Source organism: Paenibacillus sp. EB106-05-06-XG162, from assembly GCF_058791655.1.
Genome location: NZ_JBYTDT010000003.1, coordinates 424,771 through 481,255, shown reverse-complemented (window position 1 = coordinate 481,255; position 56,485 = coordinate 424,771). Strand labels below are relative to the sequence as shown.

Here is a 56,485-nt window from a genome sequence, read left to right as displayed (position 1 = left end):
TATCCTTATGATATCCGAAATATGAATGAGGCACAAAGGAGAATTGAAAAGTATATTCAGTTTTACAATCAACATCGTCCACAACGAATGCTAAATAAGCTGCCTCCGGTAGAGTACCGGAAGCAGCTTACAGCCTAGGGCTTTATTCAGTGTCTATAAAATGGGGTCTTGACCAATTGCCAGGTGGGGGCTATTTTACGCTTACAAATATGGCTAAGTAATCATCATTGTTGATTACTATCAAAATGAAGATCACCTTTGCAACTATTTAAAACCACACTACTAACTATTGTCGGGTGACAAGAACATATATTGTTTTACGTGAATGAAGACGGTTTTCAATTAGAGTTAATTTCGCATTTTCGTTTGAGCTAGAAACCACAACTTACGATAAGCACCTGCGATCGAAATCAAGGCGAGGTCTGCTCCGGCCCAATTTTGCTTAATCTTGAAATGTCGCTCTAGTCTTCAATCTAACCAAGTTTGAACTTGAATTTTTATAGCGGTACTTAGGCTAAAAAGGGGAGCATCAAGGTCATTATTCAATGACTGTTGAGATATCCCTTTTTTGCTGTGCAATGACGAAATGCATTCGTCCCAGATATGAAATGAGCAGGATCGTCAAGAAACCAAGAATTTTCTTGCAAGGTAACATATTTCATTCCTAGTGCATGAACGGGACGAAGAACTGCACCAGTGCAAGTTATCTAAACGTACTACCAACGACGGTAAATCTGAAATACACTTTATCGAATTTTAATCATTTCAGTATCAAACTTTTATTTTTATAAAGGTAGCTTTTAATTTTCAGTGGTTAACATGAAAGGCAAGGTTATCATCGAAGGATATTCGGGGGGAAAGCTTATGGGAAACAAGATACTGCTGGAAGTACGGGGATTGACGAAAACCTTCGGTTCCAGGACCGTCGTGGATCGTCTGAATCTTCGAATTGAGGAAGGGGATATATACGGGTTCCTCGGCACGAACGGTTCTGGAAAAACAACGACGATCCGCATGATAACGGGTCTCGTCCATCCCGATGCCGGCGAGGTTAGGGTTGGCGGGTTTCATCTGAAATCGCAGTTTAAGGCTGCTATCTCTCTTGTAGGCGCCATTGTTGAGAATCCGGCTTTTTACACGTATCTTTCCGCCTATGATAATCTCAAGTTGACGGCGAACCTTTTGCCGGGGGTAACCCGGAAGCGGATCGATGAAGTGCTTGAAATCGCTGGACTGTCCGATCGGGCTAAAGACAAGGTTGGTACTTACTCGCTTGGCATGAAGCAGCGGCTTGGCATTGCGTGTGCGCTTCTGAACCGTCCGAAGCTGATCATTCTGGACGAACCTACGAACGGACTGGATCCGCAAGGAATGAGGGGGATCAAGGAGTTGATCGCGCAGCTCGCGGCGGAGCAAGGGATCTCTTTTCTGATTTCAAGCCATCTGCTTCATGAAGTCGAACAAATATGCACCAAGGCAGGGGTTATCAGGAAAGGGAAGCTGATTGCGGAGGGTGAGGTCAGGCAGCTGCTTGCTTCAGGAGAGGAAACCGTAGAGATCGTCACTTCGGAACGGGACAAGGCGGAGCAGCTTCTAAGATCAGCATCCGAGGTCATTTCCGTTTCGCGCTCCCAAGACCAACTCATCGTCCGAACGAACGGCGATTGCTCATTCAAGCTGAATCAACTGCTCATGACGAGCGGCGTTCACATTCGAACCATTAGCCGCAGGCCTCGGACGCTTGAGCAATTCTTTTTCGACATAACGGAAGGAGATGGCGAGCCGTGATCAGGCTGATCCAAAACGAGTTTTACAAAACATTCAGATTAAAAAAACTTTATATTTTCATGGCTATCCTGGCCGTTCATGCTTGGTTAACCGTTCATTTCTATAACGCAGGCGGGGAATGGAAGTCGGTGATTCTGATGCCTAACGGTCAGTCTCTCCCGCTGACGCTCCTGAACAGCATGGCTCAATTTATGACCGTATTTATTCCCATCTATGTTGCCGACCTGATAACAGGCGAAGTAAAAACCGGCACGTTAAAAATGTCGTTACTGCGTCCAGTCCGGCGAATCGAATGGCTCAATGCCAAAATCGTCTCCTTATTCGTATTCATGACGGTACTGCTTGTTTTCTCCATCGCAGCGGAATACGCGATCGGAACGCTCGCATTCGGTTGGGGCGAACAAACACTCTATGCCGGATCGCTGTATACGCAGACAGAAGGTGTGTGGTTGACGCTTCGCCTGTCCTTCTCCATGCTCCTGCCGTATATGGCTTGCGGAATGATTGTGATGTTCATTGCCGTATCCGCGACGAACATAAGCACAACGATCGGGTTATCCATCGGCGTGTTGACCGCCACGCAATACTTGAATGCTTTCGAGCAGCTCAAACCTTATTCCATTGTGAACCAAATGTATTTTTTTCATGAATATGTTAATCAGATAAACGGGGAGGCCGCGACTCAAAACATCGCGGTGATTGCCGGATATATCGCCGTTTTCTATCTCGTCAGCGCAATCATCATAAAGAGAAAAGATTTCATCCTGTAAGGGGGTACGCTCCTTGAGCAAGCTTATCCAATGCGAACTCTTCAAAGTGTTCAGGCAGAAAAAGCTGTACTTGTTCATGCTTTTTCTGACCGCTGTGGAAATATCGGCTGTTTTTCAAATATATCGGGAAGCAGCAGGTTTCACTGGCTTCGGGCCTAATGGTCAGTCGTTTCCATTGATCCTACTCCATAACAGCACATTTTTTATCCCTATTTTGATCGCGATCCTGGCGGCCGATTCCATTGCGGAGGAATACCGGAGCGGCAACCTAAAAAAGGCGCTTCTTTGCCCGGTAAGCAGGATGGATCTGCTTCATGCCAAAATCGTGTCTATGTTCACCGTTGTGGCGGTTCTGCTTATTTTTCTGGTTCTTTCCTCTTATGTTATCGGTACTCTGGCTTTTGGGTGGGGGGAACGAACAGTTGTCGACGAAATTGTTTATACATTTAGCGAAGGGGTCCGGCTTGTGGCCCAAATCGTTCTGCTATCTGTGCCGCCTAATCTGGCGTTCGGTATGATCGTTATTTTTGTAGCCTTGCTGACGACAAATCCAGGCGGTTCCATCGGAGCAGCTCTCGTGCTTTTAGCTGTTTCTCCGCTTGTCGAGGGAATCCCGCAGGTTAGAGATTTTATTATCGGTTATCAAATGCGGGTCATTCCCTTTCTTCCTCTACACGATATGGCTGCGATAGACTTGTGGGGCGGTTTGGCCGTCATCATCGTCTATTTTGGTGTTCTATACGCGGGTAGTGTTATGATGATAAGGAAGAAAGATATTTTGATTTAAATGGGGTGAACCTGTGTCGTTTGACAGAATCTTGATCGTGGAAGATGAGAAAGAAATCGCCGAATTGTTAAAAGACTACCTGGTGGAAGAACATTTTGAGGTCATCATCGCAAGCGACGGACGAGAGGCGTTACACCTATACAGAGAATACCGGCCGCAATTGATGATTTTGGATATCATGCTGCCCAAGCTTGACGGAATGGAAGTATGTCGCACGATCCGATCGGAATCGTCGATACCAATCATCATGCTTAGCGCCAAGAAAAGCGACGTGGATAAAATTATCGGACTAGGGATCGGTGCAGACGATTATGTCGTTAAGCCTTTTAGTCCAGGCGAGATTATCGCAAGGGTCAAGGCGCAGCTCAGAAGGGCCAATCAGCTTTTGTCTCCTGTGGGGACATCGGAAATCGTCCGATATCAAGATCTGGAGCTTAATATTAAGGCTTATGAAGTGACGGTCCGGAATCTACCTGTCCCATTCTCGGCTAAGGAGTTCGAGGTGCTTCGTTTTTTTGCCCTTCATCCGAATCAGGTACTGACTCGCGTACAAATTTTTCAGCATGTATGGGGGCTCGACGAACGCGGGGACTTGAATACCGTAACCGTTCATATTAAGAAAATCCGGGAAAAAATCGAAGTCGACCCCGCCAATCCGACGATGATCAAAACGGTGTGGGGAGTCGGCTACAAGCTTGACGGTGGTCCGCGATGAAGCTCGGAATTCGCTTCAAGCTGATCGCAACGCTGACCGTGATCATCATCGTTCCTGCTGTTTTGATGAGCATTTCCGGAGTCCGAGAAAAGCATACGGATCCAATCGAAGGGGCTATTGGAATAAACTTCATGTTCCTGATCGGTTTTCTGGCGGTGGCGTTTGTTTTATGCGCTTATCTATTAGCGCGGGTCATCACAAGACGTATCCTCCTGCCGCTTAAGGAATTGAATGCTGCCGCGGAACAGATTATGAATGGCAATTTGGATGTTGAAATTCGAAATCGATACAATGACGAGATGGGCCGTTTTAGTTCCGCTTTCGATATCATGCGAGCCAGGTTAAAGGAATCTTTGGATCGGCAAGCTGCTTACGAACGGTCCCGCAATGAGCTGATCGCGAATATTTCCCACGATTTACGGACACCGATTACATCCATTCGCGGATACGTCGAAGGTTTGCAGGACGGCATAGCCCGGGATGAGCAGAAGGTCACCCGATATCTTGCGGTTATCAAAAACAAAACCGATCTGCTTGACCGCTTGATTGAAGATCTGTTTCAATTCTCGCAATTAGAGTCAGGACAACTGGTGATGGACATTCGGGAACTAGACAGCCGAGAGTTCCTCGAAGCGATGATAGCACCATTCGAAATGGAGTTTCATGATGCTGCGGTTGTATTGACTGTCGAACGGCCCTTTCCCTCCAGACCTATTCAAGTCGATAGCGATCGCATGGCGCAGGTGTTTGAAAATATCATCGAAAATGCAAAAAAATATGCCGGCAATCCCGCTGAAATGACAATTTCGACTCGAGACGAAGCGGACTGGATTCGGATTGTGATCAGAGACAATGGGATTGGAATCTCCGAAGAGGATACTCCATACTTGTTCGAACGCTTTTATCGAGGAGAAAAATCGCGTTCCCGTGCGTTCGGGGGAGCCGGATTGGGTCTTGCTATATGCAAACGAATCGTAGAAGAGCATGGAGGTCATATTGGGGTGCAGAGCAAACCGGGGGCAGGTGCCGAGTTTTACTTGACATTGCCGGTTGTCAAAGAGGATTGAAGAAAGGGAGAGGAGTTCACATCGTGTTTCGTTACTACTTTATAGCCTTGTGCGTGATTATTGCGGACCATGCGGCAAAATGGCTTGTGTCGACTTATATGAAAATCGGACAAGAAATCCCCTTAATACCTGGAGTTCTTGGGCTTACATCCCTCCGCAACAGAGGGGCTGCTTTTGGCATTTTGCAAGGACAAATCACATTTTTTATTATCGCGACGACCGTTGTCCTTATCGGAATTATGCTCTATTTACCCAAAGCGCATCGTGAAAAAACGATCTTGCCTTATGGCTTAGCCCTTATATTGGGCGGAGCGCTGGGTAATTTTATTGACCGTGTTTTTAAAGGGGAAGTTGTGGATATGATTCAAGTTCATTTTTTCCACTTCCCCGTTTTTAATGTAGCTGATTCCTTCTTATGCATTGGTGTCCTTATTGTATTGATTCATTCTTTGAAAGAGCCACGTAATAAGGATGAAGAGTTGAAGGAAGTGGTTAAATAAAAGTTAACGCCAGCAGGTCAATTTTAGTCTAGAGGATTATTTATTACAATGGAGAAGTTATAGAAGGTATTGAATGATTTCTCTTGAGGGAGGGTTTCAAATGAACACCACATCAAAGAGTAAACCACTTGTTCATACTGTAGTTCAGGTTAGACTGCCAGTTAGAAATATCGATGAATCCGTTGCATGGTATGAAAAGTATTTCGGCTTTACACATTGCTGGAAAACCGAAGAAGAATCAGACCTGAAGCTTGAACCAGGACCCTATTTGTTTTTTAAACGAGTAGAACAACCCATTCCAATCCATATTGTATCGGACGGAAAACCCTATGCGGTACTTTGTATAAAAACATCTGATGTTTTTGAATGTTACCAAAGATTCGTCGACGCAGGTGAAGAGGTAACCGAAATAACGTATACTTGGGGTATTGATCGATTTCCTGAATTCAATGTTACAGATCCTTCAGGCAATATTATAAATATAGCGAATTATCCCGATTTACATATTAATGGTTTTTGAGCTATCGGTCCGCGTTCCCCGAAAGTTGGAGTGATTGGAACCATTCCATTGAAATCGCCCTCTGAGTAATTAACATTGCTTTTATAATCAATTATATTTTGATGGCAAAGTTCTTCAGCAGATTCTGAACGCGTTGAGTGCGGTCTCGAAGTTTATTGCCGGTTGACCTTTCTATATTCGCTTGGCGGAATCCCGTTCAATCGCTTGAACGTCCTGCTCAAATGGAATTCATCGAGGAAGCCGCAATTGGCAGCAACAGCCTTAAGCGGCATATTCGTGTAAAGAAGAAACTTCTTAACGTGCTCAATTTGGATTCGCATTAAGTAGTCTTTCGGGGACTCTCCTAAATAACGAATGAACAATTTTCGAACATACGACGTTGAGAGATGATTGAGTTCGCACAACGTGCGGATCTGGAGATTGTTAGCAAATCTCAGTTCCAACTCTTGACGAATACGTTCAAAACTCTTATGAGGCTCGGATAATCCACTTTCTTCGGCAGTAGATATTCGGTGCCATTCTTCAATAAGCTCAAGAAGTATCGTTTGTGTATGGAACTCTCCTCGCTGTAAGCCCGGGACCCAGCATTTGTGCGCGTTTCGGAGACGTTGCGTCCATAAAAGGAGATGTTCGGGAGAAGCTTTATGTAGAAACGGTAAATGAAGCGATTCCGTCAATGCGTCGGCTGACCAATGCAAAGAAGTCTCCGAATTCTTCGTGACCTGTATGAGCTCGGTCAACGTCATGATAATATCCATTCCTTCGCTACCAGCCTCCATCGACATTCTAAGACCGGGCTTTAAGTAAAGCAGGGTACCAGGTCCAACTGTTTGAATTCCCTCATCAGTAATAAACGATCCGCTACCTCCATAGATCCAATAGAAGCTATGTGTATGAATGTTTCGTCTTTTATCGCTCCAGCCCGACATCTTGTGCTTATCATTCATCCAATGAATACGTACAACTAGATCGTCTAAGGAATAGACCATTTCGCTCACCTCTGGGCGGAACACCAGCTACAACGGGTGTTAAACCGCTGGGTAGAGGGCAGGGGATTCAGTTTTCAGTTAGATCGATTGGACCAACCAAGCCTTCAAGGCACAGAGATGTGGCTCAGCATCGTTTATTTACTTACTGAAGTGGTCGGTGTAAGCGAAAGCTTGGGATATAGGCCTAAGGGCGTTCATCGCCCAGAGGTAGCGCTTCCGCACCGGCCTTGGCAAAAAATATTATAAATAGCCCTTTTCTTGATGACAAAGTAGGTTGTCGCGGCAACCTGCTTTGTTTGTCCGTTTTTATAAAAAAACGTGTCGGTCGAAAAATTACTGTTTTCATTCTTTAATTGGTTTCATCAATACAAGTTCATTGAGGATAGAATCGCCGATTACGAGGAATTTAGTCGGGAGCATTGCCATGATACCAATTGGAATCGAAATCCAACTTCAATAATTGTCCAAATCTCTCACCGAACTCAATAAACCCTCTTCCTCTTGCAGTCAGTATATTCCCATCTTGGACTACAAGATCATTACAATAATTCGCTTCATTAAAAAAACCTGTTTCCTTTCTCTGTTTTTCATACATGCCAATTGTGTATCTACGATCTTTTAATATTCCTGCTTTTGCTAATAGATATGGAGAACTTGAGATTGCTGCAATTACAAGATCTTTATTATATAGGAAACATCTATTTATAAAATCTATCAGATCATCATTGTCATACAGCGTGGAAATATCCATACATCCTGGAAGTAATAGGCTATCTAGCGTATTAATATCGACATCATAGATCGTTGTATCAGAAATGCAAGTTAGATCCGATTCACCGATTATTGGTTCTGAAGTAATCCCAATCGTCTTTATCGGGTGATCTCCCTGCTTAAGAATGGAGAGAGCAACGGTTAATTCATATTCACTAAACAAAGGGTACAAAATCACACCTGTTATTTTTGTTTTCATTTCATATATTCCTTCCTTAAATATTTACTATTGTGGATGCCTTTTATCAAAAAAAGGGTTCACTGATGTGTTTTACTGGTTTTTATCAATTGATTCAAGACTTTCTGTGTAAGTGGCATAAAGTAATTAAGAATTAATCCGCCTAGACCAACGGTTAGTAGAGTTCCAACACCAATTGGCCCATTGAAAATAACTGCGGTAATCAAGAAAAACAGATAAATGATCGTGCGCGCCAAACTTCTTCATTATTGTGAAAGGAGATCTTTAATCATTAAAATATGAGGGATACCATCCTCAATAAATTCAGCTGATGAAGCCTGATAGCCAAGTTTTCTATAAAACCCCTCTGCCTGAGTTTGCCCGTGCAATTTGACTTGATGATTTCCTTTTTCAACAGCGATTTCTTCTAATGCGGAAATGATTTTCTTCCCAATCCCAAATTTCCGGTATGGCTCTAAAATACAGATACGTTCTAATTTACCTATTCCATCAAGAATGCGAATCCTTCCTGTGCCAACGGGTTGCCCATTGTAATAGGCGAGTATATGTTCACATTGTCCATTCAGCGCATCAAATTCATCAAATTCATCTTTAAGGGGTACACCCTGTTCATCAACAAATACTTTCTTTCGAATGGAGAATGCATTTTCTAATTCCTCAGGTCGTGTGATTCTTTTTGTATTCACGGTTCCAATCCTCTCTGGATTTATTTTTTTTGAAAAATTCGGCATAATGAATTCAGCATCAATAACAGGTATATAATAAAATAATATTGTTGCAAATGCAACAAAAAATCTATTGGTAGGTGTTCGAATGAGGGAAATACTTCGCGAAGTTGGAATGATCGCTAGAGCTTTGGATTCCATAAGCAATATAGAGTTCAAGGAATTAGATCTTACAAAAGGGCAGTACTTATATCTGGTTCGTATATGTGAGAACCCGGGAATTATTCAAGAAAAGCTGGCGGAAATGATAAAGGTGGACCGAACAACTGCAGCACGTGCGATACAAAAACTCGAAATCTCTGGATTTGTTGAAAAGAAAGACGATGAAACAAACAAAAAAATTAAAAGGCTATTTTCAACTGAAAAGGGTAAGCAAGCGTACCCCTTTCTAAAGAGAGAAGGGGATTATTCTAACTCGGTTGCGTTAGCGGGACTTTCTGAAGAAGAATCCGAAACATTGTTTCATCTTCTGCATAGAGTTAGAAAAAATATTGAGATCGAGTGGGAATTCGTAAAGAAGGGAAATAAAAGAGAGTACTGATATTAAAAACGAATAGCTAAAAATAATGAGAGCAGCCGGCAAATAAGACGTTATGTGAATTCTTGAATAGATCAAAACTATAGAGTTGACTATTATGCTAATCTTTGGAATCGATTGTGAAGGGGGAGGAATTATGTGATAAAATGGAAATTGTCGGGAATTGGGATTTATTGAGTGTTCGTAATATTGAAAATAAGATGCATAAAAACGGAGGGTTTTCATATGACGCAAGATGAATACATTGCATTAGGGCTAAATGGAGAAGGAGCCTTAAAAATTATAATGAAAGGTTCTGTAGAAGAACTGGAAAATAATAAAGTCGGTGTTGTATCAGTAGTATTTGCTACAACCAATAAAGAGACTGCTCAACAAAAAATAGAAAAACTAATATCAACTACCGATTCAAAAGACTACTATATGGTTTATAGTGTGCCATTGGAAATAGACCTAACAACTCTTGAACACTATCCGTCTATAGCAATCAGCAAAGAAGAGTTATCTTAATCAAATTCGCATTTTTCCAACAAAATGAAGCTACAAGTTTCGATTTTATAGCAAGCCGCTACCGATGAAAAGCTTGATAAACCAGGCTTTTCTTTTTTTATGTAGGAACATTTGTGTCATACAAAAATACACAAATGTTCCTACATAATAGTATTTTGACATAAAGTAACCTACATTGTGGCGGATGGTTGTTGACATAGAAAAACAATCATTTATATACCAGAAAATAACAAAAACTGATACAATTAGGTGAGATTCTAAATTCAAGGAGGAGACGATGTGATGAGTATTGTAAAAGAAATTAACTGCATTTACATCCCTACAACCGATACAGAAGAATCGGCCCAATGGTATGTGCATAATTTTGGTTTGGAGTTAATGAGACCCGTTCACGAAAATCAGGCTCAGCTTTGTATTCCTTCGGGACAAGCCATTTTTTTGATTAAGACTCCTGAGCAGACAAATCTAAACTACATTCAAATAGGTGGAACGGAACAATGTGCACTTACCTTGGAAGTCAATGATTTTCAAGGACTCTACAGCCAAATGAAAAACAACGGAGCTAAGGTATCAGAGATTGAAGATAATGGGGGCTGTGGTCTTAATTTTTATGCCTATGACCCAGATGGAAATAAACTCGATATATGGGGTGGCTGGCCCCAGTAATTTGTCATTCAGATAACGGGAAACGTTAGTTCAACGAGTTCTATTAACCGATTACGAAAACCGGATTCCTTCTGTGTTCGCATTCATTGCGACCAGGTGCTTTTTCATGTTTCATTGTTTTTCTTCGGATTACTACCCGATCGGTGGTTTAGTTGTCTAAATAAGGAGGGAAACGTTTATGAAACAATTTCTATATTTTATAACAGTGTCGATTGCAAGTTATTTTACTGGAGTTTTTTCCTATATGGGAATGCAGCTTCTACTTGATTTTATCTATGGCCAGAGCTTTGAATATGCGGAAAATCTTATTTATTTGACAGCAGCTTCGTTCTTATTTATCGTCATTCCTTTATATTTATTTATTCATTATCTTCTCTTACACTTTAACCGTTCCTATTTCTGGCTTCGAACTCTAATTTTTATTATTGTTGGTATTATTCCTACGTTTATTGCTTTTTTCTTGATGGGTTTTATGATGTATGCGAGTAGCTTTTTTAAAACAACGATTATGATCCCGTTCTATGCATTTTTTGCTGGAACTGCTATTGTATTCTCTATAGGATGTTGGGCAAATAATATTAAAAGTATTAAAACTTACTATATAATTTTATCCGTGTTAATTTCCATATCCGTAATAATTTTATTAAAATAAAACAAGTGATAGAGATGTATGTTTATAAAGAGTCATCTCTACTCTGTATAAACGTGGTATCAATCATCCTTCACTAATAGAGGAAAATTCCACCAGATTTCACAACCAAAAATGAAAAAATTAGAATATCATTTGCTGAATTAAAACACCACCGTGCATTTCTCTTAGAAAGGGGAATAGACGGTGGTGTTTTAAAAACCGCAATAAAACCCCGAAAGCTCCCGGAGCCGCCCTACAGCCCCCTTTCAACAACTGGTCATTCGCCAATTTTCCCTCATCTGGATTAACGTCCATGATGCAAATAACTACGGTGCATATATAGTATACAGACCTATTAATCCAGCTATAGACAGGATGAATGCTGTGGAAACAAAGAATCATGGTCTTTCGAGCAGCGGACGGGATGATCAATATGCGTTGGGTTATTCACATGGCTATCGGCTAGGACACAGTGAAAACATTATCAAGAGACTCCCGAGTGATCATCATTTAACTTGAAAAATGAGTGTGATATGTACCTCAAGGGTTTGATGCGATCGATATGGGGATTTCAGTGACCCTTCGCGACCAAGCGCACGTTAATTGCCGGTGGTCACTGGGATCGATTGAGGAGCTATGAATTGCTTCGCGATAAGTTCATTGGTGGTTGGATCCCGATTGAAGAGACGGCCAATTATTACAATAGTGCTCGGATTGTTCTTAATTTGCATCGCCAGTCCGATGCTAGGAGCGATAACAAGAACAAAAGAAAAATTGTCGGCACATCGACCAACCTGCGAACCTACGAAATCGCAGGATGGGCTACATTGCAAATCACCGATATACGAAAATTGAATTTTTGTGAAGGAGTGGCGTCATGACATTTCGTTTTAAGACTGGTGTCGTTGTACCAAATAGCCTCATGAACCGCTTTTCAGCACGCACGATCTCAAGTCCGAGTACGAGTAATAACTATAGGTTGAGTCCGAAGCCCAGAGTGAAATCGAAGCTGGTGGCTCGAGTGATATCTAATTATAAATCGAAGGTTAGATCGAAGGTTAGATCGAAGATCAGAAGTAAGCTGGCCGTATCTCCTGTGATCAGAGTGATCAAGAATACCCATGCGATTGAAGAAATGAGAAGACAAGGGAGAGAGCATGGATATGAGAAGGGCTTTGATGAAGGCTACTTGCGCGGCAGAGCAAATGTGATTGTGAATCGTCCTCAGGAGCAGCCCGTATTTCGTCCGCTTCATGTGCTGTATGTCTCCTCAGGCAAAGGATTCCCTTATTCTCCGCTGGATGAAGCGATCATTACAACGCTGCAGAGCATGGTAGCCCGTGTTACGCCGACCGATCCAAGACAGCCTATTTCTGCGCAAGTAGCGGAACTGCATCCCGACCTCGTACTCGTTCTTGATGGGATGGTGGTTCCTGTTGAACAAATTCAAGCCGTTCGCGCCTTAGGCGTCCGTACTGCAATCTGGCTCACGGATGATCCATACTACACCGACATCACATCTACGATCGTACCTCACTATGATGATGTATTCACGTTGGAGCTGAATTGCGTCGCGCATTATCAATCCAAAGGCTGCAGCCGAGTCCATTATTTACCTTTTGGCTTCCATCCTGAACAATATCGGCCGCTCACGCATGTGTCAGGTGTACGCCGCGATATTAGCTTTATTGGCTCAGGCTATTGGAACCGTGTTGCATATTTCGATCAACTAACAGGTTACCTACATGACAAAAATATAATCATATCCGGGATCTGGTGGGATCGCCTTCGTGAATATCAAGCGATTCAACACAAAATCGAGCTGGATAAATGGATGGGACCGCAAGAAACCTCAGATGCCTACAGCGGCTCGAAGATCGTCATTAATATGCATCGTGCGTATGATGATGATAGTGTCAACAGCAATGCAACCCGACTAACAGCCATTTCCCCGAACATTCGCACCTTCGAAATTGCGGCATCTGGAACGCTGCAATTAACCGATGTGCGGGATGATCTCGCCCGGTTCTTTACGCCAGGCGTAGAGATCGAGACGTATTCCTCACCGCAGGAACTGAGGGATAAGGTCGATTTCTACCTCACGCATGAGAAAGAACGAAGAGAGATTGCCTTGCGTGCGCTCGAACGTTCCTCACGTGAGCATACCTACGCCAAACGGCTTGATAGTATGCTATCGACGATATTTAACACCTAATGTGGTATCGATCAACCCCGGTATACGCCTGTTATACCGGGGTTCTTTGCACAAATGCATGGGACAACCCGGAATTTGTACGAACCCGCAGTGCATTTGACAACCGCGTTTGAAGAATTGAAGCTGCTTGTAGAATTCAGCAGCTTCAGCTCGTCCCAGAATTTAATGGACAAATCTAAAATTAAAGAGCTTCTCATTCATTTAGCACAAAAATGTCCATCCTTTATTCGATGAACATCATAAGCTTGTTGTTTAATTAGTTAGGGAAAAATTGATCTGCAGCAGCGACCAGGCTGTTCGTGTGAATCCTTTGATGCGAAGCATGCCACAAGACTTTATTGTCATGAATCAACAGCACTTGAGGCGATTGATGTGGAATCCCAAGCAATTGTGTAACTTGCTTCGAAATGTGCTGTTCCTCGATAACCCTTACGACAGCGAATAGAAACTTAGAAGATTGATTTGGAAAGTGATCCATAAACCGATGTAGGGCGACATGCGCATTGCGGCTTGGACCACAGTTCGTACTGTGCTTATATAGGAATACCGGGGTTTCGAATGATTTTTGCAACCAATCTTTAAGTTGTTCCTCGGTTTGTAGCATGATTAATCCTGACATGAGGCGGGCTCCTTTATATAAGGATATCTCCAAATTCTGACCGGTTCTTGTGTAGCTTACCGTGTCATATGATGAAGTAATATCGTTACGAGAGAAGTAAAGGGGGAACTTGCAACTTGTGGCAAATACCTTGGATAACGTTTATCCTGCTTATTCTGGCGAGTTATCGATTAACTCGTTTAATTGTATTTGATCAAATTACATCTTTCATTCGTCGTCCATTTCTGGAAGAAAAATTTGAACAAGACGCATCAGGATTTGTCGTCGCGACGATTGAGGAGAAGGGCGGGCGTTTCCACGCATTCATGCGGGATTTGCTTACCTGTTATTGGTGTGTGGGCGTATGGTCATCGGTCGCAATAACACTCGCTTATTTACTGATTCCGTCTATCGCATTTCCCGTTATTCTCATCTTAGCGATTGCTGGAGCAGCGGGGATTCTAGAATCATTTGTTCGGGGTTAAATTTAAGATTCCCAGCATCGTCTCAAGGCGATTGGCGAAGGTATGGCTCTCCAACGTTCGGTCGTAAGCCTTTTTGGCTATTAATGTTCTCGCGCCGTCTTCGTTAACCAAGGCATGAATTTGCTCGGCACATTCTTTCGGTGATGAGAAACAGGTAATTTCCTCGCCAATCTTATAACATTGTTCTAGATCAGGCCGATAGTCAATGAGTTGATAGGCATTGCAGGCTGCGATATCGAATGTCCGATTGTTAATGGAGTAGCCAGGTACTCCCGTTTTATTCTTATCCAGAAAGGCATCATCGTGGCTTCGGTGAATATTAAGTACCACTTTGGCTCCGTTATAGTATCGAACGGTTTCCGGGGTGTTGACCCATTTTTTGCGAATGTTCGGTATACAACCATCGGAAAGTTTGAGCGTATCCCAAAAATGGCCGACGACTTGAACCTTCAGTTCACGGTCTAAATACCCTAGCATTTCCTCCATGAAAGTGATTCGGTTCTGATATCCGGTCCCGACAAAGCACACATCGCTATGATAAGTAGGGTGCGTTGTGAAAGGACGGAATATATCTGGATCGGTTCCAAGCGGCAAGTGAAATACGCGGTTGCAACCAATGCGTTCATAGAAAGGAATGCAGCCGGAATCAATCGTAAACACAACATCATAGGCTGCCGCAACTTCGAAGGCATTGTCGATGGCATAGGGGTCATCGGTGAACCAGACGGCTGTCTCGATGCCCATATTACGAATGCGGCGAACGATATCGACTGGTAAATGTGACTTCGGACCGCAAAGGGTCAACACCAGATCAGGCGCATATTGCTCGATTTCCGGCAATAAATGTTGAATCGGAGATCGGTTCAATAGAAAAAATCGGGTCTCGGGATATCTGCTGATCAGGGCCTTCATGAGCGCATTATCAAGCATATCGATGGGCCTGCGATATCCTGAAACAATATAGTAAATTTTCATAGTTCTCTCCTGTATGCTGTCGCTGTAACGCAAATTTGTAAAAAAAAAGGGATGGTGTGGTACCACCCCAACGACAGCAGGTTTTCTGTTAAGTGAGCGGGAATGGGTATGGGGGACCAGGAAAGATCGTAGGACATTGATTCGGGAATGTAACCGTACATGGATTTTCCGGAATCGGAATATCCGTACGTGGTTGACACAATTCCGCTTCGACCATCAATTTGACAATCGCTGTGACTTGAATGCTTTGGCAGATGTTGATATCGACGTTCACAGAGGTATCGTCTACAACATCTAGAACATCGATTGTCGTTCCGGATAAGATGACAGTCACTTCAACGTCTGTTCCTGGAGGCGCGCATAACAGTACTTTTTCAAATCGGACAAAACTCTTCGTGTAAGAGCAGTGAGGCAAACCTGTGGTGTTATCAATGATCGTAACGCGATAGGTTCCTGTTTTTCTAATAACCACCCGTTGCAATGTTACTGTAGTCCCACCAATTACTACGGATACATTTTCTCTCACGGAACCAGGTTTCTCTACTGCTGCAACACTAACCAACTCGACTTCAACGGAAAACGACGAAGGCAACGGTAAGCATGCAACTGGGTCAATGATTGATTCGTCAACGATTTGGACCACTTTGACAATCCAGTCGAATATCTTTGGAACTTGTATACACTCCAGAGTAGGTAATGGTAAATATTCTGGAGGTGTATTTTGCCCTTGAACTAATTTACGTTCCATTTATATTTCGAGCCTCCTTTGTAGTTGTTAAACTCAATTACAGTCTATGGGTATCGTGGTAAAAAGGTGACGGGTAAGTTTGATTTATTTTGTTCAGGGGGGATGCGTGTGGAACAGCAAGTCGTCATTCGTAATCCAGCGGATATTCAGTGGTATGGTCTGAATAAAGACGGGTCCATGGCGTATTCAAAATACCGTCTGGACGGGTTTCCTGCTTATGGACGTATCAAGGCGAACGCCCCGATTACATCCTTCAGCATGCTCCAGAACGACGGTATTCTTCATATCATGGCTGATACCGCCAGCGGGATGTATTACATCAAAGCTGTAGAGAATAGCCAAGATCAGCAGGAGCAGCGAATCGTAGCGAGTACGGAAGCACGTTTTCCCTATTTGTTCTTTTATAAATCGATTCTTTATGTATGTTGTATTGTCACGGAACTTGAAGTAACAAAGCTTATCTTGAAGTCTTTGGAAGCTGGATTATGGAGCGAGAAGTGTATTCCTTTATTTGGAGATGAAGGTACCTCGGTTCGGTTGGATGATGCGGTGTTCACGATATCGAATCAGGGCAAGTTGCATGGTTTATTTCGCTACCTCAACCCCTTAGATGAATGCGTTCTGTCTTGCTTGGAATATGATGTAGAGCAGGATGTTCGAATCGAACGCCGCTTATTTGCATTGAAGCAGAAGAACCAACGCTGGCATTTGGGGCTGGATGTGGACAGTCTCGGCATGCCTCACTATGTATGGACGATCCTAAGTGGGGGAACAGCTGCTTATTATTATGTGAATGCGGACCGTGAAGCGCGTTCCTCGATGCCGCTATTAATCAACAGGGATCAAGATGCGGCCATACCGCATTTCTTATTTGCGAATGACTTAATCCTCGTCATGTTCTGGGACGGCGATGGACAAATTGAATACGTGTATTCCTTAAACCAGGGGCGGACATGGTCTGCCAGCGGTCATATTCATTTTGGTAAGCAATCTTCCTTGCGAATGGTTCAATCCATTAGGAAACAGACTTGTGTTGTATCACCGGAGAAGTTGCTTGGCTTTCATATGCCTTTTTTTCGGTCCCTTGAATTTATCGACCTGTTTAACCCCCTCGTCGGACTGGGATTCTCGGGATCCATGTTGGAACGATTGCACTGGATCAAATTGCAGATGGAATATCTCTATCGTGACTACCTGCAACATACAAGTCAGTTGAGGCAGGAAGCGAGCGAAATCGCTCTTCTTAATGAAGCAATGGAAGATCAGGTCAGACATCTCATGAGAGAAGTTGATCAATTGAAGGAAGAGGAAAAGAATGTACTTGAACAGCTTAAGGCTGTGAACGAAATGAAAGCGGAAGAACCTTTTTCCCTACGCTTCATAAGATAGTACATAAATGCCTATGGGCGGAGGTGAAAGGTATGGAGATTCGAATCAATTCCGTTTCGCTTGGTCATGTATCCGACTCATTGCTCAGAGATGTCTATGATGTATTGACCCGGTATGCCATGCAATTTCATGTCGATCATGATCATCAAAGGCTGTACATTGTTAGTCCAGTGCAAGGCAACCGGATCTATTGGGAAATTGACAACGGGTTCATCCCTCAATCCTTGACTGAGAAAGTCAGTGCAAGTCTTACGCAGCTAGGATTTGATGTTCGAGTCATAGCGGATGGAGAAGAGAAAAGACGGCAGCAGAAATTGTGGGATCAATCCAAACCAAGTCTATGGTTATCCGTCTTAAGTAACAGACAGTCCGCAACCGGTATGAACGTCAATTATTCGCTGAATAAAAAGAAATCCAGCAAACAACTCGCCTTACTTCTGAATCAAAACATTGCCAAAATGACAGATTTACAGGTAAATGGCGCATCCTTTGAGTGGAAGAACTCGATGAACAGCTTGATCCCGTTAGCCGGATCCGAGCCGTCAATGCCAACCGTTCAATTGGTTTACAATGATTTTGCTAAAATGAGCGAGCGTCAGATTGAAGATTTTACTTTCTGTATCACACGAACGCTTACTGCATTTTATCAACAATCCTTTCTGATCGATGTCATCCAATATTTCCTGTACTTCCAGAAGGTGCCGGTGCCGTTAGAACCGGAGCAAATTATGACTACAGCAAGCGAAGAGATTATTCAAGTCTCGGAGGTACAAGAGAAACAAATCGATGAAGTACAAGAACAAGTGCTGGTGCAAAAAGAGGAAGTTCAGCCAGAAGAACAACCAAAAAAGATGGATCAAAGCTTAGTCGAGCAAGTGGCCTTCCACCAAGAAGAACGGCAGGAGGAAGTACAACATAAGTTACAGGAGGAAGAAACCGCAGAACACCCCCTGAACCTGAACGAGCAATCCGAAGAACACGAACCCATAACTTCTCCGAACTTAAACCACTCCACTTTTTCTTGGATGCAATCCCAAATGGTGAGAAGAGAAACAGAAAAGAAACCAGAGAGCGGAATGACGACAAATTCATTCATGGGGCAAATGAATCGATTGGCGCAGGCGAATCAGCCGCAGAATCAACAAAATGAACCAAAGTCCATTAACATATTAACGATTAATCGACAAAAATGACAGGAGCTGGTTCGGATATGGTCGGTTTAGTCATGACCGCGGATGTATACCGACAAATGGCTCATTACTGCATCTCGCAACAACCGATCGAGGCATGCGGATTCCTGTCCGGTTCAGATCAGGTGGTCAGGCGATATTGGCCCATTCGGAATGATGATCATAGCCCCCTTTCATTTACGATGAACCCGGGTGAGCTTGATGAAGCGTTCACCTGCATTGAAGCATTCGGTGAGGAGTGCTACGCGATGTTTCACTCGCATCCTACGGGACTTCCCTATCCTTCGCCGTTTGATATTGAACATATGGTATATCCGATCTCCTCTATTATCGTATCGCTTGTCGGGAATCATCCACGTATACGCAGTTATACGATTACAGGAGGAAAAGCATATCCCGAGCGAATTATTCTGCTGCCAACATAGCGGTATTCAAGCTCTGAACCGAAGGTCAGGGCCCAAAAACCGCTGTTTTGGCATGCTTACTGGATGAACAATAGTAAGGGGATAAGAAGGCGAATCTTCAATAATAATGAACGAAAAGGGATTAAGGTAGCGTGAGGACGGATTGATAGATATCCGCTACGAAAGCGAGGCCAGCTGTGTTCGTTGCTCCGTTGTTGACATAGTTGGCGACTTCGAACGAGAAGACGAAGCTAAGGTTGAGAGCTCCGCTAAGCAATCCGAAGCTTACAGGGATCGTATAGAACCGGACGTTCTGCCAGTTATAAGGGAAATGGTTATCTGGGAAGATGCCGGAGTTCGGATTTAAGGACCCAGCGTTCAAATCAACATCCAACCCTGTAACTGGAACAGGTAGAATAACAACTCCGGCTTGGTTAACGGCCTGAATACGTGCAGTCACTGCGTTATCGGCAAACACAGCCATCGCGATGACGAACTCGCCGAATACACCCGCGGCTAATGGAATGTTAGACGATCTCGCAGCAAAACCTTTCGTTTCGCCAGGAAGAGGGACGGGCTGTGTCCATAAAAATTGAGGATTTGGTTGAGAGTTAAATGCCGTGTTGTTGTCATTATCAAATTTACTGATTTGCGGCCAGATAAGCGGGGCATTCCCGACGTTTACCGCATTTGCAGCGCCTCCGGATAACAAAGAGGTAACGGCTGCTGCTCTGTTCGCGCCTGTTACGACATTACCAGTGGAGCTTACAATACGTTGAAGAGGTGAAACAGAAATACTTGGCATGCATAATCATCTCCTTATGTGATTTACAATCTAGTGTCTATACTTCTTATCCCCGTACGATATTAATATATTCAAGCACTTTAACAAGCGTATAGTTAATCTACTTAATCCAATCGTATATTTTTACCTTGTAAGATAGATGCACAAGCTACCAATTCCAAAGTCACATATTCATAGAGTAGAAAAAACAAAGGGGGTGATTGCAATGCCGATATTTTTCGATGGAAATAAAATATTCGGTTCTTTCAACGGTCTAGTTCCGGGCAAAACGTCCTATCAATTTGTATTTCGGAATGAAACCGATCAGCCGATATGCGATTTGCACATGTTTACAACAGGAAATTTTCCAGGTGTTCCGCCCTTGATTACCAAAATCAAATTGCAGACAAATACGAATGCGAAAACCGTTGTATTAGGCGTCCCTACCAATTCGCTAGACATTGATATTAAAAGTTTCTTCGGATTCACAAGCTGCATCCCAAATACCTTTCCAGAAAATCTCTTCATTCTCACACTCGTCTTTAATCGCCCGTTTACAGAGTTTGAAGGATTTCAAATTGCGCCAACGAACTTCCAAGGAGATGTTATCGTCGCCGGAGGGGACTGTGCTTCGATCCGTCCTAGGCCAATCTGAAGATTGACTTAAGGAGCAACGAAAAACCGCAGCCGAGTTCGGTCTGCGGTTTTTGATCATTGTTGCGGGGTGCCGTAGAGATGGATACATATCGGATTCAACACACTATGCATATCTTCACCGGAGAGGATGTAGGCATCAATTTGGATGGTTCCGGCAAGCTTAGGGAATTCAAAGTCAATCTGAAGCTCTCTCAGCTCGTAAGAAGAACCTGCTGTAAGCTGAATGGGTTCGATCGATCGAATTCGATATTCACCGGTCTTTTTGCCATGGGAGAACCAGTCTTCTCGAACAAAAGACCAGCCCCGCTGTGCGCCGTTCTTTGTCTTCGTGTACACCCCGAATACCTGAGTTAAACTCGGGGATATTACTTTTCCGCTGAGTTTTCCCGTATTTTCCGGGGAGATTTGAATCATGATTTCCGGATTTTCAAGCGTTTCGCTGCCTACATTTCGAAAAAGTAAGTTGGCATAAACGGAAATGCGCCGCAATTCGAAATCAAAATCGGTGAAATGTTGAAAGTACGATTCAACGCCTGCAATTTTGTTATTTCCATTCATCGTAGATTTCCTTTCATTAATTCCGGGTTATTTTAAATAAGAAATGAACGACTTTATCCTTCACGCTCTTCTTTCTTGCGTCATCACGATAATCAAGGGGTATCACATTCGATTGCGGCTCTGTCAAGATTGCATTACTTGCTAGTACCGTCGGTGAAATGGCGTTGTTCGACGCAAGGACGAGTGCGTTTTGATCCGCAATGGATGAGTGATGAATGGCCTCTTTACGAATGGTTAACTCTTCGTTAAGGATCAATAGACGAGCCTTAAGGGCTGATATATGTTCCTTCCATTTTTTTATCGATTGTTCAAGTTGCTGTTGTTCGGATAGAAGCTCTTCTTTCTGCTTGATCATGGACACAGCAGATGACATTGAGCGCTCTGTAAACAGCAGAGACTGGCGGAAATCGCGATCAGACTTATATTGATCGATACCGTATCCCGTTCGTTCATTTAAGCCATGAAGACTGCGGCTGTCTGCGAACCAATAAGGGGTTATCGTGCCGAATGATAGATTCTCCGTGACGGCAATCCATTGTACTTGGGATTCTGCATTTATCGCTCTTAAGGGCCCCCAAGAGCTTGTGGATCGATGATAATGAAGCTGATACAAGAGATGATCGGATAACCATATGCATCGAATTTGCTGTCCTTCCATGGAGAACGTTGCATCTTCGACCTTTAAATACGGGATAATGACAGCACTTTCGCTGCTTGCAAGCATGCGCTGTGAATGATCAAGCTGGTGATAAGTGAGATGCAGCTGTCCGAGGTAGAATTGCAGCAGCACGACATGCAATGTTGCATCGGAACCTGTTGCCAGGAGCGGGAACAGGCTGCAATTGTCGTTCGCTTCGAAGATCACCTTCGGATCTATCCATTCCTCCTTGCCGTGGTCGTATTGCAGCAGACAAAACTGTCTGCTGTTCTGATGACGGAGGGTGTATCCCAGCGTTGTGGTTTTACTGTTCATTTGAAATTGCACCTGTTCAATAGCGTCCGATTCGATCAATAGGGTTGGTTCAGACCAGTGGATTCCTGAGAGCTGACGATGTTCGATTCGATTACGGTAAATGAGATACAAATGCAGCCGATTCGAGCGGTACCCTAATTTAATATCGGTGACGTCATCTGTATTCCGTTCAATCGAGCGCAATTGAAGCGTATATTGGTGCGGATGCAGAACCGCGTAAATCAACTCATTGAAGTGATTGATATAGACCATGTGAATAAACTGTTGCTCATCTTGGCAAATGCCGAGCTTATCTGAATGCCCTTCCAGAAACAGCTCGTGCGGATGCTCAAGCAAGCAATGTTCCTGAGGAGCAATGATAAAGCCACGTTCTGTAGGTTTGATAACAGACAAATGATAACGATTCGCTGCGATATGGTGGATTTTCATGTGTATTCCTCCAATCAAGGCGCGCTCAAATCTGCTCACTATCATCTTATTCACTAGCCAGAAGGGGGAGAACTACAAGGTCTGAAGAGCGGATACGATATCCTGTGCAGCCTGTTCTGGCGTAAAATGCTGACGAATGTACTGCTCAGCTGCTAAACCTTTGGCTTTGGCGGCTGAGTAATGTTCATAGACATAACGCATGAGTTCCTTTAAGTCGGAGACGGAGGCTTCTGCCCAGAGCTGATCACTCTGATACCCGTCATAATAAGCTTGAGGTTTGACGGGAATGAGTTGGTATGGAATCGGATAGCTGTTATCTGCATGAAGGAAATCCGTTTGTCCACCCCATCCGGTTGCAATCACCGGCAATCCTCGCATAGCCGCCTCCAACATTGGATAACCAGCGCCTTCTCCACGGCTCGGCAGCACAAAGGCATGACAGTTCGCATATAAAGCTTCCATCTCCGCCTCGCTGCGAATGTCCAAGTCGACATAGACGGGGGCCTGTGGTTCGATGATTCGCAGGTTTTGTTTTATTTTTTCAATTTCTTGAAGTATATTGGGCGAACCTACGGTCTTGATGACAAGTGCTACGTGATCATGAGCAGAAAATGTCTCCCAGAACGCTTGAAGAAGAAGGTCGAAGCCCTTGCGTTCAATCCATGAGAACACAGACAGAAAGCGAAACGGAGGGAGATGCTTCAGATAGTTCGGGACTTGCTCCGGATGATCATCGGATTCCGGCTTGAATAAGCATGGGCGAACATAGTGTAGCGGGACCCGGACGCCGGATGAACGAAATGCTTCAATATTATGACGGCTGGGCAAAAAGACCGAATTCATACGGTTTGCTTGTTGCACCCACCCTGCCGAAATTTTCGAAGTTTCCCAATATGTAAACCCAACGGACGGATGGAGTTTTCGGCGCCATATTTCGGGGATTTGGTGATAGATGTATACTTTGCGACCCGGGGATTTCCGTTTTGCGATCAAGTGCTGAAGCACAGCCTGCTGGTTGTGAGGTAGATCAACCGCTGGGAGTTGGGGATCAAACGCATCGACTTTCACATCGACTCCCATGGCATGCAGTGACAACACATATTGCCTTGATGCCTTGGCATATCCGGTAAAATCAAATACATTCCCAACCCAAATGATTTGCGTCAAGGTGTATCCCTCCCTTCCTCAGAGTGTATTTGCCGGATAGGAGAATTAGAAGGAACAACGCAAAAAACTCGCCGTCCGCTAGTCTAGCGTGGAGCGAGTTTTCGAACATATCCATATCGAAGTTAGGCGCCAAATTGGCAAAGTGTATGCTGCAATCGATGCATAACCTCGGTCCAGTTGTAAGTCTGGGCCGTTTCCCGTCCGTTCTTCGCGATATGCTCGGCAAATGCCCGGTCAGTTAGTACTCGGATGATGCCTCGTGCCACGCCTTCGATATCGCCTTTTTCAACCAGTACGCAATTCCACCCATCTTGGCAGAATTCCTCATTGCCTTCCGCCTTGGTGGTCACGACCGGCGCGCCGCAAGCCATCGCTTCCAGAATCGGAAGCCCGAATCCTTCATGCATAGAAGTCTGAACGAATACGCCACAATTGGCATAGAGGTATGCAACGCCAGGGTCATCTGGGCGCGAGAAATGCAGCGCAGGTATTCCGGATAGGCGAGGCCTCTCAGGGCCAAATGTCACCATGGATGCTTGCTGAACATGTCGCCTTACGATTTTCATCGCTTGGACTGTTATATGGAATCCTTTTAGATGCTGACTTTTACGGCTGCAGGCTAATACGCGAAACGGATCATAATCGTGGGTCCGATTCGGTTTATAAATATCTTGATCTACGGCAATGGAAATGTTGGTCGCTTGTTTTTGGAACCGTTCCAAAAGCTGGTTTGTCGTCCAGTCCGCAATCGTCAATATATTCACTGGCAGTTGATAGGTATGTCTCACTTTAGCCTGCATTTCCGGTGATAGGGGATAATAGCTTTCTTCGATATCTTGCACGAGATAGAAAGGGACACCGATGCCGCCATGGTTCGGATCGCAACTATGCCAGACAACGGGGAGGGTATTCCACCAGGTAGCGATTTTAATCGCATTCATCTGCTTTAATTCCTTCAGCATCGAAGGGTAATTCGGGAAACTTCGAACTGGGAATTTCAACGGAAACCAGTTCGGATGCTCGTCAAGCGCAAACACATGAACTTTCATGCCGGCATCATGCAGACGGTTTGCTTGCTCGAGGACATTTTTAATGCCGCCTGCAAGACCGACTAGTTCTAGCACGTAGACAATGTCAAGTTTACTCATCGTTTAGAATCGAACCCCCATCCATTTAGACCAGAACGTTCTTTTCGACTCCATTTCCTTTCTTCGCCAGTATGGATTTTTATTGGCGGATGTCGTGCCTCGCGTCTGACCTTCCAAGTGTACGGCACTGGCAGTACCGCAGTACATGACTCTCCAGCCGTACTGCTTCGCACGGTAACACAAATCAATGTCTTCATAGGCAATGTAATATTCTTCGGACAACATGCCGATGTTCTGAATCAATTCCTTACGGATCAGCATAAGCGCTCCCGTGACGGCATTCACATCTTCAACGGCGAGTGCAGGAGGATGATTGCTCGGAAGGAAACGGTAACGATGATCGAAATTCCCCCTCGTCGTAGGGTAGACGCCGCCATGCTGTATCGTATGATTCGAATAGAGCAGTCTGGCACCTACGATCCCGATCTGCGGCGTCAATTGGATCGTCTGGATCATATGGCCGAGCCAGCCTGGTTCATGAAATACGATATCATTATTTACGAGAAGCACGTACTGCCCCTGTGCTTCTCGGATCCCGGCATTAACCGCAGCACTAAATCCGCTATTAGACGGTTTAAGAATACACTTGATCGATACGTTATTAGCCCATTCTATTAAAGCCTGCTGAATGTGCCTTGGACTCCCGTCATCTACAACGATTATTTCATAAGGAATTTCCGATACAGTCTGTATGAAACTTTGATAACATTGTTTCACTAAGTCAATTTGATTGACGGTTGGAATAATGACACTGATCATTTTCAGAACTCCTTCATGGGTTACCTTGAAATTTCACGCAATCGATGAAGCATGTTCGCGGCGCTGCGTTGCCATGAATACCGCTCCGTAACGGTCTGTCTTCCGACGTGTGCCTTCATCGCTGCTTCGCTTGGATGGGTGTAGACATATCGCATCAACTGCTTAAGATGATTTTTGCTTGGAACAGCCCACATCAAGCGAGGATTACTCGGATTCGAAGGAACGAATCCCTGAACGGAAATCATGTAACCGTTCGTATCATTGAGGAAATCAAGATGGGCGGACCAATTCGTCGTAATGACTGGAAGTCCCGTCGCCATGGCTTCCATAACGGTTAGATTCCAACCTTCTCCGCGTGTTGGAAGGACATAACAGCTAGCGTTATTGTAGAGTGCTGCGAGCTCTTCTTCTGTCCAGCTTTGGATGGAGGAAACCAGTATTACGGATGTCGTATCTTTATTTCCGCTACTTAACGCAATTTGATCAATATAAGCCTGTTGTCTCGCGATTTCGTCTTCCGTTGATGCGCGTGTTTTGATGACAAGGCAGATGTCTTCGGAAGCTGTGAATTCCTCTAGAAACGCGGAGACAAGCGTATCAATTCCTTTGCGTTCATCAAAAGAACAGACGCTTAGGAAAGTATAACTACGCTGCCTTGGTATCGATAAGGGGGCTTTGCCGGGGGCGAACATGGACGTATCCACACCGTATGGCATGACTCGAATTTTGTACGGTAGTACCCCACTCTTGATAAAGGTTACACGGTTAAATTCGGAAGGGACCCAAAGTTCATCCATCAAATTGCATCTTCTGGTCCAAGTGAAGGGGATCCGGCTGCATTCATACATGGTCATGCCGATGCAATACGAATGATCTCTTCGCGTAAAATATGCTGCAGGATAATGGAAGAACGTAAGATGACGTTCGGGAAGTGGGGTATGCGCAAGCGAGTTCAGTGTCGATTCCAGATGACTGTCAAGGGGAACTCTAACAACTTCATGATGTATTGGCGTATAACGAACCCGAACGCTGTGCTGGATCCATTCTGATATGATTTGCCTGTTTGCCTTGGCATACCCCGTAGGTTCAAACATGGTCCCAATATTATTAATGAACAGTTCATTTTCCACCTGACATACTCCCTGCTGTCGGAAATGCTTTCTATAATTAAACTTGATGTTATTTACATATGTAACGATAGGATAAAAGGACACGGCACGTTGATCTAATATCTTATTTATGGATACTCATCTATTAATCAGGACTGTACCCCGGTTCCGCTGAACTATCCTCAGCTTATGAATCTCGTACAGCGGTGGGGTGCTTAACATCTGGCTGATATCATACTGTTTCTTTACAATGGTGTCGATTATTTTATTTTCTTTAAATAACCATTAGGATGCATTGTTAAAAGATGTTTCTGTCTGCTGGAATCAATAATAAAGTCCTCGCTCTGTAGTAAAAAGTCTTGAACGGCTTCCATAGGACCTGGACCAAAGTCAGGTAGAACGGGGTGGCCGTTTATATTTGTATCTTCAACGATCAAATAACTGCCTATTGAAACGAGAGGATGGTACAGGTTCATTTCATTCAATACATGTTGTTTGCTATGATCAGAATCTAGAATAACGAGTACGACATCAGTAGGAGATATTAGTTCCTTCACCTGGTTTAACATATCTTCTGAAGCGGTGTTGCCTATAAAGTAGGTAATTCTAGGATGGTCCGGAGTTTGTTCGTATTTCATAATGTCGATCGTAATGATCTTACCTTTATTCATCAAATCGCAGATGGAAGCCAAATATAATGCACTCCCCCCTTGGTTTGTACCGCATTCTAATATAATGTCCGGTTGTATTTCATATAGTATTTCCTGATATATGAACAAATCTAAGGGGCATTTAAGGACTGGTTGACCGAGCCAATAGGTCTGTCCCCAGGCCAGGCTATAATAATACTCCTTATGAAACTCATCAATGGTATTTGTCATGACAAATTCCCCTTTACATTTTTTAGATTCTAATCCATCCAGGTTACCAAATCGAAACAAATGATGATGCTAGAAAAGAGATTTTGTTTAGATCCATTTATATTATTCCGTTTCATAATTTTGGTTCATTGGAGATGACACATGTATACGCGTTTAATTAATTCATGCATATACAGTTTTATAGAGGTGGAATGGAGGCGAAGGTAGGATGAATTCATCGCTCTTTACTATAGTCATTAGTGTTATGAATCAAATGGAATCCACTAGAGAATGCGTCTCGCGTATTCGAGCCTTAGCGAGTCAACATATCCCGATCCTTATTATCGATAACGGTTCCGACTTGATTCATCAACGGGAGCTGCAATCGCTAAGCGATTACTACATTCGCAATGATCATAACCTCGGTGTAATTCCGGCGATGAATCAGGCGTGGTATGTATTGAATACCCCTTACATTATGTATATGCACAATGATATTTTTTTGATGGAATCGCAATTCAACCTACGAATTCTTCGCGTGCTAAATGAAATAGAAAATATAGGCGTCGCAGGGTTTGGTGGGGGACATTCCGTCCACTGTAGCGGCGTCCGAACTTCATTTACTAGCAATTTACTGGATGCAGAAATCCATGGGACACGTATGGAAGAAGATTATGTGCCGTCCGTTGTGCTGGATGGGATGTGTTTAATAATCCGCAGAGAACTCATTCTTGAAATGGGGGGGATCGCGCAAGAATACTCTTATCATCACTACTATGATATGGATGTGTGTCTGGAGGCTATTTATCGAGGGTATAAAGTGATTACGATTGGGATTTATCATCAGCATGTAGGCACCCAAACGTCATCTAAAGCAGACTATGCAACTTGGTTGCAACAAAAGGGTACATCTGATGCGGCATTATATCAATCCAACCAATCTATATTCCGTGAAAAGTGGGGGCATAAATCTTACGTCGTTGTCGACGATTCATTTCATTATGCCGATATACACGGGGCCATTTCCATGAAGTCATAACATAGTTTCAGGTGAAGATTCGAGGTATAGAAAACAATCCGCAGATGCTTCCATGTCTGCGGATTGTTTTCTATAGATTGGATTGTCTAATAATTTCCTCAATCATTTGATTATAGTAGGTGTGAATAGAGGAACCGCTTGGAACGATGATGCCAAGACCGTGTTGCGAATGCACGCGATGAAAACGTAAATTCAGTCTAGTTTCCGAGAGGAAATCTTCTATTGCGGTTAATACCCCGTTCTTGTCGCCATATTCGTAAAGAGCATTATTTACCGTTGCATTATGTCCTCCATCGACAAGTTCGCTTATTCCCGGCATGATCCCCTTTGCCGCATTCGGTTTGAGGTATGACTCAGGAATCGAATCAGGGAAATAATACATGTCTCTTCTTCCATAAGGCCATTCCGTATCGTGGAGAAATATAATAGGAAAGTTCTCTGCTTTTTCAATCTCCTTAAGTTCATGATATACCGTATACCAATTATGATCTCCGTCAATGAGTATGGCATCGTATGCGCCGAGTTTAGGCAAGGCTTGAAGACTGTAATCTTGTATCATTTCGAATTGGCTTCCCCATACCTGCTTCATCTGCTCAACGTCAAAAAGTGGATAAGGATCGATCGCAATTAACTTACTACCTGCCGATTGACCATATAAGAGTAGATTCGTCGTATTAAACCCCTGAGCTGAGCCAATCTCCACGATCGTATTCGGTCTAGTGATTCTAAGAATCGGGCATATGATTTCATTCCAAAAATAAATCATCGTTTTCCTCCATTCATAAGCTTCGAGCTGAAGGCTTTCTTAAATCGTTTTGTAAGAGCATTACTTTGTTAAATAGAGTATTCATATCCATAAAGGATGTGTGGGATTGTTGACCTATTTCATGCTCTGAATAGATTTCCAGAATGCAGACCACGAATATATCAAATGAAGGTCAAACGCTCAATCAAAACAGTATGCCTGTTAATATATTGTATTTAAATGCTTTATATGACCTGTAGGGATGGAGGGGTTATTCTGAAAATAATCCAAAAATTGCACCAAATCTTCCGTATGGAGAATCAAGCATTTATCACGGAACTTTATAGAAACTTGCTTGGTCGTGAGCCGGAAGGTGAGGGAATTCGTCACTATATGGATGTACTTCTATCAGGATTTTCGAGGGTTTCGCTGGTTTCTGCTTTTTTGCGGAGCGAGGAAGCCGGGCAATATTACAAGCAACTGACTGCGACCCCCATATATGTGAACCATCCAGTCATAGCAAATCAAATTCGATTTCTGCTTACGCTCGATGATTGTTCTTTTGTCAAGGAACTCTATAGTGAATTATTATGCCGCGAAGCCGATGAAGCGGGTTTGAACCACCATGTATATTTGCTTCGTAAAGGGAGATCTCGGATAACTCTTCTTATAGGCATTTTGTTATCTAATGAGTGTCAGTTGATTCTTGCTTCATCCGAACCTGACTGGGATGAGAATGCATCAGTGACCTATGGGCATTTCAGCATAAGGCTGAGCGATGCACCTCATCAACATCATATATGGGCGAAGAAGCATCTTCGCAAGAAAGTATCGATCGTTATCCTGACTTGGAATGGCCTGGAAATTACGAAGGAATGCCTTGAATCGCTGCAAGACACCATGGAACAAGACCAGATTGAAGTCATCGTATTCGACAACGGCAGCACGGATGGAACGGTTGAATATTTAAGTACTCTGCCTTGGGTAAAGACGGTGGCTAACGGATCAAATATTGGATTCACAAGGGGAAATAACAGTGCCCTTGCATATTGCGATCCGAATAGCGACGTCATCCTGCTGAATAATGACGTTGTGGTCGGGCAGAATCAATGGATTGCAATGCTGCAAGAAACGGCATTCGAAGATCCGTTGATTGGTATAGTCGGCTGCAGATTGCGTGGACAGAATGGAGAATTGCAGCATGCAGGCACTTACATTTATCCCGAAACCAATTGGGGACAACAAATTGGCGGACAGGAATTCGATATCAATCAGTATTCTTCGATCCGTGACGTACAGGGTGTTGTGTTCGCGTGCGTCTACATTAAGAGGGAGCTGTTCGATGTTATCGGTGGTCTAGATACGGATTATTTCGCCTATTTCGAAGATACGGATTATTGTTTAAAAGCATTAGGTGCTGGATATCGGGTGGTCTATGACGGGAGAGTAACGTTAACGCATTTGCAAAATACGACGACGGCTGTGAATAAAGTCAATTTTTCAAATTTGTTTGAGAGCTCCCGTAGTATATTCCGCCAAAAGTGGGAGCAGCCATTGCAGGCACAATACCACCAGCCATTAAATTGGCATTCCATCGCCAATTTGCCTACCGGATATGCTGTTTCTTCCCGCAATTTAATGATTGCGCTGGATCGTCAGCAGGTAAAAATGCACTACCGGTATGTATATGGGGCGGGTACGCCGTTTGAATTGAATGAGCCCGAGATGAGCGATGACTATCGTATCAATCTGTTCCGTATGCGCAATCGCCATCCTAACGCAACGGAAGTTGTGTATGGGCAAGGCGATGTATTCTACAAGAATAGCGGGTCATACAAAGTTGGATTTACGATGCTGGAAGTAGACGGTATCCCTCAGGAGTGGGTGCAGCAATGCAACATGATGAACGAAGTTTGGGTACCCTCGCAATTTAATGTGGATACCTTTCGAAATAGCGGCGTTCGTGTGCCAATTCATGTCATTCCACTCGGAATTGATCCGAACTACTTTAATCCAACGATTCGAGGATCCCGATTCTCGGATAAATTCACATTTTTATCTATATTTGAATGGGGTGAGCGCAAATCTCCGATTGAATTGTTGCAGACGTTTGTACGGGAGTTTGCGCATGAGGATGTATTGCTCGTATGCAAAATCATTAATACAGATTCAGCCATTAACGTTGCCGCCGAAATCCGTAAGTTGAACATTAAGGATATTGATTCTAAAATACTTATTCTGCACAATCAAACATTACCGTCCTATATGCTAGGAAGCCTTTACCGTTCGGCTGATTGTTTTGTTCTGCCAACGAGAGGGGAAGGTTGGGGAATGCCGATCTTGGAGGCGATGGCATGTGGAATACCTGTGATCGCCACCGACTGGAGCGCACAGAAGGAATTCTTAAATGACAACACCGGTTATCCAATTCGAATCAAATCGTTAGTACCTGCCATCAGTAAATGTCCTTACTATACGAATTTCAACTGGGCAGAACCGGATTTCGATCATATGGCTTATTTAATGCGTCATGTATACGAAAACCGTGAACAAGCAAGGCAACGGAGTGTTGAGATTGCTAAAGATATCGTAAGAAAATGGAGTTGGGATGAAGCCGCGATGAAGATCAATCATCGGTTGAAAATGGTCTAAAGGAAGGAGCATGGGCGTTGCGTTACCTCGTTGGAATACCGTATGTCAATCGTCTGGATTTGCTTAGCCGAGCAATCCACAGTATTCAGCCATATTGGAATCACACCGTAGTCATTGATAATTCTTCTCAACGGGAACTGCGGCAAGCAAGTGTATCGAATCTAGTGTCTGTTTATGAACCTCCGGTTCCTCTTAGCTTTACGCAATCGATGAATTATTTCCAGCGATTGGCGAGCGAGCAGAGCTGTGACGCGGTTCTATATATGCATAATGACGCAGAAGCAAATGCTGGAACGCCAGAGAGATTCTTGGAGATCCTTCATGGCTTGCAAGCAAGCGGGCGTAGATGGGGGATTGCGCTGACCAATTTTGATGCGTTGGCTGCTTATAATATGGAAGCCGTAAGAGCTGCTGGTTCCTGGGATACAACGTTTAGCAGCTATTTTGCCGATATCGATTATCATCGCAGACTTCGACTTGCTGGTTACGAGGAAATATTTACAGGGCTTCCCGTCATGCATCACGTTAGTTCTACCGTGAAATCCGATTCGAATCTCGGATTTATTGTGAATACGACTTGGCCGTTGTATGAGCGATATTATGAGATGAAGTGGGGAGGCAAAATGGCGGAAGAAACCTATGGTACGCCTTTTAATCGATAAAATCGAAAGGTGGAGTTGCGGTGAAGCTGGCAGAGATTAAACGTACGTATGATGCAGTATATAGTCTAGGGTACAACTGTTATCCGGCCCAAAGACTTGAGCGTTATCAATTAAGGCCCTATTCGGGCGTAATCGATTGGATGTACTCTCATTCGTTGTCAGGAGTGAGCTCATTGCTTCGTAACCACTTTTCGAATTTTATGGAGCTTCCGAACATGTCGATCCAAGGCGAGCTATTTAACGGATTTAACTATTTAGTCCAAGACCGGTTATACGGGATTGAGTCTGCACATGATTTTCTAGTATCCGAGCAACCGGAAGGCATCTTGCGTAAGTATCCGGAATTTAAGGATACACTGAACCGTCGCATACAGCGGTTTCTAGCAAAAATGAATACAAACAAATCGATATTCTTCTTTCGTCTCGGAGGGACTTGTGAGGAGGCTGTTGAATTGGAGTCTGTGCTGTCAGTGTTCGTTAAGCATGATTTTTGCGTCCTTCTAGTTAATCCAATTTCCCATGCTGCATTAATCGAGTGCGATTGGCCGCTTGCGAAGGTTTGCGCCATTCAGGCCCCTGACCAATGGGATGAGAAAAGCGATGAGATTTGGAGTACCATCTTTGAAGGAATTCATTATAGCGAGGGGTAGCGTGAATATGATAAATAACGCTCAAAAAGAACTTTACGTAGAATTGCTCAAAAAAACGATTCTATTCGAGATCTGGCTTGAACACGAACAATATTTGCCTGTTTATGGGGATATTCCTCAATCGATTATTGAAGCCGTGCATCAACAGGGTTTGGAAATTGTGCAAAAGATAACGCCTAATCAAGAACTGCGATTCCAAGGATTGGATTGGCCGCAAATCGGTCATAGTATGATCGGTCGCCTACGGATGGATAACTTACAAATGTGTGTGGAAACGGTCTTGAGAGACGGCGTGGAGGGAGATTTCATTGAAACCGGTGTGTGGCGAGGCGGTTCTTGCATTTTTATGCGAGGTCTGTTGAAGGCGCATGAAATTACGGATCGTCAGGTATGGGTTGCTGATTCTTTTGAAGGTTTGCCCGCTCCCAACGATGAGAAGTATCCGCAAGATAAAGGTATGGATCTAAGCACAATCAATTTTTTGAAGATATCGCTTGAACAAGTACAAGAGAATTTTCGAAAATATGATCTACTGGATGAACAAGTGCGTTTTTTAAAAGGGTGGTTCAAAGATACTTTGCCTACGGCTCCAATCGACAAACTGGCCGTATTACGGCTAGATGGAGATTTGTATGAATCGACAATGGATAGCTTAACGAGTTTGTATCATAAAGTATCTCCAGGCGGGTTCATCATTATTGATGATTATTGCCTGCATATGTGTGTAGCAGCTGTGAGTGATTTCAGAGATCGATATCAAATAACGGAGCCCCTTATTCAAATCGATGCCTGTGGATGGTATTGGAGAAAGAATAGTATCTAACTAGAAGGGAGAAATCCCTTTTTTTGATTTAATAGTGAACGAGCCCTAACTATGGGGGGATTAATCATGTAATCTTAATTATTGCCCAAACCTTATCATCGTTTACAGCATCTACTGTAGAAATTTCCTTTTTAGGTTGCGAAAAGAAATTCATAGTTGTTGAGAGGTGAACGATGAAAACAGCGCTTATTACAGGGATTACAGGGCAGGATGGTGCATATTTAGCACAGTTTTTACTTAAGCAAGGCTATCGTGTTTGCGGTCTTATCGCGCGAAGAAGCACGAACACGCTATGGCGGCTTGAGTACTTGAATATTCATAAGGAGATTGAATTGATCGAGGGAGACTTAATCGATGCGTCTTCGCTCATCCGAGCTGTTCAGTATGTAAAACCGTGTGAAGTATATAATTTGGGGGCTCAAAGCTTTGTCGGCACGTCTTGGGAACAGCCGATTACAACGGCGCAAGTGACAGCTTTAGGAGCGCTTCATTTATTGGAGGCGATCCGATTAACAGATCCTTCCATCAAATTTTACCAAGCCTCCTCTAGTGAAATGTTCGGCTTAGTCCAAGAGGCTCATCAATCCGAGCAAACTCCGTTTTATCCTCGCAGTCCTTACGGTGTCGCGAAGTTATATGGTCATTGGATTACGGTTAATTACCGTGAGAGTTTTCACATTTTTGCATGCAGCGGTATTCTGTTCAATCATGAGTCACCACTTCGCGGTATTGAATTTGTAACACGTAAAGTAACGGATGGTGCGGCACGAATTAAACTTGGACAGCAAAAGGAGCTTCGGCTTGGCAATATTGATTCGAAACGCGATTGGGGGTTCGCTGGGGATTATGTGAAAGCCATGTGGAAGATGCTGCAGCAATCTGAAGCTGATGATTATGTTGTTGCAACCGGGCAGACGACAACCGTGCGGGATATGTGCAGCATTGCATTTAACGCAGTAGGATTAAACTACGAAGATTATATCGTTATTGATCCGAAATTGTATCGTCCAGCGGAAGTTGATCTTCTGCTTGGCAATCCGGCGAAGGCGAAGGAAAAATTGGGTTGGGAAGCAGAAACAAGTCTCCAGCAATTAATTGAGATGATGGTGGAGGCAGACCTTGCTCGGGTCAAATCGCAGCTATGAGAATCCTTGTAACAGGAGCTAGCGGATTTGTTGGTAGGCGATTAGTTAGGGCTCTAGTAGAACGCGACCATGAGGTTTTGGCGGGGGTTCATCGAACAGAGGTTACGTTCGATGAACCCGTTATTTGCCGCTATATGAATGTGTTGGAGCCGGACACTCTGGTCGAGGTGTTGCGTCAGTTTAAGCCTGCATGCATCGTGCATCTAGCAGGACAGACACTTGTCGAGCCATCATGGAGCAATCCCGTGCACACCGTTCAGACGAATGTGATAGGTACGATGAATGTGATCGATTCTGTATGTCATGCGGCGCAGCAAGCAAAAATCATGTCGATCGGTTCAAGCGAAGAATATGGAATCAGTGCACGAATGGGCGTACCTTTGACGGAGGATTCACCCTGTTCGCCGCAAAACCCATACGCTGTGAGCAAACTTACAGCAGGACAACTTGCATTGCAGATGGCTCAGAAAAATCAATTAGAGCTTGTTCATGTGCGTCCATTTAATCACTTTGGTCCAGAACAGAGGCCAGGTTTTGTTATAAGTGATTTTATATCGCAAATTGTCGCGATTGAGCAGAATCGATGTGCTCCCTTTGTTAAGGTCGGCGATATAACGGTACAGAGAGATTTTTTATTCATTGACGATGTCATTCATGCCTATATTCAGCTGCTTGAGCATGAAGTACCCACTGGTATTTATAATGTATGCTCAGGTGTTTCTAGGAAGATCGAAGATATATTGTCGTATTTAATTTTGCAATCCAAGGTCACATTTGAAGTCAAGAGGGATGCCAACAAGCTGCGGACATCCAACGTACCTATCTTTGTGGGATGTGCTGATAAGATCCATGCGGCGACGGATTGGACGCCTTCCATTCCGTTTCATGAAGGATTGATGCTGACCCTAGATTGGTGGCGAGTGAAGCAGAGAAATAGAGAGTGAAAGAAATGATGGACAAGTGCCTATGCCCTCTGGCAAACGCCGTGTCTGTAAGAACGACATAGCATATGAATGAAATGATAGGTATGAGAAATGGGGAGATACAAGTGGCATTGCGATGCAAAATAGTGATACTAGGAGCCGGAGGCCATGCAAAAGTCATTATTGATATGATCAAGTCAAATCCGGCTTTTGAGATCGTAGGCTGCATTGATCAAATTGGACATCGCAAAGTGTCCGGCATTCCGGTATTAGGCGATGATTCCATCCTGCCGAAACTGTACGAACAAGGGGTTCACCATGCATTTGTTGCCATCGGAGAGAATTCAATAAGACATAGACTTGCACGATATGTCGTAGATATAGGTTTTGAGCTTATTAATGCGATCAGTCCATTTGCTTATGTAGCGGATTCTGTAATGCTAGGTTGCGGAATAGCCATTATGCCTGGCGCAGTACTAAATGCGGAAGCTTGTATCGGCAATAACTCTATTATCAATACAGGGGCTTCAGTAGATCACGAATGTAACGTTAGTGAGACATGCCATATCGCACCGGGTTGTAACCTATCAGGTCGTGTGACGATAGGAGAGGGAACTTTCCTAGGTACAGGAACGAAAGTAATTGATGGCATCACGATCGGTTCATGGTCAATTCTTGGTTCAGGCGCGGTCGTGGTGAAGGATATCCCTAGCCGCGTACTTGCTGTAGGTGTACCGGCAAAGATCATCAAGAAGCTTGCCTAAAATGATGAAGGGTAGGGAAGGTGAACTTTCATTGAAGAAGATGTATCCCGTCGCAATTCCTGTCTTAAACGGAAATGAAAAGAAGTATGTAATGGAGTGTCTGGATTCAACTTGGATTTCTTCCAACGGTTCCTACATTGAAAAGTTTGAGCAAGGATTCGCAGACTTCTGCGGCACGAAGCATGCGATTTCCAGTAATAATGGCACAACAGCATTGCACTTGGCTTTATTGGCACATGGAGTTGAATGGGGAGATGAAGTAATTGTTCCGACGCTCACCTTTGTTGCTACAGCCAACGCCGTCGTCTATTGCGGAGCCCAACCTGTATTCGTGGATTCCGAGTCCGAGACTTGGAATATGGATCCTGAATTAATAGAGTCCAAAATTACCCCACGGACAAAAGGAATCATCGTTGTTCATATCTACGGACATCCCACGGACATGGATCCCATCATGGGAATAGCCCAAAAACACGGCTTGTTCGTCATTGAAGATGCCGCTGAAGCAGTAGGGGCCAAGTATAAAGGAAGGATGGTCGGATCCATTGGACATAGTGCAACCTTCAGCTTATTCGGGAACAAAATTATAACGACCGGCGAGGGTGGTATGATAACGACAAATGACGATCGTATAGCAGATCAGATTAGACTGCTTAGAGGGCAAGGGCAAGATCCTCAAAAAAGATATTGGTTCCCTGTCATCGGATACAACTATCGCATGACCAATATGCAAGCAGCCGTCGGGTGCGCACAATTGGAAAATATTCATTGGCATATCGAGCAGCGTATCAGAGTGGCTATGCTCTATCAACAATTCCTCGAAGATGATACACGGTTGACGTTACCTGTCCAGAAAGAATGGGCGCTAAATGTGTTTTGGATGTCCAGTATTATCCTGAAGGAGGGGACGTCCCAATATCGAGACCAAGTGATGCTGCAGCTCATGGAAAGGGGGATCGAAAGTAGACCGTTTTTTTACCCTATGCATACGCTGCCTCCTTATCAAAAACTTCAAATGGAAGAAGAGTTTCCAGTCGTCAATCGGATTTCGGCATTAGGCATGAACGTTCCCAGTTACGGGACTTTACTGGAAGATGACGTCAAATACATTTGTATGAACATCAAGGAAGTATTAGATAGATTGGGGGGAGATGAGCATCGTGATCAGTCATGAACGAATCGTTCAAATATTATATCGAATCCTCCGACTAGAGGGAGAAGAATTCATTCGTGCGTTATATAGGCAACTGCTAAACAGGGAGCCTGATCCGCAAGGACTTCAGCATCATGTCAGCTTGCTAGCGAGAAGGGCTCCCAAAATGTCATTTATTTCTGCCTTCCTACAGAGTAAAGAAGCAGAACAAATCTATAGACAAGCGCCTCATTCTCCTCTCGAATCCAATCGAAGTACGGTAGCGCGAATCATCAGTCAATATTATCTGACGAACAATTTGCCCTTTGTTCATGCGCTTTACAATGAACTTTTAGGGAGAAACCCGGAACAAGAGGGAATCGACGCTCACATCCATACCTTGCGACGAAGTGTACCCCGTATCCGACTGTTGAACGATATTCTGTTATCGCAGGAATGTCAGCGGCTTCTGTATTCCGAGCAGGCTCCAGTCTTTCAGGATCATAGCATTTCACAAAGCATTTCACACTCATCGAAGCGCATCGGTATTTTCGTTGGCTATGCTCACCCATTGGAAATCGAAGGGGAGGGGATTGGCCGTTTTTTGGTTAGGTTAGTAAATGGTCTGCTCCTTCATAACAACGAGATTGTAATATATGCTGCAACGACGGTGGAAAACTGCGGGACATTCGAAAGGCTGTTCAGAAATGTTCTCGCCCAATTTCCAGAACGATTCTTCCTATTGAAATCAAACTCGATGGATTGGATCAACCGACATGTTCCCGTGGACGTGTGGATCGTTCCTTTTGTTGGGTTAGAAAATGCTATGTTTCTGCAAAAGCCGTTCATACTCTGTCTGCACGATTTGGTGTATATGCACTTTCAAGACATGTATAACAGTAGACACGCTGAATTGCCTAATCGGCTCAACCGTTTCATCTATCCATTAGCGGATAAAGCGGCGGCGGTCGTCTCTCACTCCAATTATGTGCGAAATACCGACGGTCTTGTGCATTTGGGACTTCCAACGAAGAAGACGCATGTGATTCGGTTGGCTTCACCTGTTGAAGAATATGCTTCTTTTGGAATATCCGATGAAGTCTCGATTCGACATAAATACCAATTATATGGAGATTACATCGTGTTCCCATCTGTCATACGCCTGCATAAAAATCATTGCCGGCTTATTGAAGCGTTTATGAAGTTCAGGCAGACACCCGATGGATATCGATCTAACCTTCAACTCGTCTTTACCGATGATCGCCACACGAGTTTATTTAGCAAGGAAATTTCTGATTTACTGCACAATTGTCCTGACTCGGACATTCCCAGCAGCATTCATTTTATAGGCAGAATTCCGTCGGTGGATTTGCCTTCTTTGTATAAGTATGCCATCGGGACAATCGTACCAACACTATTCGAAGGCAGCTGCCCATTTCCTATTCTCGAATCGCATGCTGTCGGGACTCCGGTTGCAGTGAGCAGAATCGAGGTCACGAAAGAAGTTATTACTGATTTAGATGCCTTTCTGCCATTTGACCCGACTTCTGTCGAGGAGATAGCGGCCTCTATTCATTGGATGTGGATTCAAAAAAATGATTTACTGCCAAGACAAATCAATGCACTCATATCATCCCTTTCCAGACGGTGGTCCGATGTTGCGAGTGAATACTATAACCTTACGCAGCATGTAGTTCGGGCAACTTAAGCGGTCCCCTAGTTGTTGCAGTTATAGCTGACCGTGATATTTTAGATAAGCGATTCGAAATACATGGATATATTTTTGAGCAATGTCATCCCATGTTTCGGAAGGATCGTTCATCCCTTGCACGGCCGATTGTTTCAATCGATCATGGTGCAGTGTCATGTATTCAAGAGCTTGCAAGATGGAATCCGGCGAATCTGGATCGAACCATACAATTTCTGCGCTATGTTTAGCCAGATGTTCACGCATAACGGGAATATCGGAGCAAAGGACCGGTGTCCCCAGCCTTAATGCTTCTTCTACGGGATAACTGCCGCCGCCTTCCGACATGCTTGGCATGACGAGCGCTTTTGCATGCTTTAGAACAGGCATCACGTCTTCGTCCTTAATAAATCCGAGCGGATAAAAATCCTCGTCGAGACGTAAATCTACTCTTTTAATTAACGATATAAGCGTTGGAAGATAATACGAATCCGGCCAATCTGGAGGTGCATTACGCAATTGCTGTGTAAGATACCCAAATAAAACAAGGGGATATTGTTTGCGCTGCGAAAACTTAGAATAAGCGATCAATAAATTGTGATGATTTTTATGCGGTGAAATATTACTCGAGAATACGACATACTCCGAAGGCAATCGTTGCACCAAATCAGAACTGATCGCGGTCTCGCTGTGTTCTGGTTTGGCTGGTGATATGGCATGCGGAATGACGACCGCGTTCTGGCATTGCTCACCGAAATGAGCAATTAGCCTTGTTTTCATGTAGTGGGAGGATACAATGACGGATGTTACGTGATGAACCCACGTCTTAGACGCCTCCCAGCAACTTTTAACGACAGAACCCGACAAGAAAGCGGGGACAAAATCAAGAATCGTCGTATCGTGATACGTACAAATGGTTGGTCTATCGATCTTTTGAAACTCGGGTCCGTGGGGCCAGAAGAAGTATACGACATGGCAATCGTGAAGATAAGAAAGGCCGGATGGTGACTGCACATCTCCTTCGAAATAGACGACTTCAATGTTCGGATAACTCGATAAATTGATTCTATCTTTAAAATTCGTTCCAGGTGAAATGACCAATCTGACCAGATCGATATCCACTTGACGCGCCATAGCTGGAAGTAAATTAGAAAGTAATCTCGCTCCTCCTCCTAGAGAGATCAAATTAGCACACCAAATCAGTATTCTCATCGTTTAAGCCCCTTTGCTATATAGTTAATGTATACCATCTCACATTAATCCGTGGTTCTGGTTGTAACCAGGGGTGCAAGAGCCACAGTGGTCCTTTGTTCAACAAAGTACGCGAGAGCAGGCTCCATTGCATGTATATGCTGCAAGGCTTGATTCAGATGTAAGTTTATTTCGCCAAACTCAAACAGCACACGCCTATGGAGTATCGGCACGTGCTGGCTTTTGATAGGTTGGGTGAAACTATTGGTTGAATCCCCCTTACTCTTTTGCGTTCTATTGAATATGGTGTCACATGGAGTATTTTGAGTGGCAGCATGCGTACTGGAGGGGAAGGAATGCGATTAGTCTTGTTGTCTGGGGGGTCTGGAAAACGGTTGTGGCCGTTAAGCAATGATGCGAGGTCCAAACAATTTCTTAAAGTGCTTGTGAACAACAAAGGACAATATGAGTCGATGATCCAGCGGGTCTGGAGGCAAATTCAAGACGCGGGATTAGCTGAACATGCCATGATAGCAACGAGCAGCGCGCAGAGAGAAATTGTAATCAATCAAATCCAAGGCCATGTTAACATGGTGGTGGAACCGGAACGGCGAGATACTTTCGCGGCTATCGTTCTATCTGCATTATATATGCGTTCTGAGCTCCATATGGATATGAACGAAGTTATGACGGTGATGCCTGTCGATCCCTTTGTTGATGCTTCTTTTTTCGATAGAATCAAAGATATGGAGCAGGTTTTGAATGACACTTCTGCCGATCTGGCGCTAATCGGTGTAAGGCCAACGTATCCAGCAGAGATCTACGGTTACATTGTCCCGCATCTTAGTGAAGGTCAGCAGTATATGCGGGTTCATTATTTCAAAGAAAAACCGAATGAAACCTTGGCGAAAAAGCTTTTGCAAGAGAATGCTCTGTGGAACTGCGGCGTATTCTCATTTCGATTGAGCTTTATTCTGTCTATGCTCGAGAAGAAGGGGCTTCCAACCGACTATCACGCTTTTCTTGCCTTGTATAAGCAGTTGACTACGAACAGCTTCGATTATGAAGTCGTTGAACATACACGCAAGATCATCGTCCTGCCTTTTGATGGATTCTGGAAAGATCTTGGCACATGGGACACGCTGACGGATGAAATTGAGAATTCGGTGGTTGGGAAAGGAGTTATTAAAGATCCACATCTATTCTCCAATAATCATATCGTGAATGAATTGGATATCCCTGTGGCATTGATTGGCCTGTCAGATGTCATCGTAGCGGCGAGTCCCGACGGCATCCTTGTCAGCTCGAAGGAAGCAAGCTCTCAAGTTAAAGGAATCGTACACGAGTTCGAGAGTCAGCCGATGTATGTCGAACGCAGATGGGGATGGTATCGGATTATTGATTTTATTCAAGCCGAGAACGGATTGGAAGTCATTACGCGAAGGATACAAATCGAAGCGGGAAAAAATTTGAGTTATCATGTCCATAACCATCGCAAAGAGCTATGGACGATCATTCGCGGTGAAGCGCTCGTGATGATCGGCGATCAGTTAAAAAGCATCAAAGCGTGCGACACCATTCAGATTGACGCGGGTATAGGACATGCAATGAAGGCCATTACAGCACTTGAATTCATCGAGGTTCAACTGGGGCATGATATTACGGAGCAAGATATTACTCGACTGTATTTGGAGTGGGAAGATATATTAATGCTGGAATCTAAGTAATCATAAGGCAACTATAAGAGGAGCTCTTATCATTTCGTTGATAAGGGTTTTTTACATTCATTATATAAGGTTGTCATGACCAAAGGCAGAATTATTGTGGGAAATGGTTCCAATATGTTCCGTAATCAGTTAATATAATGGTAAATTTCCAATACATTATCTAAGGAGGCATTTTATGTCTGAACCGCATTTAAATCCGAACTCGGGGTCGCCAAGGCCGTCGGGGTCGTCGTTCGACATGCAGATTGTGGTGCAATTGATTCGTAGCCCATTCCAAGGACTAGCCTTATCAACGGGGTCGCAATGGTTGTATGGGGTCCTCGGAATCGTCGCCTCTATCGTTGGATTTGCGCTATGGACGACGGTGTCGGTATCCTCGATATTCGGCGCGTTCTTGAATCCATTAGCGAGCCTCACAGGCGGGGGAGGAATTGGATTTAGCGTCTATTCGAGTATGTTCTTCCGCATGATTGTTTTAGCCATTATTTCGCAAGGGCTCCTAACCGGATCGATCTGGGTATTCGGTAATTGGCTAGGAAGTCGTAAGTATGCTTGGCGTGATTTAATTACATACTTAGGTGGTATACAGTGGTTATTTGGAGCAGGTTACATCGTTGCCGCCATCATTGGTCTTTTGTTAGGTCAGATTGGGTTCCTGCTTGCCAGTGTTACATTGATTTTAAATCTTATTTTTATTGTTATCGCCGCACTAGAAATTTATGCAATTGAATCCATGCAGAAGAGAGCAGAATTGCTGGTCTATGCCATAGGAAGTTATGTGATTGTGCTTGGTATTGTGTCTTCAGGATTTTTTGGATCCATCCTATAAAATAGTTGATTAGCCGTTTGGTCATTTGGCCGAACGGCTTTTTCATTTTGAATGGTATAACTTTGTAGGGTTATTTCGTTCCTTCACTGCCAAATTCCTGAGGGTATAGCTTATCCTCCACCGATGCATGATATGACATGTCAAGGCCATTACAAATTGGATGGAGGATGGTTATGCGAAGCTCAAAAACGGCTCTGATCTGTCTAAGCGCGGCTGTAATCATGGTTAGTTCTATGGGATTGACAGGATGTACCAATCCGTCAAAGGTGAAGACGAACAGCTTAGGTTATACGAGTAATCAAATTGTACCGAACTCGACAACCCGGAACAATTTGAACCCATTAAATACGGGGAACACGTATGGTCTAGATGGCCGCTATGGGACTTATAGCACCGGGATGGATGGTCGCTATGGGACTTATGGAACTGGGGTGGATGGTCGATATGGCGCGAAAGGAGTCCATCCTTATGGCACGAACAAAGCCAACAAGATGGAGTTAAGTAAGATCGCTGCTGATCACGTCACCAAAATTCCAGGGGTTCGTTCTGCGAATGTCGTCATGATGGGTAATGACGCTTATGTAGCTGTTGTCTTGAAATCGACGTCGGCAAAAGGTGTTGGCAAGGGTACCCATATCGCTACAACTGATGGCTATGGTACTGGTACCTATGGAACCAGAAGTACAGGTAACACAAGTGGCATCGTACACCATATGAGTTCAGATATGGGGATGAATCCCACGACGCATGTCAGACCGTATGCAACATCTGGTGCAACATCTGGAGATCGTGTATCGGATGACATGAAGAAGCGCATTGCGCATGCGGTGAAGCAGGCTGTGCCTCAAACCAAGAATGTATACGTCTCTGCAAACGCTGACTTCGTATCCCGTGTGAACGGTTATGCGGATCAAGTTCGTGCAGGACATCCGATTTCAGGGCTTGCGAATGAATTTACGACCATGGTTAATCGCCTCTTCCCAGAACGCGCTGCTGGACCAGGCACGGGCACGGTCACTCCAAAAATGTATCGTGGCAATATGACGAACAACACAGGGACTTATTATAATCAAGATATGAATGTGCCAACGACTCCATCTGTACGTCGTTAAGGGAACACGATGGTCTAGACGCTGTACTGCCCATTTTTCCACGATGACCGCACCATTAGATTGCCCCCTTCATAGTATGATTTGACTGTATCCCTTAACCTTGTTACACCATAAAATCCCGAGCAAGGAGGGGTGACACTATTGAAGGGTGTTTGCCAAATACGAAGAACCCTTTGTTTATAAGGGTTCTTCGCCATTTCAGGAGATAATTTTTATTGATTTGGCACTAATTTGGTGTTAATCTGTCTTTATTAAAAGTGTAGGCAGGGGGGTGATGAAATATGCCTGTCCATAAAGATGAGAAAGCAAAGAAAAATCCTTGGTTCTTTCAGTTTTATACAGGTGAGATTATTAACGGGAAACGGGAAAGAATAAAGAAGCGGGGATTTCGTACGAAAAAAGAAGCTGATGCTGCAATGGTTAGAGCCAAAGCAGAACTCGAACGCGGTGAGTTTGTTAAAGGTAAAAAAATAACGGTCTCTGAGTATATGAACAGCTGGCTTGATAATAAACAGGATCTAAATGCAGTAACGCGTGAGTTGTATGAATCGTACTTAAGGATTCACATTATTCCGGATTTGGGTCATCATTCGATAGATAAATTAACTTCGATGGATATACAGAACTTCATTTCATTACTCCGAAGCAAAGGATTAGCGGAGAATACGGTCAAACGGATCTTCTCCGTCATCAACACCGCCTTAAACCAAGCGTTCCGGATGGAACTTGTTAGACGGAATGTGGCTAGTGTGGTAAGTAAGCCTAAAGGTGAAAGAAGAGAGCTTAAGGTATGGGATTTGGAGACAATCAATCGATTTCTTGAAGCGACTCACGACGGTAGTCGGTATTCCATTGCAATGTACCTTGCACTCATGACAGGGATGCGCCAGGGCGAGTTACTTGGATTACGTTGGGCGGACATTGATTTTGACAATAAGACTATTCACGTGCAGCAGTCGCTCGCTCGTGATGGCAAAACAATAAACCATACATTGAAGAGTAAGAAAAGTATTCGGTCCGTTGCGATCTCAACGGAAACCGTAGCTCGACTTAAGGAGCAACGCAAACTTATTGTCATGGAAATGGTAAAGGAAGGAGAAGATTATCAGAAGAATGATCTGGTAATCTGCTCATCCAAAGGAACACCAGCAAGCACACGATCCATTATGAAAGTATGGAATAAGTTTATAGAACGATTGGAATTACCACGAATCACCTTCCACGACCTCCGGCATACCCATGCAAGTCTATTACTTCAGCAAGGCGTACATCCTAAGATTGTCTCCGAACGTCTAGGACACTCATCTGTTGTCATCACATTAGATACCTATTCGCATTTACTTCCTAACTTACAAGCGGATGCAGCGGATGGATTAGACATGTTGATTAAGAGCGGGAGTGAGAGAGAGAAAGAGGATATCATTTTACTTTTATGATAAGGGTTTTATCCACATCTTGAATGGAACTTCTCCCAGATATGGCTAATTGCAGCTCGGTCTCGGCAATGAGATGATTAATAACTTCCCGAACTCCTATTTCCCCCGCAACGGCCATAGCATATGCATATGGGCGACCTATAAGAACGGCAGAGGCACCAAGAGCAATTGCTTTAAGGATATCTGCCCCACGACGAATACCGCTATCCATTAAAACGGGGATTTTATTTTGTACGGATTCACATATCGAAGGTAGTGAGTCTAGTGTAGATACTGCTCCATCGAGCTGACGCCCTCCATGGTTAGATACGATAATACCATCTACACCATGTTCTAAAGCCATAATTGCATCGTCTGAATGAGTAATTCCTTTAATAAGTAAAGGTAATCGAGTATGTTCACGTATAAAGTCTAATTCTTTCCATGTGAAACAAGTGTTATTGCCTTCTTCCAATGCTTTAAGGGCAGCGTCTTTAACATTCTTTTCCGGTGGCTCTTTAAGCTTCGAGCAAAATACAGGATCCGTAAAATAATTACCCATACCCTGTCCAGTAAGGAACGGCAGATAGGCATTACGTAAATCTGTCTCGCGCCATCCAAGCAGTGTAGAATCCACTGTTACGACGATTGCAGAAAATCCTGCAGCTTCTGCACGGTGAAGAAAACTTTTCGTAAGTTCGTGATCCTTAGGGGGGTAGAGCTGAAACCATCTTACGGATTCACCCATCTCTTTGGCAACCTCTTCCAAAGATATGCTTGAGATCGCGCTTAGTAGTATCACAGCAAACCCTTGGTCTTAAACGGTATTTTTGAAAGGCATCAACATTACCTTGATGCGTATCTCCGGATCCTGCGGCGCCATAAACGTATCCAAAAGGTGCAGCCGCAAGTTGTTTTCGTGCCCGATCTTCCCATTCATCAAACGATACAGCAAGGGCTTTTGCAATTATTCAATAACGTCGGTGCTGCAGGGTGAACGCAGGACGTGTCCATGATAATCATCAGGGGCGCGTCTTTTTTTTTTGCTCAAAACAAAAGCCAGTGGTTGATATGTCCTAATACTGAGAAAATGGCGGTCTAGGAGCTTATTCCTTAACCGCCATTTTTCGATTTTGGTCAATTACTGCTTTCTTGAGCAAGTTATGGTGGGTAAGCGAAATCCCTCGACCTTCACCATGCTTACTGATTTAGTAACATCATGGAATTTGCAGGATAGCGGTCACCAACTGCCGTGCCTACTGGAATCGTTCTGTCTATAAATTCCTTAACATCTTTAGGTAGCTCAATGTCTATTGCTCCTATATTTTCTGCTACGTAAGAACTCTTTTTTGTCCCAGGTATAGGAACCAAGTCTTCGCCGTTAGATAGTAACCATGCTAAAGCAAGCTGAGAAGGACTAATATGCAGCTCATTAGCTATTTCTTCTAAACGTTGAACCAATGCAAGATTGTGAGTGAAATTGTCTACCTGAAATCGTGGTGTATTCCTTCTGTAATCATCTTCTACAAGTGTATCAACAGATTTGATCTTTCCAGTTAAGAACCCACGCCCTAAGGGGCTATAGGGTACAACTGCAATATTAAGTTCACGGCAGAGGGGGAGTATTTCTTCTTCTATATCTCTACTCCATAGTGAATACTCCGTTTGTAATGCTGCGATAGGATGGACTTTGTGTGCTCTCTTAATCGTTTGAGAAGAAGCCTCTGAAAGTCCTATATGTCTAACTTTCCCCTCTTCCACTAACTCTTTCAAAGCACCAATAGTTTCCTCAATTGGAATAGAAGGATCAATTCGATGCAGATAATAAAGATCAATGTAGTCGGTACCTAACCGCTTTAAGCTTGATTCACATGCCATTTTTACATATTCGCGACTTCCGTTAATACCCAATACGGCCCCACTATTATTTCTGACGAATCCAAATTTGGTTGCAATATTAATATTGTGTCTAGATTCCTTGAATGCACGACCGAGTAATTCTTCGTTTCTTCCTTGTCCGTATTGATCCGCGGTATCAAAGAAGTTTATACCCCGTGATACAGCAAAACGAAGAGTCTCCATCGATTCCACATCATTTCGATTCCCATAGTACTCGGACATTCCCATACATCCCATTCCTAAAGCTGAGACACGTAAAGATCCAATCGTTCGATATTTCATTGTTCTCCTCCTCATCGTTCTTATCTATGTGAACAGTATATCGATTAGAGTGCACTATAAGGCAAGTGTACGAACAAAAAAAGACCTTTTAAATAAAGGTCTCATCAAAGATATTTTGCTTGATGAACTTCTAATAACTCCCGTCGTTTAGTCACAGTAGAGTTGCCGTGGCGTCTTAGTTCTGAAAACTCCTTAATTTCATTTATTGGCATGCCTGTGTTACGCAATTTAATGAGAAAATCAATACATGAAATATCCTCCATGGAATATTTACGGTATCCATTCGCGTCTCTCTCAATCCCACTTAATAGGCCGATGTTTTCATAGTAACGAAGCGTATAGGTGCTTAGCCCCGTGATTGCGGATATACTCTGAATCGATAGTGTTTTTTCCATATTTGAATTATAACATGCTTGCATTAGAGTGCACTATAAGGAGTATGCTTGGACCTACATTCAGCTTTACTACATTTTAGGAGGCAGTTCAATGAATATAGGTATTTTTATATTAGCATTTGCAACATTTGTTGCAGGTACCGTGGAATTAGTAATCGCAGGTATTTTAAATATGATTGCTACAGATTTAGAAGTTTCAGTAGGAAGAGTCGGACAGTTGGTTTCCATTTTTTCTTTGGTTTTCGCCTTTGGCGCTCCAATACTCATTGCCTTAACTTCTAGAGTGGAGATACGAAAATTACTACTCATAGCTATGATAACTTTTTTAGTGGGAAATATTATATCAATAATTAGCCCCAATTATACAACGCTATTCATTACCAGGATTATTCTTGCCGCCAGTTGCTCGATTGTGGTTGTTGTTTCCGTTACAATCGCTGCTAAAACGGTTGCTGCTGAGTTAAGAGGACGTGCTATAGGAATCATATTCATAGGTTTAAGTGCTTCGTTAGTGTTAGGTGTACCCTTAGGTACTATAATTGGTGAGTATTGGGGTTGGAGGATGACATTTGTATTCGTGTCAGTTCTCAGTATTGTTTCTATTGTCGCAATTATGAAGTTTCTACCTAAGGTTCCAGCACAACCAACCATTCCTTTACTTAAACAAATTGCAACGTTAAAAAGCAAAAAAATCGCTTCCATCCAACTCATATCTGTTTTGGAGCTGACAGGTCACTTCACAGTATATACGTATTTTACTCCGTTCCTTCAAGCTACAATGGGACTGTCCACGAATATGATTAGCATGGTCTTACTGGTGTTTGGTGCAGCTGGAATAACAGGTGGATGGATTGGCGGATGGGCATCAGATAAATTTGGAGGGGTTAGAGCTATACTAGTATTTCTAGTTCTATTTGGAACTTCTCTGTTCCTATTACCTTACGCTACAAGATCGATCATAAGTTTGTTGATGGTTGTTATCTTTTATGGTGTGATGGTTTGGGCGCTTAGTCCAGCAGTCCAGAGTTATCTTGCCAAGTCTGCTCCAGATTCCACGGACATTCAATTAGGTCTAAACACTTCATTTTTACACCTTGGGGTAGCTTTAGGTTCTGGATTAGGAGGTTTCCTTATCGACGATTACCCTGTTACGACCAATACCTGGGTAGCTGGTATTATGGTTGTTCTAGCACTTATTTCTGCTGTTTATTCCGTAACGAAGACTCGCAACACAGTATCTTCATTGAGCTAAATAGCTAAGAGGTGAAGATGGATCGAACTTGGAGTCGTGTACGTCGTGGTTTTGAACAATCCAAATCCATGTTTTTTCACACATCCTGGAATCTAAATCCGCGAACCGTGCTCTAAAGCAACTCCATTTGCGCTACAGCTCTTTCACAGAATCTGTTCATGAACGATGAACGACATTAAGGATTGGATGACTATTCTTTGGCTTTTATAGATTTTTAACAGCTGTAGCTTCAAAAGTAGCAAACGGAAAGGAAGGATCTCATCCGACGTCCGAAATACCGATAAGTTTTTCAGGTTCATGTTATACAAGATCTGGGACAAAGAGCAGTGTTGGGTGTGGCCATACTCACCGTGAAGGTCATGGGTGACGATCTTGCGGAAATTCCCATTGTCGATAACCTTTCTCAAAGCCTTGGTCACCTCAATTTCGTCGAAGGTTCCTCCGTATTCGTCGGGGAAGTCCCATATTTCCCCGGAGGCGTCTAGGGCCTTCATCACTTTGTAAAATTCTTCAGCTCTTATTTTGTTGCTGCCGTTTGTCAAGCAGATAACCTTCCATCCCGGTTCGTTCAGTAGCGTACCGCCTCCGAAGATCGCCTCGTCGTCCGGATGAGCGACGATCATTAATTTATCTGCTTTCACCTGACCCATTTCTTCACCCCATTGAGTTTCCATTATCGTGAAGCAAATTGTGATCCTAAAACAGTTCAGGTATTAATGCCCAACCCTTCGTATTGATAACCCAGCTCCATCATCCGGTCTTTAGACAATACATTTCGAGTATCAAGCACATAAGGGGTGCGCATGGTGGTCATGACCTTTATCCAATCCATCGTGAAATAACAGTCCCAGTGCGTAAGTAGCAGCAACGCATCCGCTCTTTGGGCGGTCTGTTCCGGCTGATCGCAGTAATGAACCGGCAAGTCGGGATTTACCCCGCGGAACATCTTCATCCCCTGGGGGTCGTGCGCCTTTACGGTGCATCCGAGTTCAAGCAATTTACGGATGATAAAGGAGGCTTGTGTTTTTCGGGCATCATCCGTATTGGGTTTGAAAGTCAACCCGAGCACTCCTATGGTTTTCCCGTTCAGTGATTTCAGTTTGGATTGGATTTTTTGAATAACGTACAAATGCATCCGTTCATTTGCTTCTACAGCTGCCTTCACGATGCCCTGCTCGCATCCGTATTTTCGGCAAGTAGCTAATAATTCAGCGGTATCTTTCGGGAAGCAGCTGCCGCTCCATCCGCTGGACACCTGCAGAAATTTCTCTCCAATTCGGCTGTCCAGTCCCATTCCGGCAGCAATTTCCTTTACGTTGGCACCCAAACTATCACAAAGCCTAGCTATCTCATTGATGAAACTGATCTTCACGGCAAGAAAGGCATTGGATGCGTATTTAATGAGCTCTGAACTTTCCGGAGTCGTGCGAAGCCATACGGTTTTTAATCCTTGGGCAGGAGACGGGTCTAGAACAGGTTTCAGTTTATCGTACGATGTTTTGGTCATAATCGGCTCGTTGAGCTCTTTCATGATATGCTCGGCTTGCACGCTGTCGGTTCCGATAACAATCTTCTCCGGATAAAATACATCCGTTACCGCGAAACCCTCCCGCAAAAATTCGGGATTGCTTACCACGTCGAATGCTTGGCCCAAACGTAAGCCCGACGATTCTTCTAATAAGGAGCCCACCAATCTCGCGGTTCCGACCGGAACCGTCGACTTGTTCACGACCACAGTATAACGTTCCGGGCTCAGATGCTTCCCGATACGGATCGCCGCTTCTTTTACGAAATTCAGATCAGCCGTATCATCGGCCTTCGATGGAGTTCCTACGCAGATGAAAACAACATCGGCATCGCCAACCTTGTCGAAAATATCCGTTGTAAACAAAGATTGGCCTATGCAATGCCTGATCAACGGGGATAAACCCGGTTCATAAATCGGGCTCTCACCTTGACGAAGCTTATCTATTTTCTGTTGGTCGATATCGATAATCGTAACAGAATGTCCAAGCACAGCAAATGCAGCGGCTGTAACGCTCCCCACATATCCTGCTCCAACGCATACGACCCTCATTATATCTTCCCCTTCTAGACATATTGTTTGAATATCGTATGTCAGTAGCCGGAAATGGACATCAATATCGGCCTAGCTCCGTATTAAATCAGCTTTTATCCGCTATTCTCATTAGTGAATATAACCATGGCAAGTCTCCAGTCAATACATACAATAGGTAGTGGAGGGGAAATCCCTACAGATGCACTGCAAAGGCTGCTCAATCAACGGGAGATTTACGCCTATAATATTCAGAGCCCAATTTACGACATCGGTAATAAGCTCGGCTTTCTTAAGGCCACGCTGAACATCGCATTGAAACACGACCAACTGAAAGGGGAATTTGGCATGTATTTGCACCAGTTCGTTGCCACATTCACCTCTATCCCCTCGGAGAAGGACTGAGAGGGGGAATGGATGTGACAACCAGAGTTCTTATTACAGGCGTCGCCGGATTTTTGGGCTCCCATTTAGCGAAGGTTCTGATGGGCTCGGGTTATTCGGTCATCGGTCTGGACAATTTATCAACTGGCAATCTGGCCAACCTTCAGGAACTGATTAACAAGGCGTCCTTTACTTTCAAGCTTATGGACGTTGTTTCGAAGGATGTTCTTACTCTTCCGGAATTGCAAGGCGTGTCGGAAATCTACCATTTGGCGTCGCCGGCATCCCCTAAGTTTTATCAGGCGGATCCTTTCGGAACGATTGCCATTAATACGCTCGGAACCTGGTACATGCTGGAGCTGGCCCGAAAGAACGGGGCAAAGCTTGTGTACACGAGTACCAGCGAGGCCTATGGTGATCCAGAAATTCATCCGCAGCCCGAGGATTACCGGGGGAATGTGAATACATGGGGGCCGAGAGCCTGTTACGACGAAGCCAAAAGACTCGGAGAAGTTCTCTGCTACGAATTTTGGCGGCAGTTCCGGACGCCCATCAAGGTAGCGCGTATTTTTAACACCTATTCCCCGGGCCTGAGGAACGATGATGGCCGAGTGATCTCCAACTTCGTATCGCAGGCACTGTCCGGCAGGGCAATTACGGTCTACGGAGACGGATCGCAAACGCGATCGTTCTGTTATGTAGATGATACAGTAGAAGGACTCCGTTTGATGATGGTAAAGGATGCGGCCAACGGAGAGATTATCAATATCGGCAGCGAGCAGGAATACTCCGTCTTGGAGGTTGCTTACCTCGTGAAGAAGCTTACCAATTCCGCAAGCCCCATCACGTTCCACCCGCTGCCGCAGGACGACCCGCAAGTGCGAAGGCCCGTACTGGATAAAGCAAGAAAGCTGCTCGATTGGGAGCCTTCCATAGGCCTGGAGAACGGATTGCGGCGGATGATTGAGGGATATCGTTCTAAAGTCTGAGAGAAAGATCCGAATTAAGGACATCGATAAAGCCGTTCAGGCATCTGCATGATGCCTGAACGGCTTGTTTGCTATTCATATGAGACGATAAACATATATCCACAATTTTACAAATTTAGGGCAATTGCTGTGAATTAGATGCCCGTACTTTCGACAATAGACTTTAATACAATAAGTAAGGGATTGATGCTGCTTACGATTTTATATGAGGGAGGTTATTGCGATCGCCAGAGTGAGTCCGTTAGGACAAAAGCTATCGATTATCATATCGGCTCGCAACGAAAGCCGAACAATTGCAGGCGTGATTGGTCAGGCTCGGCTTGTCAGGCCGCAATCCGAAATCATCGTTGTATGCAATGGCTCCATAGATAGAACGGCCAGAAGGGCTAGAAAAGCGGGGGCTACGAAGGTCATCGTCAGCAAAGCATTCTTAGGACACAATGTAGGCCGTTCCTTGGGCGCGAAGTATGCCGGCGGTGATATTCTTCTTTTCATGGATGCCGATTATGTGATCCCTTCCACACTGCTTGAGGTGTACGTAAGAAAAGTAGAAGAGGGTTGGGGCGTGGTATTAAATAAATATTCGGGCGAGGGTCCAAAACGCCCTGACAGTGTTTCCAAGTATTTTCTTAACCACTTGCTGAGACGGCCTGATTTGGAAGGCAATTCGATGACAACGGTCCCTTATGCCCTTAGCAGGCAAGCAATGAACGTCATCGGGGTCGAGCAGCTCTGTGTACCCCCAGTGGCGCAAGCAATAGCCATCTTAAACGGATTACCAGTGATATCATGCGGTTATATCGATACTTCGAAGGGCAAAAATATGAGGCCCGAGCAGTTGAAAAAAATGACAAGGTTGATGATGGGGGACCATGCCGAAGCGATTTCGTACCTTGTGATGAGGAATGGAGCAAGGGCGGGGTTTACCGATTTCGGCAGGGATAGAGAAGCCTTAATATTTGCCGAAAGAGGTGGTGAATAGAAATGGTCAGGAGGAGAAGACGCACCATCCGAATAAATCGACGAGTCGTTCTCTCGCGGAAACGAACGACTAAGCCGAGACGGTTGGTTTTGATGCGGAAACGCAAGACGAAAAAAGAACGAATGGCTTCTCTTCAGAAACGCACGAATAAAAGAAGACAGCCTCAAAATAGAGTCCAGGCAATAAGCAGCCCCCCGAACACAATCGCGGCTCTGGACTTTTCATTAGACAGTCCTTTAGGTCAAAAGCTGCTTTCTCAAAATCAGCATTCCCTCACCGTCATTATCAGCGTTCATAACGAAGAACCCACCATTAGACAGATGCTGGAACAAGTCATGCATCTCCGCCCTAAGGAAATTATTATCGTCGAGAACGGCTCTACGGATAGAACACTGGAGATATGCCGGGAATACCCTGTTCGTTGCATTACTTATCCCAAACGTCTGGGCCACGACGTAGGTCGTGCAATAGGAGCAAAGGAAGCGGCGGGAGAAGTGCTGCTGTTCCTGGACGCGGATCTTCTGTTAGAGCCGTCTCTCTTGCTCCCATTTGCGAAGTCTTGTTATGACGGTGCGGATATTGCCATTAATGATTTGAGTCCTTTCTATAAAGACGTAACGGTCATTGATTATGTAAGCTTGTCGAAGTATTACTTGAATGTGCTGATGTCAAGACATGATCTTGACTTCTGCTCGCTAACGGCGGTCCCGCATGCGATGACTAAGAAAGCCGCTCTTTTGATCGGCGTAGAAAACCTTGCAGTTCCTCCCAAAGCGCAGGCTATTGCTTTGTATCGAGGATTAAGAGTGGAGAAATCTACCACGGTTGATGTGCTGGTTACGAACAAGATACGCTCATATCACAATGAGGTCGGGGAATTGATTCTGGGTGATCATGTTGAAGCGGTCCATTGGCTGCAAGAGCATACTTCGAATCGTTTTATGTACGACGATTTGAATAGAATACGCTCGTATGCAAAGAGAAGAAGGGCTGCGGGTCATATGAAACGAAAGTTAAAAATCATACTTGTGCTTTCGAATGCGCCTTTCGCGTATCCTTTGCCTCCCTTAGATCAAGGCGGGACCGAGAAAGTCTTCTATAACCTTAGCGAAGAGCTTGTCCACCAAGGTCATGAGGTTTACGTCTTTGCCCCAGGCGGCAGTACCTGCAGCGCAAACGTCATAGAGTACCCGTCCGATTTACCGGAAGAAGGGATAGGCGAATTCGTATCCCGTAACATTCCGTCTCAAACCGACATTATCAACGATTTTACCTTTCACTCCTCCGTGAAGCAGCTTAATTTACCTGTGCCTACTGTCAGTACTCATCAATGCCCGTTAGGATTGTTCAATGATTTGTCGGTTTTCCCTAGCCATAAAATGAGAAAGATGATGGGCGAAGACACAGGATTTGTCATTTATAATGGAATTAATCTAGACGAGCTCGAATATAACGAATCCAAACAAGACTACCTGTTCTTTATCGGCAGAATTGTTAGGGAGAAAGGCGTTCTCGAGGCGATCCAGGTTGCAGAAAGAACAAATCACAGATTGATTATCGCGGGACCAATCAAAGACGATAAGTTGTTCGAGGAGGAAATCCAGCCCTTACTGACGAGCAACGAGAATATCGAATACGTGGGTCCTGTAGGCGGAGAGCGAAAACGAGAGCTATTCAAAAATGCCAAATGCGTACTGTTCCCCATAACGTGGGAGGAGCCTTTCGGTCTGGTCATGATCGAAGCGATGGCATCGGGAACGCCTGTATTGGCTTTTAACTATGGCTCTGTCCCGGAGGTTATGGCCGACTTTCCGCAGCTAATCTGCAACGACATAGAGGAAATGATTCAAAAGGTCTCGGCTTCCGCTTTTCCTTCCGCTAAAGAGCTCCAAGAATATGCTGTTCATCATTTCTCAAGACAAGAGATGGCTAAGCAATATATTAAATTATACAGAAGCCTGATCAGAAGAACATCGAACAATTCAAAGCGCACAAGGCTTACAATACCAAGGCCAAGAAAAAAGAAGCTGCTCCAAAAGAAGCGCTTGTTCTCCAGAAAGAACCCGCTCCAAAAGAAGCACTTGTCCTTCAAAAAGAACCTGCCCGGAGAGAAGAGCTCGCTACTCTCC

The 56,485-nt window shown here is 44.1% G+C and carries 58 protein-coding genes and 2 pseudogenes; 38 read left to right on the top strand and 22 right to left on the bottom strand.

Going from position 1 to position 56,485, the window contains the following annotated elements:
• Positions 1–21 precede the first annotated feature (21 nt).
• The 8 genes from AC3WU2_RS11065 to AC3WU2_RS11030 all read left to right on the top strand — a co-directional run bounded on the left by AC3WU2_RS11065 (position 22) and on the right by AC3WU2_RS11030 (position 6,147).
• Entirely contained in the window at positions 22–138 is a 117-nt protein-coding gene (locus AC3WU2_RS11065) for an IS3 family transposase (RefSeq protein WP_492454052.1), read from the top strand.
• A gap of 726 nt (positions 139–864) precedes the next feature.
• The gene (locus AC3WU2_RS11060) at positions 865–1,788 is read left to right on the top strand and encodes an ABC transporter ATP-binding protein (protein WP_492454017.1); all 924 of its coding nucleotides are present in this window, start codon (positions 865–867) and stop codon (positions 1,786–1,788) included.
• Positions 1,785–2,558 (top strand): ABC transporter permease, encoded by a 774-nt coding sequence (locus AC3WU2_RS11055; protein ID WP_492454015.1) that lies wholly within the window; start codon positions 1,785–1,787, stop codon positions 2,556–2,558. The genes AC3WU2_RS11060 and AC3WU2_RS11055 overlap by 4 nt, the downstream gene beginning before the upstream one ends.
• 13 nt (positions 2,559–2,571) lie before the next feature.
• On the top strand, positions 2,572–3,345 hold the full coding sequence (locus AC3WU2_RS11050) for an ABC transporter permease (RefSeq protein WP_492454013.1): 774 nt from the start codon (positions 2,572–2,574) through the stop codon (positions 3,343–3,345).
• 13 nt (positions 3,346–3,358) lie between these two features.
• A complete protein-coding gene (locus tag AC3WU2_RS11045) occupies positions 3,359–4,060 on the top strand; it encodes a response regulator transcription factor (RefSeq protein ID WP_492454011.1) in 702 nt (233 codons plus the stop codon).
• Entirely contained in the window at positions 4,057–5,127 is a 1,071-nt protein-coding gene (locus AC3WU2_RS11040) for a sensor histidine kinase (protein WP_492454009.1), read from the top strand. The genes AC3WU2_RS11045 and AC3WU2_RS11040 overlap by 4 nt, the downstream gene beginning before the upstream one ends.
• 23 nt (positions 5,128–5,150) lie before the next feature.
• Entirely contained in the window at positions 5,151–5,627 is a 477-nt protein-coding gene (gene lspA, locus AC3WU2_RS11035) for a signal peptidase II (protein WP_492454007.1), read from the top strand.
• Positions 5,628–5,727: 100 nt separating this feature from the next.
• Positions 5,728–6,147: a VOC family protein gene (locus AC3WU2_RS11030; RefSeq protein ID WP_492454005.1), complete on the top strand. Its 420-nt coding sequence runs from the start codon at positions 5,728–5,730 to the stop codon at positions 6,145–6,147.
• Between the two features lie 152 nt (positions 6,148–6,299).
• Here the strand turns inward: AC3WU2_RS11030 and AC3WU2_RS11025 are convergent, their stop codons facing one another.
• Positions 6,300–7,136 carry a helix-turn-helix transcriptional regulator gene (locus AC3WU2_RS11025; protein ID WP_492454003.1) on the bottom strand — a complete coding sequence of 279 codons (837 nt, stop codon included), beginning with the start codon at positions 7,134–7,136 and terminating at the stop codon, positions 6,300–6,302.
• A 318-nt stretch (positions 7,137–7,454) separates the two neighbouring features.
• Here AC3WU2_RS11025 and AC3WU2_RS11020 point away from each other — a divergent pair, with 318 nt between their 5' ends.
• Positions 7,455–7,625: a YxiJ family protein gene (locus tag AC3WU2_RS11020; RefSeq protein ID WP_492454001.1), complete on the top strand. Its 171-nt coding sequence runs from the start codon at positions 7,455–7,457 to the stop codon at positions 7,623–7,625.
• Here the strand turns inward: AC3WU2_RS11020 and AC3WU2_RS11015 are convergent.
• From AC3WU2_RS11015 to AC3WU2_RS11005, 3 genes and pseudogenes are all read right to left on the bottom strand, one after another.
• Positions 7,543–8,106 carry a DJ-1/PfpI family protein gene (locus tag AC3WU2_RS11015; RefSeq protein ID WP_492453999.1) on the bottom strand — a complete coding sequence of 188 codons (564 nt, stop codon included), beginning with the start codon at positions 8,104–8,106 and terminating at the stop codon, positions 7,543–7,545. The genes AC3WU2_RS11020 and AC3WU2_RS11015 overlap by 83 nt on opposite strands.
• Positions 8,107–8,165: 59 nt before the next feature.
• Positions 8,166–8,339: pseudogene (locus tag AC3WU2_RS11010) on the bottom strand (YitT family protein); the annotation flags it as partial.
• A gap of 12 nt (positions 8,340–8,351) precedes the next feature.
• Positions 8,352–8,792 carry a GNAT family N-acetyltransferase gene (locus AC3WU2_RS11005; RefSeq protein WP_492453997.1) on the bottom strand — a complete coding sequence of 147 codons (441 nt, stop codon included), beginning with the start codon at positions 8,790–8,792 and terminating at the stop codon, positions 8,352–8,354.
• A gap of 127 nt (positions 8,793–8,919) precedes the next feature.
• Here AC3WU2_RS11005 and AC3WU2_RS11000 point away from each other — a divergent pair, with 127 nt between their 5' ends.
• From AC3WU2_RS11000 to AC3WU2_RS10975, 6 genes are all read left to right on the top strand, one after another.
• Positions 8,920–9,372 carry a MarR family winged helix-turn-helix transcriptional regulator gene (locus AC3WU2_RS11000; protein ID WP_492453995.1) on the top strand — a complete coding sequence of 151 codons (453 nt, stop codon included), beginning with the start codon at positions 8,920–8,922 and terminating at the stop codon, positions 9,370–9,372.
• 222 nt (positions 9,373–9,594) lie between these two features.
• Positions 9,595–9,876, top strand: a complete 282-nt coding sequence (locus AC3WU2_RS10995) for a hypothetical protein (protein ID WP_492453993.1) — start codon at positions 9,595–9,597, stop codon at positions 9,874–9,876.
• Between the two features lie 282 nt (positions 9,877–10,158).
• Entirely contained in the window at positions 10,159–10,542 is a 384-nt protein-coding gene (locus AC3WU2_RS10990; protein ID WP_492453991.1) for a VOC family protein, read from the top strand.
• 178 nt (positions 10,543–10,720) lie between these two features.
• Positions 10,721–11,194: a hypothetical protein gene (locus AC3WU2_RS10985; RefSeq protein WP_492453989.1), complete on the top strand. Its 474-nt coding sequence runs from the start codon at positions 10,721–10,723 to the stop codon at positions 11,192–11,194.
• Positions 11,195–11,775: 581 nt separating this feature from the next.
• A complete protein-coding gene (locus AC3WU2_RS10980) occupies positions 11,776–12,054 on the top strand; it encodes a glycosyltransferase family protein (RefSeq protein WP_492454050.1) in 279 nt (92 codons plus the stop codon).
• Positions 12,051–13,388, top strand: coding sequence for a CgeB family protein (locus tag AC3WU2_RS10975; protein WP_492453987.1), 1,338 nt, complete (start codon positions 12,051–12,053; stop codon positions 13,386–13,388). The genes AC3WU2_RS10980 and AC3WU2_RS10975 overlap by 4 nt, the downstream gene beginning before the upstream one ends.
• Before the next feature lie 256 nt (positions 13,389–13,644).
• Here AC3WU2_RS10975 and ytxJ read toward each other — a convergent pair whose 3' ends face one another.
• Complete coding sequence (gene ytxJ / locus AC3WU2_RS10970) at positions 13,645–14,007, bottom strand: bacillithiol system redox-active protein YtxJ (RefSeq protein WP_492453985.1); 363 nt, start codon at positions 14,005–14,007, stop codon at positions 13,645–13,647.
• Positions 14,008–14,123: 116 nt separating this feature from the next.
• Between ytxJ and AC3WU2_RS10965 the strand changes: the two genes are divergently transcribed.
• Entirely contained in the window at positions 14,124–14,471 is a 348-nt protein-coding gene (locus AC3WU2_RS10965; protein ID WP_314591461.1) for a DUF1360 domain-containing protein, read from the top strand.
• On the opposite strand, the gene AC3WU2_RS10960 is transcribed toward AC3WU2_RS10965, so the two are convergent.
• Both AC3WU2_RS10960 and AC3WU2_RS10955 read right to left on the bottom strand, forming a co-directional pair.
• Positions 14,454–15,446: a CgeB family protein gene (locus tag AC3WU2_RS10960; RefSeq protein WP_492453982.1), complete on the bottom strand. Its 993-nt coding sequence runs from the start codon at positions 15,444–15,446 to the stop codon at positions 14,454–14,456. The genes AC3WU2_RS10965 and AC3WU2_RS10960 overlap by 18 nt on opposite strands.
• 88 nt (positions 15,447–15,534) lie before the next feature.
• Positions 15,535–16,194, bottom strand: a complete 660-nt coding sequence (locus AC3WU2_RS10955) for a BMQ_0737 family morphogenetic spore coat protein (protein ID WP_492453980.1) — start codon at positions 16,192–16,194, stop codon at positions 15,535–15,537.
• A gap of 108 nt (positions 16,195–16,302) precedes the next feature.
• Here AC3WU2_RS10955 and AC3WU2_RS10950 point away from each other — a divergent pair, with 108 nt between their 5' ends.
• The 3 genes from AC3WU2_RS10950 to AC3WU2_RS10940 are packed head-to-tail and all read left to right on the top strand — an operon-like array spanning position 16,303 to position 19,198.
• On the top strand, positions 16,303–17,583 hold the full coding sequence (locus AC3WU2_RS10950; RefSeq protein ID WP_492453978.1) for a hypothetical protein: 1,281 nt from the start codon (positions 16,303–16,305) through the stop codon (positions 17,581–17,583).
• 32 nt (positions 17,584–17,615) lie between these two features.
• Entirely contained in the window at positions 17,616–18,776 is a 1,161-nt protein-coding gene (locus AC3WU2_RS10945; protein ID WP_492453976.1) for a hypothetical protein, read from the top strand.
• 17 nt (positions 18,777–18,793) lie between these two features.
• A complete protein-coding gene (locus tag AC3WU2_RS10940; RefSeq protein ID WP_492453974.1) occupies positions 18,794–19,198 on the top strand; it encodes a M67 family metallopeptidase in 405 nt (134 codons plus the stop codon).
• Positions 19,199–19,319: 121 nt separating this feature from the next.
• Here AC3WU2_RS10940 and AC3WU2_RS10935 read toward each other — a convergent pair whose 3' ends face one another.
• Positions 19,320–19,982, bottom strand: a complete 663-nt coding sequence (locus AC3WU2_RS10935) for a hypothetical protein (RefSeq protein WP_492453972.1) — start codon at positions 19,980–19,982, stop codon at positions 19,320–19,322.
• A 205-nt stretch (positions 19,983–20,187) separates the two neighbouring features.
• Here AC3WU2_RS10935 and AC3WU2_RS10930 point away from each other — a divergent pair, with 205 nt between their 5' ends.
• Positions 20,188–20,616 (top strand): hypothetical protein, encoded by a 429-nt coding sequence (locus AC3WU2_RS10930; RefSeq protein WP_492453970.1) that lies wholly within the window; start codon positions 20,188–20,190, stop codon positions 20,614–20,616.
• A 56-nt stretch (positions 20,617–20,672) separates the two neighbouring features.
• On the opposite strand, the gene AC3WU2_RS10925 is transcribed toward AC3WU2_RS10930, so the two are convergent.
• The 7 genes from AC3WU2_RS10925 to AC3WU2_RS10895 all read right to left on the bottom strand — a co-directional run bounded on the left by AC3WU2_RS10925 (position 20,673) and on the right by AC3WU2_RS10895 (position 27,642).
• Entirely contained in the window at positions 20,673–21,176 is a 504-nt protein-coding gene (locus tag AC3WU2_RS10925; protein WP_492453968.1) for a D-Tyr-tRNAtyr deacylase, read from the bottom strand.
• 16 nt (positions 21,177–21,192) lie between these two features.
• On the bottom strand, positions 21,193–22,578 hold the full coding sequence (locus tag AC3WU2_RS10920) for a hypothetical protein (protein ID WP_492453966.1): 1,386 nt from the start codon (positions 22,576–22,578) through the stop codon (positions 21,193–21,195).
• Between the two features lie 72 nt (positions 22,579–22,650).
• The gene (locus AC3WU2_RS10915) at positions 22,651–23,745 is read right to left on the bottom strand and encodes a glycosyltransferase family 4 protein (RefSeq protein WP_492453964.1); all 1,095 of its coding nucleotides are present in this window, start codon (positions 23,743–23,745) and stop codon (positions 22,651–22,653) included.
• 122 nt (positions 23,746–23,867) lie between these two features.
• On the bottom strand, positions 23,868–24,893 hold the full coding sequence (locus AC3WU2_RS10910; RefSeq protein WP_492453962.1) for a glycosyltransferase family 4 protein: 1,026 nt from the start codon (positions 24,891–24,893) through the stop codon (positions 23,868–23,870).
• Between the two features lie 3 nt (positions 24,894–24,896).
• Positions 24,897–25,652, bottom strand: coding sequence for a glycosyltransferase family 2 protein (locus tag AC3WU2_RS10905; protein WP_492453960.1), 756 nt, complete (start codon positions 25,650–25,652; stop codon positions 24,897–24,899).
• Between the two features lie 20 nt (positions 25,653–25,672).
• Positions 25,673–26,782 (bottom strand): glycosyltransferase family 4 protein, encoded by a 1,110-nt coding sequence (locus tag AC3WU2_RS10900; protein WP_492453958.1) that lies wholly within the window; start codon positions 26,780–26,782, stop codon positions 25,673–25,675.
• 239 nt (positions 26,783–27,021) lie between these two features.
• The gene (locus AC3WU2_RS10895; protein ID WP_492453956.1) at positions 27,022–27,642 is read right to left on the bottom strand and encodes a CmcI family methyltransferase; all 621 of its coding nucleotides are present in this window, start codon (positions 27,640–27,642) and stop codon (positions 27,022–27,024) included.
• A 208-nt stretch (positions 27,643–27,850) separates the two neighbouring features.
• On the opposite strand from AC3WU2_RS10895, the gene AC3WU2_RS10890 reads away from it, so the two are divergent.
• On the top strand, positions 27,851–28,660 hold the full coding sequence (locus tag AC3WU2_RS10890) for a glycosyltransferase family 2 protein (protein ID WP_492453954.1): 810 nt from the start codon (positions 27,851–27,853) through the stop codon (positions 28,658–28,660).
• 70 nt (positions 28,661–28,730) lie between these two features.
• On the opposite strand, the gene AC3WU2_RS10885 is transcribed toward AC3WU2_RS10890, so the two are convergent.
• Positions 28,731–29,426 carry a class I SAM-dependent methyltransferase gene (locus AC3WU2_RS10885; RefSeq protein ID WP_492453952.1) on the bottom strand — a complete coding sequence of 232 codons (696 nt, stop codon included), beginning with the start codon at positions 29,424–29,426 and terminating at the stop codon, positions 28,731–28,733.
• A gap of 219 nt (positions 29,427–29,645) precedes the next feature.
• Here AC3WU2_RS10885 and AC3WU2_RS10880 point away from each other — a divergent pair, with 219 nt between their 5' ends.
• From AC3WU2_RS10880 to AC3WU2_RS10840, 9 genes are all read left to right on the top strand, one after another.
• Complete coding sequence (locus tag AC3WU2_RS10880) at positions 29,646–32,057, top strand: DUF4214 domain-containing protein (RefSeq protein WP_492453950.1); 2,412 nt, start codon at positions 29,646–29,648, stop codon at positions 32,055–32,057.
• 17 nt (positions 32,058–32,074) lie between these two features.
• Positions 32,075–32,719, top strand: coding sequence for a glycosyltransferase family 2 protein (locus tag AC3WU2_RS10875; protein WP_492453948.1), 645 nt, complete (start codon positions 32,075–32,077; stop codon positions 32,717–32,719).
• Positions 32,720–32,739: 20 nt separating this feature from the next.
• Positions 32,740–33,369 carry a DUF1796 family putative cysteine peptidase gene (locus tag AC3WU2_RS10870; protein WP_492453946.1) on the top strand — a complete coding sequence of 210 codons (630 nt, stop codon included), beginning with the start codon at positions 32,740–32,742 and terminating at the stop codon, positions 33,367–33,369.
• 7 nt (positions 33,370–33,376) lie between these two features.
• Positions 33,377–34,192 carry a TylF/MycF family methyltransferase gene (locus tag AC3WU2_RS10865; protein ID WP_492453944.1) on the top strand — a complete coding sequence of 272 codons (816 nt, stop codon included), beginning with the start codon at positions 33,377–33,379 and terminating at the stop codon, positions 34,190–34,192.
• A gap of 173 nt (positions 34,193–34,365) precedes the next feature.
• Entirely contained in the window at positions 34,366–35,337 is a 972-nt protein-coding gene (gmd, locus tag AC3WU2_RS10860) for a GDP-mannose 4,6-dehydratase (RefSeq protein WP_492453942.1), read from the top strand.
• Complete coding sequence (locus AC3WU2_RS10855) at positions 35,334–36,281, top strand: NAD-dependent epimerase/dehydratase family protein (protein WP_492453940.1); 948 nt, start codon at positions 35,334–35,336, stop codon at positions 36,279–36,281. Before gmd ends, AC3WU2_RS10855 begins: the two co-directional genes overlap by 4 nt.
• 104 nt (positions 36,282–36,385) lie before the next feature.
• Positions 36,386–37,024, top strand: coding sequence for an acetyltransferase (locus AC3WU2_RS10850; protein WP_492453938.1), 639 nt, complete (start codon positions 36,386–36,388; stop codon positions 37,022–37,024).
• 31 nt (positions 37,025–37,055) lie between these two features.
• A complete protein-coding gene (locus AC3WU2_RS10845; protein ID WP_492453936.1) occupies positions 37,056–38,198 on the top strand; it encodes a DegT/DnrJ/EryC1/StrS family aminotransferase in 1,143 nt (380 codons plus the stop codon).
• Positions 38,185–39,864 carry a DUF4214 domain-containing protein gene (locus AC3WU2_RS10840; protein WP_492453934.1) on the top strand — a complete coding sequence of 560 codons (1,680 nt, stop codon included), beginning with the start codon at positions 38,185–38,187 and terminating at the stop codon, positions 39,862–39,864. Before AC3WU2_RS10845 ends, AC3WU2_RS10840 begins: the two co-directional genes overlap by 14 nt.
• Positions 39,865–39,885: 21 nt before the next feature.
• On the opposite strand, the gene AC3WU2_RS10835 is transcribed toward AC3WU2_RS10840, so the two are convergent.
• A complete protein-coding gene (locus AC3WU2_RS10835; RefSeq protein ID WP_492453932.1) occupies positions 39,886–41,055 on the bottom strand; it encodes a glycosyltransferase family 4 protein in 1,170 nt (389 codons plus the stop codon).
• Positions 41,056–41,390: 335 nt separating this feature from the next.
• On the opposite strand from AC3WU2_RS10835, the gene AC3WU2_RS10830 reads away from it, so the two are divergent.
• From AC3WU2_RS10830 to AC3WU2_RS10815, 4 genes are all read left to right on the top strand, one after another.
• Positions 41,391–42,761 (top strand): sugar phosphate nucleotidyltransferase, encoded by a 1,371-nt coding sequence (locus tag AC3WU2_RS10830; RefSeq protein ID WP_492453930.1) that lies wholly within the window; start codon positions 41,391–41,393, stop codon positions 42,759–42,761.
• A 175-nt stretch (positions 42,762–42,936) separates the two neighbouring features.
• Entirely contained in the window at positions 42,937–43,590 is a 654-nt protein-coding gene (locus AC3WU2_RS10825; protein WP_492453928.1) for a hypothetical protein, read from the top strand.
• Positions 43,591–43,763: 173 nt separating this feature from the next.
• On the top strand, positions 43,764–44,702 hold the full coding sequence (locus AC3WU2_RS10820) for a YhcN/YlaJ family sporulation lipoprotein (RefSeq protein WP_492453926.1): 939 nt from the start codon (positions 43,764–43,766) through the stop codon (positions 44,700–44,702).
• A gap of 281 nt (positions 44,703–44,983) precedes the next feature.
• The gene (locus AC3WU2_RS10815; protein WP_492453924.1) at positions 44,984–46,138 is read left to right on the top strand and encodes a tyrosine-type recombinase/integrase; all 1,155 of its coding nucleotides are present in this window, start codon (positions 44,984–44,986) and stop codon (positions 46,136–46,138) included.
• Here AC3WU2_RS10815 and AC3WU2_RS10810 read toward each other — a convergent pair.
• The 3 genes and pseudogenes from AC3WU2_RS10810 to AC3WU2_RS10800 all read right to left on the bottom strand — a co-directional run bounded on the left by AC3WU2_RS10810 (position 46,122) and on the right by AC3WU2_RS10800 (position 48,693).
• A pseudogene (locus tag AC3WU2_RS10810) lies at positions 46,122–47,085 on the bottom strand (alpha-hydroxy-acid oxidizing protein). The gene AC3WU2_RS10815 and the pseudogene AC3WU2_RS10810 overlap by 17 nt on opposite strands.
• 232 nt (positions 47,086–47,317) lie before the next feature.
• On the bottom strand, positions 47,318–48,298 hold the full coding sequence (locus tag AC3WU2_RS10805; RefSeq protein ID WP_492453922.1) for an aldo/keto reductase: 981 nt from the start codon (positions 48,296–48,298) through the stop codon (positions 47,318–47,320).
• A gap of 104 nt (positions 48,299–48,402) precedes the next feature.
• Positions 48,403–48,693, bottom strand: coding sequence for a MerR family transcriptional regulator (locus AC3WU2_RS10800; RefSeq protein ID WP_492453921.1), 291 nt, complete (start codon positions 48,691–48,693; stop codon positions 48,403–48,405).
• A 91-nt stretch (positions 48,694–48,784) separates the two neighbouring features.
• Here AC3WU2_RS10800 and AC3WU2_RS10795 point away from each other — a divergent pair, with 91 nt between their 5' ends.
• The gene (locus AC3WU2_RS10795) at positions 48,785–49,945 is read left to right on the top strand and encodes an MFS transporter (protein ID WP_492453919.1); all 1,161 of its coding nucleotides are present in this window, start codon (positions 48,785–48,787) and stop codon (positions 49,943–49,945) included.
• A 143-nt stretch (positions 49,946–50,088) separates the two neighbouring features.
• Here AC3WU2_RS10795 and AC3WU2_RS10790 read toward each other — a convergent pair whose 3' ends face one another.
• The gene (locus AC3WU2_RS10790) at positions 50,089–50,595 is read right to left on the bottom strand and encodes a PIG-L family deacetylase (protein WP_492453917.1); all 507 of its coding nucleotides are present in this window, start codon (positions 50,593–50,595) and stop codon (positions 50,089–50,091) included.
• Between the two features lie 56 nt (positions 50,596–50,651).
• On the bottom strand, positions 50,652–52,022 hold the full coding sequence (locus AC3WU2_RS10785) for a UDP-glucose dehydrogenase family protein (RefSeq protein WP_492453915.1): 1,371 nt from the start codon (positions 52,020–52,022) through the stop codon (positions 50,652–50,654).
• Positions 52,023–52,414: 392 nt separating this feature from the next.
• On the opposite strand from AC3WU2_RS10785, the gene AC3WU2_RS10780 reads away from it, so the two are divergent.
• The 3 genes from AC3WU2_RS10780 to AC3WU2_RS10770 form a co-directional block, all read left to right on the top strand.
• Entirely contained in the window at positions 52,415–53,374 is a 960-nt protein-coding gene (locus AC3WU2_RS10780; protein ID WP_492453913.1) for an NAD-dependent epimerase/dehydratase family protein, read from the top strand.
• Positions 53,375–53,579: 205 nt separating this feature from the next.
• Positions 53,580–54,356: a glycosyltransferase family 2 protein gene (locus tag AC3WU2_RS10775; protein ID WP_492453911.1), complete on the top strand. Its 777-nt coding sequence runs from the start codon at positions 53,580–53,582 to the stop codon at positions 54,354–54,356.
• 92 nt (positions 54,357–54,448) lie between these two features.
• A partial coding sequence (locus tag AC3WU2_RS10770) for a glycosyltransferase (protein ID WP_492453910.1) occupies positions 54,449–56,485 on the top strand: 2,037 nt, incomplete at its 3' end.

Bases quoted from the DNA above. Each gene is read 5' to 3' on its own strand.
- AC3WU2_RS10945 (WP_492453976.1), top strand. From the start codon at position 17,616: ATGGAGATTCGAATCAATTCCGTTTCGCTTGGTCATGTATCCGACTCA.
- AC3WU2_RS11040 (WP_492454009.1), top strand. From the start codon at position 4,057: ATGAAGCTCGGAATTCGCTTCAAGCTGATCGCAACGCTGACCGTGATC.
- AC3WU2_RS10995 (WP_492453993.1), top strand. From the start codon at position 9,595: ATGACGCAAGATGAATACATTGCATTAGGGCTAAATGGAGAAGGAGCC.
- AC3WU2_RS10985 (WP_492453989.1), top strand. From the start codon at position 10,721: ATGAAACAATTTCTATATTTTATAACAGTGTCGATTGCAAGTTATTTT.
- AC3WU2_RS10780 (WP_492453913.1), top strand. From the start codon at position 52,415: ATGGATGTGACAACCAGAGTTCTTATTACAGGCGTCGCCGGATTTTTG.
- AC3WU2_RS10890 (WP_492453954.1), top strand. From the start codon at position 27,851: ATGAATTCATCGCTCTTTACTATAGTCATTAGTGTTATGAATCAAATG.
- AC3WU2_RS10895 (WP_492453956.1), bottom strand. From the start codon at position 27,642: ATGACAAATACCATTGATGAGTTTCATAAGGAGTATTATTATAGCCTG.
- AC3WU2_RS10885 (WP_492453952.1), bottom strand. From the start codon at position 29,426: ATGATTTATTTTTGGAATGAAATCATATGCCCGATTCTTAGAATCACT.
- AC3WU2_RS10960 (WP_492453982.1), bottom strand. From the start codon at position 15,446: ATGAAAATTTACTATATTGTTTCAGGATATCGCAGGCCCATCGATATG.
- AC3WU2_RS10820 (WP_492453926.1), top strand. From the start codon at position 43,764: ATGCGAAGCTCAAAAACGGCTCTGATCTGTCTAAGCGCGGCTGTAATC.
- AC3WU2_RS10785 (WP_492453915.1), bottom strand. From the start codon at position 52,022: ATGAGGGTCGTATGCGTTGGAGCAGGATATGTGGGGAGCGTTACAGCC.
- AC3WU2_RS11025 (WP_492454003.1), bottom strand. From the start codon at position 7,136: ATGGTCTATTCCTTAGACGATCTAGTTGTACGTATTCATTGGATGAAT.
- AC3WU2_RS10825 (WP_492453928.1), top strand. From the start codon at position 42,937: ATGTCTGAACCGCATTTAAATCCGAACTCGGGGTCGCCAAGGCCGTCG.
- AC3WU2_RS10800 (WP_492453921.1), bottom strand. From the start codon at position 48,693: ATGGAAAAAACACTATCGATTCAGAGTATATCCGCAATCACGGGGCTA.
- ytxJ (WP_492453985.1), bottom strand. From the start codon at position 14,007: ATGTCAGGATTAATCATGCTACAAACCGAGGAACAACTTAAAGATTGG.
- AC3WU2_RS10905 (WP_492453960.1), bottom strand. From the start codon at position 25,652: ATGATCAGTGTCATTATTCCAACCGTCAATCAAATTGACTTAGTGAAA.
- AC3WU2_RS10920 (WP_492453966.1), bottom strand. From the start codon at position 22,578: ATGAAAATCCACCATATCGCAGCGAATCGTTATCATTTGTCTGTTATC.
- AC3WU2_RS10815 (WP_492453924.1), top strand. From the start codon at position 44,984: ATGCCTGTCCATAAAGATGAGAAAGCAAAGAAAAATCCTTGGTTCTTT.
- AC3WU2_RS10955 (WP_492453980.1), bottom strand. From the start codon at position 16,194: ATGGAACGTAAATTAGTTCAAGGGCAAAATACACCTCCAGAATATTTA.
- AC3WU2_RS10990 (WP_492453991.1), top strand. From the start codon at position 10,159: ATGAGTATTGTAAAAGAAATTAACTGCATTTACATCCCTACAACCGAT.
- AC3WU2_RS10835 (WP_492453932.1), bottom strand. From the start codon at position 41,055: ATGAGAATACTGATTTGGTGTGCTAATTTGATCTCTCTAGGAGGAGGA.
- gmd (WP_492453942.1), top strand. From the start codon at position 34,366: ATGAAAACAGCGCTTATTACAGGGATTACAGGGCAGGATGGTGCATAT.
- AC3WU2_RS10805 (WP_492453922.1), bottom strand. From the start codon at position 48,298: ATGAAATATCGAACGATTGGATCTTTACGTGTCTCAGCTTTAGGAATG.
- AC3WU2_RS11015 (WP_492453999.1), bottom strand. From the start codon at position 8,106: ATGAAAACAAAAATAACAGGTGTGATTTTGTACCCTTTGTTTAGTGAA.
- AC3WU2_RS10795 (WP_492453919.1), top strand. From the start codon at position 48,785: ATGAATATAGGTATTTTTATATTAGCATTTGCAACATTTGTTGCAGGT.
- AC3WU2_RS11030 (WP_492454005.1), top strand. From the start codon at position 5,728: ATGAACACCACATCAAAGAGTAAACCACTTGTTCATACTGTAGTTCAG.
- AC3WU2_RS10865 (WP_492453944.1), top strand. From the start codon at position 33,377: ATGATAAATAACGCTCAAAAAGAACTTTACGTAGAATTGCTCAAAAAA.
- AC3WU2_RS10830 (WP_492453930.1), top strand. From the start codon at position 41,391: ATGCGATTAGTCTTGTTGTCTGGGGGGTCTGGAAAACGGTTGTGGCCG.
- AC3WU2_RS10925 (WP_492453968.1), bottom strand. From the start codon at position 21,176: ATGAATGGAAATAACAAAATTGCAGGCGTTGAATCGTACTTTCAACAT.
- AC3WU2_RS10790 (WP_492453917.1), bottom strand. From the start codon at position 50,595: ATGGGTCAGGTGAAAGCAGATAAATTAATGATCGTCGCTCATCCGGAC.
- AC3WU2_RS10855 (WP_492453940.1), top strand. From the start codon at position 35,334: ATGAGAATCCTTGTAACAGGAGCTAGCGGATTTGTTGGTAGGCGATTA.
- AC3WU2_RS10910 (WP_492453962.1), bottom strand. From the start codon at position 24,893: ATGAGTAAACTTGACATTGTCTACGTGCTAGAACTAGTCGGTCTTGCA.
- AC3WU2_RS10975 (WP_492453987.1), top strand. From the start codon at position 12,051: ATGACATTTCGTTTTAAGACTGGTGTCGTTGTACCAAATAGCCTCATG.
- AC3WU2_RS10880 (WP_492453950.1), top strand. From the start codon at position 29,646: ATGCTTTATATGACCTGTAGGGATGGAGGGGTTATTCTGAAAATAATC.
- AC3WU2_RS10930 (WP_492453970.1), top strand. From the start codon at position 20,188: ATGCCGATATTTTTCGATGGAAATAAAATATTCGGTTCTTTCAACGGT.
- AC3WU2_RS11065 (WP_492454052.1), top strand. From the start codon at position 22: ATGAATGAGGCACAAAGGAGAATTGAAAAGTATATTCAGTTTTACAAT.
- AC3WU2_RS10940 (WP_492453974.1), top strand. From the start codon at position 18,794: ATGGTCGGTTTAGTCATGACCGCGGATGTATACCGACAAATGGCTCAT.
- AC3WU2_RS11060 (WP_492454017.1), top strand. From the start codon at position 865: ATGGGAAACAAGATACTGCTGGAAGTACGGGGATTGACGAAAACCTTC.
- AC3WU2_RS10935 (WP_492453972.1), bottom strand. From the start codon at position 19,982: ATGCCAAGTATTTCTGTTTCACCTCTTCAACGTATTGTAAGCTCCACT.
- AC3WU2_RS10775 (WP_492453911.1), top strand. From the start codon at position 53,580: ATGAGGGAGGTTATTGCGATCGCCAGAGTGAGTCCGTTAGGACAAAAG.
- AC3WU2_RS11000 (WP_492453995.1), top strand. From the start codon at position 8,920: ATGAGGGAAATACTTCGCGAAGTTGGAATGATCGCTAGAGCTTTGGAT.